The sequence below is a fragment of the Crateriforma conspicua genome (assembly GCF_007752935.1).
Taxonomy (GTDB): Bacteria; Planctomycetota; Planctomycetia; order Pirellulales; family Pirellulaceae; genus Crateriforma; species Crateriforma conspicua.
In genome coordinates this window covers 461,370-519,040 of sequence record NZ_CP036319.1, presented here as the reverse complement: position 1 = coordinate 519,040, position 57,671 = coordinate 461,370, and the positions used below count along the sequence as shown (strand labels likewise).

At 58.9% G+C, this 57,671-nt stretch carries 38 protein-coding genes (1 of these 38 only partly in view); 22 read left to right on the top strand and 16 right to left on the bottom strand.

Annotation, left to right across the window (positions count from 1 at the left end; translation table 11 throughout):
• Positions 1 to 2: 2 nt before the first annotated feature.
• Positions 3 to 1,592 (bottom strand): MBL fold metallo-hydrolase RNA specificity domain-containing protein, encoded by a 1,590-nt coding sequence (locus tag Mal65_RS02010; protein WP_145293183.1) that lies wholly within the window; start codon positions 1,590 to 1,592, stop codon positions 3 to 5.
• A 233-nt stretch (positions 1,593 to 1,825) separates the two neighbouring features.
• Between Mal65_RS02010 and Mal65_RS02005 the strand changes: the two genes are divergently transcribed.
• Positions 1,826 to 6,829: a WD40 repeat domain-containing serine/threonine protein kinase gene (locus Mal65_RS02005; RefSeq protein ID WP_145293181.1), complete on the top strand. Its 5,004-nt coding sequence runs from the start codon at positions 1,826 to 1,828 to the stop codon at positions 6,827 to 6,829.
• A gap of 71 nt (positions 6,830 to 6,900) precedes the next feature.
• Here Mal65_RS02005 and Mal65_RS02000 read toward each other — a convergent pair whose 3' ends face one another.
• On the bottom strand, positions 6,901 to 8,124 hold the full coding sequence (locus Mal65_RS02000; protein WP_145293179.1) for a hypothetical protein: 1,224 nt from the start codon (positions 8,122 to 8,124) through the stop codon (positions 6,901 to 6,903).
• Between the two features lie 501 nt (positions 8,125 to 8,625).
• On the opposite strand from Mal65_RS02000, the gene Mal65_RS01995 reads away from it, so the two are divergent.
• Positions 8,626 to 10,092, top strand: coding sequence for a nitronate monooxygenase (locus tag Mal65_RS01995; RefSeq protein WP_196784496.1), 1,467 nt, complete (start codon positions 8,626 to 8,628; stop codon positions 10,090 to 10,092).
• A gap of 46 nt (positions 10,093 to 10,138) precedes the next feature.
• Here the strand turns inward: Mal65_RS01995 and Mal65_RS01990 are convergent, their stop codons facing one another.
• Positions 10,139 to 10,348: a dodecin gene (locus Mal65_RS01990; protein ID WP_145293177.1), complete on the bottom strand. Its 210-nt coding sequence runs from the start codon at positions 10,346 to 10,348 to the stop codon at positions 10,139 to 10,141.
• Between the two features lie 313 nt (positions 10,349 to 10,661).
• Here Mal65_RS01990 and Mal65_RS01985 point away from each other — a divergent pair, with 313 nt between their 5' ends.
• Positions 10,662 to 11,444: a 3-keto-disaccharide hydrolase gene (locus tag Mal65_RS01985; protein ID WP_196784495.1), complete on the top strand. Its 783-nt coding sequence runs from the start codon at positions 10,662 to 10,664 to the stop codon at positions 11,442 to 11,444.
• A gap of 139 nt (positions 11,445 to 11,583) precedes the next feature.
• On the top strand, positions 11,584 to 12,582 hold the full coding sequence (locus tag Mal65_RS01980) for an aldo/keto reductase (RefSeq protein ID WP_145293173.1): 999 nt from the start codon (positions 11,584 to 11,586) through the stop codon (positions 12,580 to 12,582).
• Between the two features lie 63 nt (positions 12,583 to 12,645).
• Here the strand turns inward: Mal65_RS01980 and Mal65_RS01975 are convergent, their stop codons facing one another.
• From Mal65_RS01975 to Mal65_RS01960, 4 genes are all read right to left on the bottom strand, one after another.
• A complete protein-coding gene (locus Mal65_RS01975) occupies positions 12,646 to 15,342 on the bottom strand; it encodes a PVC-type heme-binding CxxCH protein (RefSeq protein WP_145293171.1) in 2,697 nt (898 codons plus the stop codon).
• Positions 15,343 to 15,415: 73 nt separating this feature from the next.
• Positions 15,416 to 16,261 carry a hypothetical protein gene (locus Mal65_RS01970; RefSeq protein WP_196784494.1) on the bottom strand — a complete coding sequence of 282 codons (846 nt, stop codon included), beginning with the start codon at positions 16,259 to 16,261 and terminating at the stop codon, positions 15,416 to 15,418.
• Positions 16,261 to 17,724 carry a GumC domain-containing protein gene (locus tag Mal65_RS01965; RefSeq protein WP_145293169.1) on the bottom strand — a complete coding sequence of 488 codons (1,464 nt, stop codon included), beginning with the start codon at positions 17,722 to 17,724 and terminating at the stop codon, positions 16,261 to 16,263. The genes Mal65_RS01970 and Mal65_RS01965 overlap by 1 nt, the downstream gene beginning before the upstream one ends.
• A 125-nt stretch (positions 17,725 to 17,849) precedes the next feature.
• Positions 17,850 to 19,286, bottom strand: a complete 1,437-nt coding sequence (locus Mal65_RS01960; protein ID WP_145293167.1) for an oxidoreductase — start codon at positions 19,284 to 19,286, stop codon at positions 17,850 to 17,852.
• A 261-nt stretch (positions 19,287 to 19,547) separates the two neighbouring features.
• Between Mal65_RS01960 and Mal65_RS01955 the strand changes: the two genes are divergently transcribed.
• The gene (locus Mal65_RS01955) at positions 19,548 to 20,402 is read left to right on the top strand and encodes a helix-turn-helix domain-containing protein (RefSeq protein WP_145293165.1); all 855 of its coding nucleotides are present in this window, start codon (positions 19,548 to 19,550) and stop codon (positions 20,400 to 20,402) included.
• 63 nt (positions 20,403 to 20,465) lie between these two features.
• Here the strand turns inward: Mal65_RS01955 and Mal65_RS01950 are convergent, their stop codons facing one another.
• Complete coding sequence (locus Mal65_RS01950) at positions 20,466 to 20,801, bottom strand: FliM/FliN family flagellar motor switch protein (protein WP_145293163.1); 336 nt, start codon at positions 20,799 to 20,801, stop codon at positions 20,466 to 20,468.
• Positions 20,802 to 21,067: 266 nt separating this feature from the next.
• Here Mal65_RS01950 and Mal65_RS01945 point away from each other — a divergent pair, with 266 nt between their 5' ends.
• Positions 21,068 to 21,841 carry an NRDE family protein gene (locus Mal65_RS01945; RefSeq protein ID WP_145293161.1) on the top strand — a complete coding sequence of 258 codons (774 nt, stop codon included), beginning with the start codon at positions 21,068 to 21,070 and terminating at the stop codon, positions 21,839 to 21,841.
• A 6-nt stretch (positions 21,842 to 21,847) separates the two neighbouring features.
• Complete coding sequence (locus Mal65_RS01940; RefSeq protein ID WP_145293159.1) at positions 21,848 to 22,699, top strand: alpha/beta hydrolase; 852 nt, start codon at positions 21,848 to 21,850, stop codon at positions 22,697 to 22,699.
• Positions 22,700 to 22,740: 41 nt separating this feature from the next.
• On the opposite strand, the gene trkA is transcribed toward Mal65_RS01940, so the two are convergent.
• The 4 genes from trkA to Mal65_RS01920 form a co-directional block, all read right to left on the bottom strand.
• Positions 22,741 to 24,087, bottom strand: coding sequence for a Trk system potassium transporter TrkA (gene trkA / locus Mal65_RS01935; RefSeq protein WP_145293157.1), 1,347 nt, complete (start codon positions 24,085 to 24,087; stop codon positions 22,741 to 22,743).
• 9 nt (positions 24,088 to 24,096) lie between these two features.
• Positions 24,097 to 24,288, bottom strand: a complete 192-nt coding sequence (locus Mal65_RS01930; RefSeq protein ID WP_145293155.1) for a hypothetical protein — start codon at positions 24,286 to 24,288, stop codon at positions 24,097 to 24,099.
• Between the two features lie 63 nt (positions 24,289 to 24,351).
• On the bottom strand, positions 24,352 to 24,993 hold the full coding sequence (locus Mal65_RS01925) for a DUF6677 family protein (protein WP_196784493.1): 642 nt from the start codon (positions 24,991 to 24,993) through the stop codon (positions 24,352 to 24,354).
• A 224-nt stretch (positions 24,994 to 25,217) separates the two neighbouring features.
• Positions 25,218 to 26,765 carry a HEAT repeat domain-containing protein gene (locus Mal65_RS01920; RefSeq protein ID WP_145293153.1) on the bottom strand — a complete coding sequence of 516 codons (1,548 nt, stop codon included), beginning with the start codon at positions 26,763 to 26,765 and terminating at the stop codon, positions 25,218 to 25,220.
• A gap of 358 nt (positions 26,766 to 27,123) precedes the next feature.
• On the opposite strand from Mal65_RS01920, the gene Mal65_RS01915 reads away from it, so the two are divergent.
• Positions 27,124 to 27,786: a lamin tail domain-containing protein gene (locus Mal65_RS01915; RefSeq protein ID WP_145304545.1), complete on the top strand. Its 663-nt coding sequence runs from the start codon at positions 27,124 to 27,126 to the stop codon at positions 27,784 to 27,786.
• Positions 27,787 to 28,065: 279 nt separating this feature from the next.
• Here Mal65_RS01915 and Mal65_RS01910 read toward each other — a convergent pair whose 3' ends face one another.
• Positions 28,066 to 31,695, bottom strand: coding sequence for a hypothetical protein (locus Mal65_RS01910; protein WP_145293151.1), 3,630 nt, complete (start codon positions 31,693 to 31,695; stop codon positions 28,066 to 28,068).
• 128 nt (positions 31,696 to 31,823) lie between these two features.
• The gene (locus Mal65_RS01905) at positions 31,824 to 33,884 is read right to left on the bottom strand and encodes an ATP-dependent DNA helicase (RefSeq protein WP_145304544.1); all 2,061 of its coding nucleotides are present in this window, start codon (positions 33,882 to 33,884) and stop codon (positions 31,824 to 31,826) included.
• 208 nt (positions 33,885 to 34,092) lie between these two features.
• Between Mal65_RS01905 and Mal65_RS01900 the strand changes: the two genes are divergently transcribed.
• From Mal65_RS01900 to Mal65_RS01875, 6 genes are all read left to right on the top strand, one after another.
• Positions 34,093 to 35,205, top strand: a complete 1,113-nt coding sequence (locus Mal65_RS01900; RefSeq protein WP_145293149.1) for a hypothetical protein — start codon at positions 34,093 to 34,095, stop codon at positions 35,203 to 35,205.
• Between the two features lie 190 nt (positions 35,206 to 35,395).
• Positions 35,396 to 37,825 carry a DUF1592 domain-containing protein gene (locus tag Mal65_RS01895; protein WP_196784492.1) on the top strand — a complete coding sequence of 810 codons (2,430 nt, stop codon included), beginning with the start codon at positions 35,396 to 35,398 and terminating at the stop codon, positions 37,823 to 37,825.
• A gap of 70 nt (positions 37,826 to 37,895) precedes the next feature.
• Positions 37,896 to 39,206: a DUF1552 domain-containing protein gene (locus tag Mal65_RS01890; RefSeq protein WP_145293144.1), complete on the top strand. Its 1,311-nt coding sequence runs from the start codon at positions 37,896 to 37,898 to the stop codon at positions 39,204 to 39,206.
• Between the two features lie 278 nt (positions 39,207 to 39,484).
• Positions 39,485 to 40,564, top strand: coding sequence for an ROK family protein (locus Mal65_RS01885; protein WP_145293142.1), 1,080 nt, complete (start codon positions 39,485 to 39,487; stop codon positions 40,562 to 40,564).
• 18 nt (positions 40,565 to 40,582) lie between these two features.
• Positions 40,583 to 40,846: a YidH family protein gene (locus Mal65_RS01880; RefSeq protein WP_145293140.1), complete on the top strand. Its 264-nt coding sequence runs from the start codon at positions 40,583 to 40,585 to the stop codon at positions 40,844 to 40,846.
• 432 nt (positions 40,847 to 41,278) lie between these two features.
• Positions 41,279 to 42,040, top strand: a complete 762-nt coding sequence (locus Mal65_RS01875; RefSeq protein WP_165701008.1) for a PEP-CTERM sorting domain-containing protein — start codon at positions 41,279 to 41,281, stop codon at positions 42,038 to 42,040.
• Positions 42,041 to 42,248: 208 nt separating this feature from the next.
• Here Mal65_RS01875 and Mal65_RS01870 read toward each other — a convergent pair whose 3' ends face one another.
• Positions 42,249 to 43,211: a DUF481 domain-containing protein gene (locus Mal65_RS01870; RefSeq protein ID WP_196784491.1), complete on the bottom strand. Its 963-nt coding sequence runs from the start codon at positions 43,209 to 43,211 to the stop codon at positions 42,249 to 42,251.
• A gap of 397 nt (positions 43,212 to 43,608) precedes the next feature.
• Between Mal65_RS01870 and Mal65_RS01865 the strand changes: the two genes are divergently transcribed.
• Both Mal65_RS01865 and Mal65_RS01860 read left to right on the top strand, forming a co-directional pair.
• A complete protein-coding gene (locus Mal65_RS01865; RefSeq protein ID WP_196784490.1) occupies positions 43,609 to 44,619 on the top strand; it encodes a M28 family peptidase in 1,011 nt (336 codons plus the stop codon).
• A gap of 6 nt (positions 44,620 to 44,625) precedes the next feature.
• Complete coding sequence (locus Mal65_RS01860) at positions 44,626 to 44,997, top strand: hypothetical protein (RefSeq protein ID WP_145293132.1); 372 nt, start codon at positions 44,626 to 44,628, stop codon at positions 44,995 to 44,997.
• A 42-nt stretch (positions 44,998 to 45,039) separates the two neighbouring features.
• Here the strand turns inward: Mal65_RS01860 and nifJ are convergent, their stop codons facing one another.
• A complete protein-coding gene (nifJ, locus tag Mal65_RS01855) occupies positions 45,040 to 48,600 on the bottom strand; it encodes a pyruvate:ferredoxin (flavodoxin) oxidoreductase (RefSeq protein WP_145293130.1) in 3,561 nt (1,186 codons plus the stop codon).
• 536 nt (positions 48,601 to 49,136) lie between these two features.
• Here nifJ and pepF point away from each other — a divergent pair.
• From pepF to Mal65_RS01825, 6 genes are all read left to right on the top strand, one after another.
• Positions 49,137 to 50,957 (top strand): oligoendopeptidase F, encoded by a 1,821-nt coding sequence (pepF, locus tag Mal65_RS01850; RefSeq protein WP_145293128.1) that lies wholly within the window; start codon positions 49,137 to 49,139, stop codon positions 50,955 to 50,957.
• 2 nt (positions 50,958 to 50,959) lie between these two features.
• Positions 50,960 to 51,631, top strand: coding sequence for a DNA-3-methyladenine glycosylase family protein (locus Mal65_RS01845; RefSeq protein WP_196784489.1), 672 nt, complete (start codon positions 50,960 to 50,962; stop codon positions 51,629 to 51,631).
• Positions 51,632 to 51,716: 85 nt separating this feature from the next.
• Positions 51,717 to 52,385, top strand: coding sequence for an RNA polymerase sigma factor (locus Mal65_RS01840; RefSeq protein WP_145293125.1), 669 nt, complete (start codon positions 51,717 to 51,719; stop codon positions 52,383 to 52,385).
• A 217-nt stretch (positions 52,386 to 52,602) separates the two neighbouring features.
• Complete coding sequence (locus Mal65_RS01835; protein WP_145293123.1) at positions 52,603 to 54,375, top strand: arylsulfatase; 1,773 nt, start codon at positions 52,603 to 52,605, stop codon at positions 54,373 to 54,375.
• 157 nt (positions 54,376 to 54,532) lie between these two features.
• Positions 54,533 to 55,096: a hypothetical protein gene (locus Mal65_RS01830; RefSeq protein ID WP_145293121.1), complete on the top strand. Its 564-nt coding sequence runs from the start codon at positions 54,533 to 54,535 to the stop codon at positions 55,094 to 55,096.
• 323 nt (positions 55,097 to 55,419) lie between these two features.
• A protein-coding gene (locus Mal65_RS01825) for a CHAT domain-containing protein (RefSeq protein ID WP_145293119.1) crosses the window boundary here: on the top strand, positions 55,420 to 57,671 show its 5' portion. The gene runs 712 nt beyond the window's last position; only the first 2,252 of its 2,964 coding nucleotides appear in the window; its start codon is at positions 55,420 to 55,422; the stop codon falls past the right edge of the window.

Below are 57,671 nucleotides of genomic sequence, written 5' to 3'. Positions count from 1 at the left end.
CCCTAATCCAGGGCACGACGCACACGATCGATCATCGCATGCCGCGTCGCCACGTCGTCGGTCGTTTCCAGCCGTCGCCCCAATTCCAAAATGAAGGCGGCATAGTCGTTGTACCAGTCACGCCGCAATTCCGCGGTATCAATTCGGTGCTCGGCTACGCCCTGCGATTTGACCTTTCCGGCGACCAGTTCGAACACTTCGTCGAAACCGGGGGCATACACGCTGTCGGCATCCCAGCCTTTTTCGATCAACAACTGACGAAGCGTTTCACGGGCGTCATCTTCGCCGTGATTCAAGAAGATTGCCTGGGACACATCGCCCCGCTGCAGAATCCAATCGATCAGTTCGCCTTGATCGGCATGTGCGCTGTAGTTGCCGATCCGCCGGATCGCAGCGGCGACGTGGTACTGTTTTCCGTGGATGCGAACATCCTTGGCACCGCTGGTGATGATGTGCCCCAGCGTGCCGGGTGACTGATATCCGACAAATAAAATCGTGGCTTCTTTGCGAAAAATATTGTTGGCCAAATGGTGCTTGATCCGTCCCGCGGTGCACATCCCACTGGCCGATATGATGATCGCGCCCTTGGTCACTTTGTTCAGTGACTTGCTTTCGTCCACGCTTTGGACCAGCCGAAAATTGGGGTGGCGGAACAGTTCCGCGGCGGGCAATTCGATGTCTTCTAAATCACCCGCATGTTTGATGAAGACCTCGGTCGCGCGGCGTGCCAGGGGCGAATCCAAATACACCTTGGCATCGGGAATCTGATTGGTTGCCAGCAAATAGCCGATGTCGTGCAGTAGTTCTTGGCTGCGTTCCACCGCAAACGACGGGATCACGACATTTCCGCCGCGGTTCAGCGCGGTGGTCAGTTCCTGTTTCATCGCTTCGCGGCGATTTTCCAGGGTGTAGTCTTCTCGATCGCGATTGCCATAGGTGCTTTCGCAGACGATGTAGTCAAAGCTTTGCGGGGCATCGGGTTCCGGGTGAAACGCCTTTTCCTCGGGCCCCAAATCGCCGGAAAACAGCATCCGCAACGGGCGGTCCGATTCTCCGGCTTCTTTCCCGTCGATGCGCACTTCGATCGACGCAGACCCCAACAGGTGGCCGGCGTTCCAGTACCGGGCCTCGATCCCCTCGGCCACGTTGATCCATTGTTCGTATTGGACCGTTCGGCATAACGCCAAGGCTTTGGACGCATCGTCTTTGGTGTAGATCGGTTCGAGCAAGTCCAGGCCCATGCGTCGACGTTTCCGGTTCAAACGTTCGACATTGGATTCTTGGATGTACGCCGAATCGGGCAACATGAATTGCAACAGGTCACAGGTTGGCTCGGTTGCAAAAATAGGACCGTCAAAGCCTGCTTTGACCAGCTTGGGAATCAAACCGCTGTGGTCGATATGGGCATGGGTCAGCAACAGGAACTTCACCGAATTCACGTCAAACGGAAACGGCTGATAATTCAGATCCTGGGTGGTCCGGTTTCCCTGGAATAAACCACAGTCGACCAAAAAGGCACTGCCGGCAGTCTGGATCAGTGAACAGGAACCGGTCACGGTCCCGGCTGCACCACAAAAACGGATGGTCGCCATGCAGCGAATTCCTTCGAGGGTCGTTGGAGAAGTCGCGATTCAGAAGAGTCGTCAAATGTATCGTGGAAATCTCTGGCCGGGGACCGTAGCGACGCACTACAATGACCTCCACAAGAGGGGGTTGCAAATCAGGATGGACCGCAAACGAAGCAGGACGATTCGGCGTCTATTGATTCAGGATTCATTCCACAGGTACGTCCAAATGCAGGGCACGCACACAGGATCGGGGCGAAATGTCTGATCTGTCCTTTGATTCCAAACCGGACATCGCGTCGGTCGTCCGCGAATTCGAAGACGCACTGCGGGCGGGTCGCCAGCCCCGGATCGAAGATTATCGACACTTCGTCATCGATTCGGCGCGGCCCGAACTGATCGCACAGTTGAAGGCGATACGCCAGAGAGTTGAAGCCGAAAAGCCCCATCGCATCGAACTGCCCGCCAACGGTGCCGCCGAACCAAATGCCAATCACATCCGCCCCAACCGTCACGGCGAAGACCTAACGACCATTCGCACCCAAGCGGGCTCCCTCGCGTCGTCCACCCCGGTCGTCGGCAATCGGACGGTCAAAGGCACCACCACCGCGGCCGATAGCGGTTTGGGACGCGTCGCGGTTCCCGAACAGGTCCTGGGCGGCTATCGACTGGTTCGTGAAGTCGGCCGTGGCGGGATGGGCGTCGTCTTTGAAGGACGCGATGTCAAACTGAACAAGCGGGTGGCCATCAAAGTGCTTCCCTATGCGTCGACCATGAGTGTGTCGACGCGAACGCGTTTCGAAAACGAAGCCCGCGCCGCGGCGCAGTTGGATCATCCCAACATCGTTCCGGTCTATGCGTTCGGCATTGACGAGGGCACGCATTATTATTCGATGAAGTTCATCGAAGGCCAGAACTTGTCCGAGTTGATCACGTTGATCACCCAAACGATTTCACAATCGTTACGCAAGAAGCAGCAAGACGGATCGACCCAGGCCGAACATCGCGAACACGTGCGTCCGGATTCGGACACTTATCGATCCGCAGGATCGACACGATTCACCAGTGCCATCACGTCCAAAGGCAGCACGGGTGACCACGCATACTTGGTCGCATTTGCCCGCGTCGGCCAGCAAGTGGCTGATGCACTTCACTATTCGCACAACCGCGGCATCGTTCACCGCGACGTCAAACCATCCAACCTGTTGATCGATGAGGAGGGAAAGGTTTGGGTTTCCGACTTTGGCCTTGCACAAGTTCAGGGCGAAGCCGGTGTGACCCGTCCGGGCGACATGGTCGGCACGCTGCGTTACATGAGTCCCGAACAAGCTTACGCACAGCGGGTCGTGGTCGATCATCGCGCCGATTTGTTTTCGTTGGGCGCGACGTTGTACGAATTGTTGACGCTGCGACACGCATTTGATGGTCGGACCCGCAGCGAGATCCTTCACCAGATCGCCTTCGAAGATCCTCCGTCGCCCCACAAGTTGAATCCAAAGATCCCTTTGGATCTGGACACGGTGGTGATGAAGCTGTTGTCCAAGAATCCGGATGACCGTTATCAAAGCGCAGGCGAATTGGCCGAAGACTTGGCGGCTTGGCAACGCAACGAGCCGATCAAGGCGCGACGCCCAAGTTTGATGAAGCGAACACGCAATTGGGCGCGGCGACACCGAACCATGGTGATCGCCACGTCGTCGGTCGCCGCCGCTTTCACACTGGCCGCCGTCGGGTCGATGGCTTTCGCGATTCAGGTCCAAAAGAAAGCGGTCATCGAAACGCAACAGCGAAACACGGCCCTGACGTCCGCGCTGCGAAGGTCGGAAGGCCGTCGCTTGACCGCCCAAGCGTCACTGGAATTGGACTCCGCACCACGTTTGGCCATCGAACTGGCGGCAATGGGGGCGAAACTGGCCCCCGGCCCGGAAGCCAACAACATCCTATTGTCTGCCATCGATCGCAATCACGAACGTCTGCTGATGCGTGGTTCCGATGCGCCGCTGGGCTGCATCACCTACAGCCCCGATGGCAAATGGCTGGTCACCACCGGTTGGGCCGGCGACATCACGCGGGCAAATGAACCCGCACGACTGTATGAATCGGATACCGGAAGCCCCGCCGGTGTTTTCGGTCAGGGGTCCCGCGTTACTTCGGCAACGTTTTCCCCCGACGGGACGCGACTGTTGTTGGTCCAGGACATTGACGACACGCCGACCGTTTCAGTTTGGGACGTGCGTCGCCAAGTCCAATTGGCCGAATTACCCGGCGCGATCGCCGACCGCGTGGATCGCACCGCTTTCAGTCCGGTCGACGGCCCAACCAGGATCGTCATGCCGGCACAGAACAATACTTTCCACGTGTACAACGCCGCCGGCGATTTGTTGCAAACGCTGACGGGACACGCGGGAGCAGCCCGGTACGCCACATTCAGCCCGGACGGTTCGCAAATCGCAACGATCGGGGGCGACGACACGGTGCGAATTTGGGACGCAAAGACTGGTGAACCGCTGCGTGTGCTGGACGAGTGGAAATCACGACTGCCGGGACTGGACTTTGATCTGGTCGACGGTGTGGAGTTTCATCCCGACGGAACATCGCTGTTGACCAGTTCGTCCGTTTTGGGATGCGACCTGTGGGATCTTTCCACCCTTGATCGCCGCCCGATTCATCACAAGGGCGTGGGCACGTTCAGTCCCGACGGGCAACAAATCGCGGTCGTCATCACCGACAACGTCACCGTCGTCAACGCACAAACACTGGATACCATGTGTGCATGGTCGACGCCCGGCAATGTTGCCGACATCGATTTCAGCCCCGATGGAAATTCGATCGCGACGTGTGGCGACGATGAACGAGTCCAGCTCCGTGACAGCCTTTCGGGTGACTTGATCGCCGAACTGAAGGGACACCAGAAGTACATTGATGATGTCGCTTTTCATCCAAACGGTCAGCAACTAGCCTCCGCGGCTCGCGACGCGACCGCGCGCTCGTGGTACTGTGACAGTGGATTGCACCGGAGCCGATTCGCCACAGGCGTCGAAAGGGCGAACACGGTGGTCCGATTCGCCCCCGACGGTGCAACGGTTACCGCGACCACGACCCCGCGCCGGGGTACGAGCGTTTTTGATGCCCAGACCGGACGCCATGTCACCACGGTCAGCGGCAATCCATTCTATGCGTATCCAGAATCCAACAGCGGATCGGCCGACGTTTTTGCCACCGGCAGTGCGCACCAGATCACCGTCTGGGACAAGTCATCGGGCGAAGCAATCGCTTCGTTGGACCGACGCCTGGAAGGCATCAAAGACCTGCGGCTTAGCCGTGACGGCAAAATCGTAGCGGTCAACGCCGGAGTTCAAAGCGGCTTGTGGCACTGGGAAACCGATCAATTCCATCGCTTTGAAGACGTGCGAATTGATAGCCTGGATTTTTCACCGGATGGGTCCTCCGTGATAACGTCGTGCGACGATAGCACCATCCAACGGTGGGACACATCCGACGCCACGCTTCAAGCGACCGATTCGATGGATTTCGTCATCGAACGTGTCCGCTACAGCCCCACCGGCGAACAGATTCTGGTTAGCGGCGAAGACTTTGAACTGCATTTGCTGGACGCAAAGGATTGGAATTCGGTCCGACGTATCGACCACAGTGACAAACGCTTTTATGAGTCCATCTTTACTTACGACGGACGCTATTTAGTCACCTACGAATCCATCCGCGGTTCGCTTTACGCGTGGAACTGTGAAACGGGTGAACTGGACGATGAAGTCGATCACCCTGGCGGTCTGATCTCCGTCGCCACTGATTCGTCGAAACCGAAACTGTGGGTCGGCAGCGATCAAAGCGGACTTTATCAATGGCAAATCGGGTCGGGCGAATTGCAACCAGTGCAGGTTTTGATCCCGACAGATCCGCAATCCGAAACCGCCACCAAGATTCAATCGGTCGGGTCGCTTTGCGTGGATTCGGACGGAAGCATCATCATCGCTTCCCACCCACAGCATCGCAGCACGGTGACACGTCGCCCACGTCCGGGCGAACCCGTTCGCATTTCGATGTTGGTCAAGATTCGCGAAGACGGAACCGTTGTTTGGCATCAAAAGCTTCACGACCACGCGTTACTGCGTATTCGAAACGGCCGCAACGATTCGATGATCGTCGCGGAAGACGTTCAGTTCGGTGCCGAACGATTGGACGTCGATACGGGTCAAGTCATCACGTCCTATCGTGGACACGCCGCACCGGTGTCGTCGATCCATCTGTCGGTGTCGGCCCGTCAGGTCGTCACCACCAGTTGGGATGGATCGGTCGCCGTATGGAATCTGGAGACGGGCGATCTGATTGACCGAATCGATCTGGGGGCGGACCCGATTCTGGTGTCGGCGATCAGCGATGACCAAAAACGATTGGCGTATGGAACCCGCGCGGGACAAGTCGGCGTGATCGATTTGGCGGAGCGGCGCATTCATCCCTTCGGCCAGTTGGAACAGCCCATTCGCCAGCTCAGTTTTGCAGCGTTTGCCGCACGTTTGGTCGCCCGCGACGACGGCGGTGATTGGCGAGTTTGGGATGTCGCGTTGGGACAACCGGTCACGATGCCTTTGGCCGAAAGTCGGCTATCAACCGCGATGTTCCAACCCAATGGCAGCCAGCTTCTGGTCAGCGGTTCACCGCTGGGCGGCCCACCTGTGGCGGCACCGCAGCAGATCATGCCCGACGGACAATCCCAATTGCTTCCGAACTATGATTCGCGTCCCAAGCAACTGTCCTACGGTCCCGACGGCCGTTCGATCTTGGGAGTTTATGGTCGCCGAATTCGAATTCTTGACACCCAGTCCAGTGACGATCGTTTTGCCAAGTCCATCGATTGGAAGACACCGATCGATGGATACCAGTTGCTTCCCAATTCGGGTCTGATCGCGATTCGTCATCGGGATTCGATCGGCGTCTATCAAACCGATGGGCGCGAAGTGATTTCGGCCCATGACGACTTCACATTCCAGTCGGCAACGGCGGTCGGCCAACTGGATTTGATCAGCCCCGACGCACGCTGGATCATCAGCATCGACCGCAGCGGACATTGGCGACGCATCCCGGTCGATCCCTCCACCCACGCGGTGCGATTGCCCGAGCGTCCGTTGAACGCAACGGAGCAAGCCCGTTACGGGTTGGACGATACCTGGCAATTGCTGTCACCGGTCGGAAAGACCGCACCTGACGGCGTCCCGCGTGACGATGCCGTGGATGAATCGGCACAATAACGCGGTCGACGACATCGGTTCTGATCGCACGGGCACGTTGCCAATGGGCCCGGCGATCGAACGACCGGTTTCTATTGGCAATCGGTGCAGGACTTTGCACCACCGACGGACGCTTTACCGGCACCGGGCATCGTGATCACGGTGCTTTCGCACTGATCGGGGTCGGTACCACCGTGTTGGTCGGCCAAAAGCCGTGCCGCTTCCATCGCCGTTGCGCATGCCAATTCATCCGTGCGGCCATAGCGTGAGGTCACGATTTCGGTGTCATCGGTGGCCGTACAAGTCGCCCGGCAAACGGACTGATCGCCACAACGAACGCGGTCGGAATTCTGTATCGCTTCGCATCGAACCGATGGGCGGATCGTTACGTTTTGTCGTCCCAGGTCCTCCAAGGTTGCTTTCAGGTCTTTCGCCGCGGCGATCGCCTTGATGAAAGCCAGTGCCGACAACCCGTGCTGTCCTTGGACCTCTTCGTCATACACCGTCGCCCCGTCGGCGGATTCCGACGCCACACGCAAATAGCATCGGTTGATCATTGAGAACTGAATATCACGCCGGAAGGTCCCCGCCGCGATACCACCGTGGGCTTGAGCAAGCGTTTTGAAACGCGTCAGTGCATCAGCGGCGTTTCGGCGTGTCACTTTGAAGGGAAGCTGCGTGTCGACACCAATCGCGGACAATGCGTAGTCCATCGACAGCACCGGATCGACCGCCACATGTTTGACCCCATCGACATCAAAGGACCAACGCAGCTGTAGCGGTTTCGGCTTGTCCTTGGATTCTTCGTCTTCGGTGCAGTCCACGTCGGTACATGGGGAAGTCCCATCGGTGCAACAGGTCAAGACTGCGGTGCCTTCGTAGCAATCACACTGGATGCTTTGGCAAGACGCCAACGCTGCTGCTTCGCAATCATCACAGTCATCGCCCGTCGCAACGGTGTAGTAATCTTCACAGACGTACCATTCACCTTCGATTTCAATTTGGCAAACGTAAGTCATCCAACAGGTGACCGAATCCGATTCGATCAATTCAATTTGCGGTGCATACGTTTCCAAGTCGGGCAGGGCGTCACGGAACTGCTGCAACAATGCATCGGCAAGCGAGGGGACAAGATCCTGCAGGATCTTCTGCAGGGACGTTTCCACTTTGGTCGCGGTGGGTTTCGATTCGGCGGTGTTCGCATCAGCCGATTCGTTCGCCTGGTCGGCGACGGCCGGATGCAAAACGATGCCGAGCCAAAGACCGGCAAACAAGATCGTGCGTGCCGCAAATGCGGTGAATTTCTTCGGGTTCATCAGGTGACTTCTACGACTCATTTCGTGGTGCACGGACAAGACAAGCCCCACGTCCGAGTGCGGGGGTGCGGCAAACCGCCGCTGCACGGAGTGTAAGCGGACCACCCAGCGGCGGTCAAAATTTACGGGCTGCTCAAAGTGTGCGGATGATTGCCCGGACGGCTCAGGTGCGGCGGCTTGTCGCTGGAATGGACGATGTCAAGTACCGTGACATCGTCTTGCGAACGAACGGCCGCGGAAAACACGTGATTTGTGAAGAAGTCGCCAAGCTAGCAAGGCGGGGAGACAAAACAATTGCAAAACCGTTGCGCGGCATCGGTCCTGTGAAGGGTCCCGCATTCATAGACTTGTGTTATCACCGTGATCGGGAACCGGCCTGGCGGACATCGGACGCTTGCCACCTGGAACCCCATCCGCGGCGGTCGGCCGGCGTTGCGTGTCATCCTGTAGCGACGCTCGAGGAAGCTGGCCCAGTTTTCACCACAGCTAGGAGCGCATGTCGTGTTTTCATCCGACGCCACTGCACAAGAACCCGTTCTGATCCAAGGTGGCATGGGTGCCGCCGTGTCCAATTGGCGGCTCGCCAAAGCGGTTGCCATGACCGGGCAATTGGGTGTCGTTTCGGGGACCGCGATGGACGTCGTTTTGTCGCGACGTTTGCAATTGGGCGACCCCGGCGGACACATGCGTCGGGCTCTTGCGGATTTCCCCTTTCCCGAGATGGCCCGACGAATTTTGGACAAGTTCTATGTGCCCGACGGCAAGGCGGCCGACCAGCCGTTTCGCGGCGCGATGGTGATCACCGACACGCCGACGACGTCACAGTTGGAATTGGTGGTGGTGGCAAACTTTGTCGAAGTCTGGCTGGCCAAAGAAGATCACGACGGCCCGATCGGCATCAACCTGTTGGAAAAGATTCAAACCCCAACATTGGCATCCCTGTACGGCGCCATGCTCGCCGGGGTCGATTACGTGCTGATGGGTGCAGGGATCCCGAAATTCATTCCCGGTGCACTGGATCGTTTGTCGCGTGGCGAAGCGGCCGAATTACCGCTGCACATTTTGGACGCCGACCAACCGGTTTATTCGCGTTTCGATCCCGTCGCTTTCGGTGCCGGTGAAATCACTTGGCTGAACCGTCCCAAATTCTTGGCCATCGTCGCATCGGCAACGTTGGCATCCATGCTGGCCAAAAAATCAACGGGCAAGGTCGATGGCTTCATCATCGAAGGCCCAACCGCCGGCGGTCACAACGCGCCGCCGCGTGGCCGTACGGAGTTGAACGATCGCGGCGAACCGGTTTATGGACGACGCGACGTGGTGAAGCTGGCGGAGATCGCAAAAATCGGACTGCCGTTCTGGTTGGCAGGATCTTACGGTTCGGCTGATGCGATCGAACAAGCCATCGCCGAAGGCGCGACCGGCGTCCAGGTGGGAACTCCATTCGCGTTCTGTCAAGAATCAGGACTGAGCGACGGAATCAAAACCGAAGTCATCCAGCGTGCTCGTGAAGGCAAGCTGGACGTTCACACCGACCCTCTTGCTTCGCCAACCGGGTTCCCGTTCAAAGTTTTGCAACTGAACGACACGATGTCCGAGTTGCCAATCTACCAAGAGCGTAAACGCATTTGCGACCTTGGATTTCTGCGACAAGGCTACGTGCGTGAAGACGGCAAAACCGGCTGGCGTTGTCCTGCCGAACCCGTCGATGACTACGTCCGCAAAGGCGGCAAGGTGGAAGACACCGTCGGCCGAAAGTGCGTCTGCAATGGCTTGCTGGCCGATATCGGATTGGCACAAACGCGCAAGTCGGGCGAAACCGAATTGCCGTTGGTGACAAGCGGCAACGACGTGGTGAACATCGGCCGTTTCCTGCCGAGCGACGACGCCACCGCTTACAGTGCTGCCGATGTCGTCGAGACGCTATTGACGAAAATGCCGGCAGCGGAAGTCGCCACGACGGTCTAGCCGTCGTGGTTTCGGTTCGTCCGTTCCGCCATGCAACAAAGGCAGGTTACTGATCCAGATTGAAACCAATCTTGATCGTCACTTGCCATTCGGACACTTTGCCTTCTTCGATCAACCCGCGGGTTTCGGTTAGTTCAAACCAACTGAGTCCGCGGACGGTGCGTGACGCGTGCGTGATGGCGGTTTCGACCGCTTCTTCGATCGAAACCGGAGATGTTCCGGTGACTTCAATCTTCTTGTAGGTGTGGTGTGACATAACACTCCCCTCAGGATGTTCAGGAAAAACGGCATGCGGAAACGCGCCGCGGCGTCCCCTCTTTGTACCCTCGACGCCGCTGGCCCGGGACGCCAGCCGGATCGCTGACCGACCAACGCGACGTTTCGTAGCAGGGGTTCGGGCATGACAACGGCGACATCAAGTATGATGGCGGTCCGGCGGTGTCGGCCCGTGCGTTTTTTCGCCGGCGGCAACCGCAAAAGCAATCTCTGTGTTCCGCCGTCCCTAGCCGCACCGGCTTCGTTCCGCGATACACCATGCCTTCGCTTTCCCTATGGGTACCCAGTTCACCATGTTTCGCTGCTTCGCTGTCCTGACATTCGTCCTCTGCGGCAACATCATCGTTTTTGCCGACAAGCCCGAACCTGGAAAATGGACCTCGCTGTTCAACGGCAAAGACCTGACCGGCTGGACCCCCAAGATTCGCTATCAAGAAACCGGCGTCGATCCCTACAACACCTTTCGCGTCGAAGACGGTTTGCTAAAGGTCCGCTACGACCAGTACGACAAGTTCAACGAAACCTTCGGGCACTTGTTTTACCAGGACGACTTTTCCAACTATCGATTCCGAGTCGAATACCGATTTGTCGGCGAACAATGCAAAGGCGGACCGGGATGGGCTCTCCGCAACAGCGGCGTGATGATCCACGGTGAACGCCCCGAACAGATGACCAAGGACCAAGATTTTCCAACATCGATCGAAGTCCAATTGTTGGGTGGTGATGGCACCAACGATCGAACAACCTCCAACTTGTGCACCCCGGGAACCAACGTGTTCTATCAAAACAAGTTGTTCTTGCCGCACTGCACCAAGTCGTCGTCAAAGACCTATCACGGTGAACAGTGGGTGACCGCGGAGATCGAAGTCCGCGGCAACAAAGTCGTCAAGCACATCTTGGACGGCGATGTCGTTCTGGAATACCAACAACCGCAATTGGATCCGCGCGACGCCCACGCCAAGGAACTGAGCGAGAAAGCCGGCGGGCTGATGCTGAGCGGTGGTTCGATTTCATTGCAATCCGAAAGCCATCCGATTGATTTCCGCCGTGTCGAAATCATGGTCTTGGAAGACTAAATTCTGCGGGTTCCCTGAACGATTCCGCCACGACCATCCGTGCCAACCGCATCCGACGCGACTCGTCGTCACGACCTTGGCGGGTTGAATCCGTCGGCCGATCTTTCCAATTAACGCATGACGCATCATTGCTTTGAACATGAATCATTCTGACGCTTCTTCAACGGACCTTGTCCTGGCCGATGGCAGCAAGTTGCCAAAGGTCGGTTTGGGATTTTGGAAGATCCCCGGCGACCAATGTGATCAAGTCGTCTCGACCGCAATCGATCTGGGTTATCGCCATTTCGATTGTGCTTGCGATTATGGAAACGAAGCGGAGATTGGTGCCGCGATGTCCAAACAGTTTTCCGGCGGATCGATCGGTCGCGACGAACTGTGGGTGACCAGCAAGCTGTGGAACACGTATCACCGCCGGGAACACGTTCGTTTGGCGGTGGAGAAAACGCTGCGGGATCTGCAGCTGGATTATTTAGACCTGTACCACATCCACTTTCCGATCTCGTTGGAATTTGTTCCCTTCGAAGACCGGTATCCGCCCGCTTGGTTCTTCGATCCTGATGCGGAATCACCGGCGATGAAACCGGTCCAAGTGCCGATCCGCGAAACATGGGCTGCGATGGAAGAACTGGTCGACGCAGGCTTGGTCCGACATATCGGGATTTGCAATTTCGGCGTCTCACTGATCCGCGATTTGATCAGCGATTGCCGCATTCGGCCTTCGGTTCTGCAGGTGGAACTTCACCCCTACCTGACGCAAAACCATCTGGTGCGATATGCGCAAAGCGAAAACATCGCCGTGACGGCGTTTTCACCGCTGGGTGCCAAGAGCTATCAGCCGCTGGGGATGGCCGAAGCATCCGATTCGGTCTTGGACAATCCGGTTGTGCAACGCATCGCGGAAGAAACCGGTCGATCCACCGCTCAAGTCGTCCTGCGGTGGGGCGTCCAACGAGGCACGGCGGTGATTCCCAAAAGCCAGCAGGCGGCGCACTTGGCGGACAATCTGAATCTGTTCGATTTTGAGTTGACCGAATCACAAATGGAATCGATCAGCGGCCTGGATCAACATCGCCGGTTCAACGACCCGGCCGTCTTTTGTGAAGCCGCGTTCAATACGTACTATCCGATATTCGATTGATCCCTTCCTATTCGATCGCAACGGACGAATGATTGCGGCACTGTCGGCGCCTCGCGTTGGTGCCTATTTGCGGGACGCTAAGAACGCGATCAAGTCACGAAACTCGGTGGCCGTCAGATTTTGTTCCAGTCCGGACGGCATGACCGATCGTCGTGACGCTTGGTAATCTTCGACGTCATCGCCCTCGATGCGTCGCATCACGCCGTCGGTCGACATGATCTCAATCGCGCCACCGGCTTTCTGGTCGATCTGCAACCCCGTCACCACCTGGCCGTCGGCGGTTAAGATCGTCCAGGCTTGATACTGCGGCGCAAAGTCCGCTGACGGATTCAGCACCGATCGGATCAATTGCGAACGATCGACCGACAACGCGATACGGCTAAGGTCGGGCCCCAAGGTGTCGTCGCGTCCGGAAAGCGAATGACATTTCGCGCACGTCGCATGGTTACTAAGAAACACTCGACGCCCCGCCGCCGGGTCGCCGCCAGATGACGCGTATCGCAGCCAGTCGTCATGCTTCTCCGGTCGGTCATCGGCGGGTCGCCCCAAAGCCATCGCGAAGTGACGCGTGACGGCATCGGGCGACGTCAATGATGTTTCCAATCGACGTTCCGCAGCGGCTCGCACGATCGGATCGGCAATGAAGGACCGCAGTGTTCGCGCCGCTTCTTCGGCAACACTGGGCTGTGCGTCATCAAGCAACGACAGCAACGGCTTGGGATCCAGTTCCGGGTCGCTTGCCAGCATCAACAGTGCCTCGCATCGCAGTTCGGACGACCGTGACGCATCCATCGCGACGGTCATCAGGCACTCGCGTGACCTTGGGTTGGTCAACTTGCCCAGAACACCGATGGCGGCCATGGCCGCGAGGTGATCGGTCGAATGAGCCGTCTGGATCAATCGATCGGCCGTCGAATCGGTCAACGGCGGCTGCAGCCGCCTGATCGCGATCGCGCGGACGGCGGGCTGAATGCTGGAATCCCAGGCGATTCGGCGGACCAAGGTTCCCACATCCTTTTTGGGCAGCTGTTTGGCTTTGACAACGCGATGCTCGAAGGCTTCGGAGAATTCAGACGTCAAGATTTCCGCTGTCGCCAGATACGTCTCCATCAGGACGGGTGTCGTGTTGGCGGGCCGGATGGAACCTTCGATTCGGTCTTGAAGTTCCACCAAACGATCTTCACCAGCCCAAATCAGCGCAGCACGACGGATGATCGGGCTGGTATCTGTAAGAAAACCATCGACGATCCGCATCGCTTGATCGGGTGAAAGCGTCGCTCGTCGTGATGCCAACAACGACGCCAAACGAAGCTTCGGGTCCGATGACGCGACCAGTTTTTGCCGCAACGCTGAATTCTCCGGTGAAGCAAGCTGCATCACACCAAGGTGATTCTGGAAGGGGTCTTCGGTCCCCAGTGCATCGATGATCCCTTGGTTCGATTCCGCAATCGATTCTGCTGCTTGGCGAAAACGATCGCCGGCATTGTCTGATGATCTCGAGTCCAACATCGGGCGTGGCGAAATCGCATCGGTTTCGGTCCGGGTCGATGACAGTCGCCAAATGCGGCCGCGTCCATGATTGGGATAATCCACCTGGACCCAATCCGTGAAAAAGACATCACCACCGGGCCCCACATCAAACGCCACCGGACGAAAATCGGTGTCGCCCTGAATCAATCGATCGACGTCAGCAGTGACGGAGATTCCCTTTGGCCGCATTTGATGCCATTCGATCGTGTTTTCTGTCCAGACGCTGACTAGCAAACTGTCGCGATACTTCGTCGGAAAATTCGTCCGTGACAGATCCAACAAATCACACGGTGCTTCGCCGGTGCCACTGATGTAGGGCAGGGTACCCGGCGGATCGCTCAGCGGATCGCCGTCCCAACCTTGATACGGATGGGTGCCGCTTCCTCCATGCAGCGAACGGTATCCGTAATCACCGCCCCGAACGACGTGAATCAGTCGATTCGGTCCACGAGCATCCGGATCATTGTCGACACACAGCAGACGCCCATTTCCGTCGAACTTGATTCCAAACGGATTCCAGAATCCGGTCGCGTATTCGATCAATCGCCCGCCATCGGCGTTGGAGCGCATGATGTTTCCGCCATCGCCGTAGCCCCGAACTTCCGTGCCGTCGGAACCCACCACACGGTACGCTTGGCCGCCCAGATTGCCTCGCGAAAGGAACAGGTTTCCGTCGGCATCGAACGTGATCCCCAGCAAAGCGTTGTGGGAATAGCGTCCTTTCGTTTTGACATCGATGATTCGCTGTAGCCCGTCACAGCGGCCATCCCCATCACGGTCGGGCAACCGATAGACCGACCTGGCACACACGGCATACAGATCTCCCGCCGGCGAAAACGCGATCGTCAATCCTTGCACCAAGCCATCGGCAAAGATGGTGACCGATTCGTAATCGCCGTCGCCGTCTTCGTCGGCGAAAACCTTGATGCGATCCGAATCGGGCCCCGGATAATCTGCCGCGGCTTCGTGGGTATGCGATTCCAAGACGAACAAGCGGCCCGAGGCATCAATCGCCAGACCGATCGGCGTCACGATGTCGGGGTCCGACGCGATCAACGTCAGCCGCAAATCGGGATCAGCCACCATGGGTAAGGTCGTGCTGTCGGCGGCGACCGAAACTCCAGCAAACCACCAAAGGAAGCAGCAAGCCCCAATTCCCAACCACCAACGCATCATCACACCCGCACCCACAAATCCCGCTCGCAACAAATCTCCGATACTCAGCGACACGTGTGGTCGCCCGGAGTGCCGACGATTTTATCGGATGCCACCGCACTGCATCTGATTGCGCCCGGGCCGCGGCTCAGGTGGAAAGTGGCGGGTCGGGAAGATTCAGCGATCCTTGCATACGACCGGCCAAGTTGGTCGTGATGATCTTTTGCCAGATCTTGCGTGACAGCCCCGTGGTCAACTGTTCGACCTCGCTGGCAGCGGCCACCGCAACGGGGTCGTCGAATCGCGTGATGTACAGCGCCGCGATCTTCCCGACCAACGACAGCATTTCGGTGCAGTAATCCAGGTAGCGTTTCAACTGCAGCGGGGTCATCGTCGTCCGTGGCGAATGATCCGTGGCCAACCAATTGGGCATGGCCCGTTCGGGATCCTTGGTCAATTGGTGCATGTCCACGACGTGCGCCAAAGATCGCAGTTCATGAATCGCCGTCAGAGCGCGCTGACGTTTGATGCGAGCTTCCAGGCTGATCAGAAAATAGATGGCGGCCGTGATGAAGATCATCGCACTGATACCGGCATCAAAGGTTTGGATGATGTCGGTCAACCGCAGTTCATCCGTATCGACCCCGAACAGCACGATACTTTCGACCACCGTGCCGATGATCAGCGTGAATAAGACAAAGGCCAACAAGTATCCAGACCAGCGGATCGACGGGATCGGCCGGCCGATAAAGTCCGACGTTTGCGACGCGGACTGGGCCACTTGCAGCAGTTCGCCACACAAATTGGCCAAACCGGAATCTGGAAAGCGATCCTGGATCCGCTTTTCCAGTTTGGCAACGGTATCAACGATGCGATCGTCGCGCAGAATTCGATAATTGCGTTGCAAAGAATCGCGATTCTTCGCCGGTGCGGGCGGCGGTGACTGCGGTTGTCCAACAGTCGTCACATCTTCGCTGGCGTCAGAATCGTTCATCAGGTCCGCGGCTTGGCGCGTCGATCATTGGGAAAACTTTGACCGCCGCCGGCTTCACTGCCGGACGAATGATCCGACGCACGGCGACCGCCCAGGTAATCGCTCCAGCGACGACCGTAGGTCTTACCCGATGGCCCCGGTGCGATCAAGAAAACGATGCCAAGACCGAACATCAGCCCCGCAGTCGTCGAGCCGGCGGTCAGCATGGTTCCCGACATACTGATGGGTGAATCGCCCACTTGGGGTGGCCCCAGTTCGGCGATCAAGTTCGTCGACAGCGCAGCCGATCGACTGGCACGTGCTTCGGCCAGGGCGGCTTCGGCCGCGGCAAATTGCTCGGTGCGGTTTTTCAGTTGTGCGTCCAGCTTTGCATAGGTCGCCCGGATTTCAGCCAGGTGAGCCAGCTTCTTGGTCAAATCGGCTTCTTGCTGACGCAAACGATTGACGCGGTCGCGTGCCAATTTCAGTTCCGGTTGCATCCCGCGAACCACCGCGGCCGCCTCCTGCTGCAGACGACGTTTGATCTCTTCTTCGACGGCCATGGCGACACGTCGTTTGGGGTTCAGCACGGTGTGGTTTCCGGCCAGCTTGCTGGTTTCCAACTGGGCATCGATCAAGCCTTCCTTCAATCGCTGCAGCGAAGGTTGGCTGGACATCAATTCGTCACCACTGATCAACAGCTTTTGCGGATCCGATGCCCCGTCGACCAACAGCTGATGAAAAGCTTCCAGCTTGGACAGCGCCAACTCGGCCGCTTGCCGATCGCTGGTCGTCGTTTCCAACGTTCGTCGGCTGGTTCCATCGCCGCTGATGGTGTCGTTCAGGTTTCGCAGTTCTCCCAAGTCGATCCCGGATTTGACTTCGATCTCTTGGATCATCGTCAATGCTTCGTCCAGGTTCTGTCGCGCCAGATCACGCGCGTGGGTCAGTTCGACAATGATGCTGTCGGCACGGACACGACGCACCTTTCGTAGTTGTTCGGTCAAGTTGTCGAACAGGGCGCCACAGAACGCGACCGCGCGGTCAGGCTTCTTGGCTTTGACCGACAGATAGATCACTTCGCTGCTGCCGAATTCGCTGCCCTGGGGTGCGACGAGATTCACGCATTGGTCGGCCACCGTTTCGATCGTCTTGACGCTGGGCCAATCGTCGGCGTGGGATCGTTTGTCGGGACCGATCTGGCGCAATGCCGCCGCAACCACTTCGGGATTCTTGGCCATTTCCAAGATGGTTTCTTGGGCGGCTTTCAATTCATTCTGGCTGGCAAATCGCCCCAGTCGGTCGACCGAACCGGTCGCCTCGTCGCGGATCACCAAGGGCTGTTTGGCCGACCAAACGTCGTTGCTGAACAGGGAATAACTGAGCCCGAACAGTCCGAACAACACCGCGGCCCCGCCCCACAAAGGCGAAAACAGGACCAAGACGTTGCGGATGTGCTTCCAAGGAATCGGTGCAGCTGACATGACCGTCGACAAACTAGCGGATGAAACAGAACCTCTTTCGAAACCTAGGTTGCAATCCGCGTCACGTCGGGGGGGAATCCACGAAGCCAGTGGATGTGAGCATCATCGACCGCTGATAACGATTGTCAGGATTCCGCGGACGCCTGTTTGATCTGTTTCAACTGATCCCGCTCGGGGCGGTCTTTGTAAAAGCGGTCCAGTGGATAACACCCGCTGACCATCCCGTTGCGTGGTGCGGTGGTACAGTCGCTGAACGTCCGACAAACCTTCTTACGCTGCCATGCTTGACCGGTCAGCACGTCGTCGGGAAGTTCGGGATACGACAGGACCATTCGTCCCAGACCGACACTGTCGACCATTCCCTGCCGAACGACCGCCTGGGCAACCCCGGGTAACCAGTCTTGAAGATACGTATAGCCCGATCCGACCAATGTCATGCTCGGGTGCATCCGCTTGAGCGCCGCGGTGGCTTGGATCTGACGCGTCACGCCGACCAGCGGGTCCTCGGGCGGTTGGTAACCGTCGCTGGGCGGAAAATAGGCTGGACGCTGGATATGCGGGTTGTAGTAAGGGCTGCCGCACGTCGTACAAACCATTTCAATGCCCAGTGATTGCAACAGTTCCATGAACTGGCCTGGCTGCGACAGATCGATTCCCAAGCCATTTTCGTCGCCGCCAAAAGCCAAGCGTGGATCCCCGTCGGCATCGGGAACGCCGATGCGGTCGTCACCGGGCACATAGGGCAGAAAATCAAACACGCTGACGCGGACACCGATCTTCATGTTCCGCGTCGCCGATCGAACGCCCTGGACAATGTCTCGCAAGAACCGCGTTCGATTTTCGAAGCTGCCGCCGTACTTGCCGGATCGGTCGACGCCGGACAGCAATTCATGCCCCAAATATCCGTGACAATGTTTGACGTCGACGAATTGAAATCCGATCTTTTCGGCCATCACGCTGGCTCGGATGAAGTCGTCGACCAAGGTCGCTAGCTCATCATCGGTGATCAGGCCGGAATCGTCCTTGATCCCCAGACGCCGGTCCAGCGCCGGGTTTCGCTGTGCCGCCCGTGGTTCGGGTTGATCCTTGCGATTGGGCCGCGCGAATCGTCCCGAATGAGTTAACTGCAAACCGACCAACAGGTCATCGGTGGTGTCAAAACGTTCGGCGTGGGCGTCCAACAGCGTTTGTCGCAGGTCGGCGATCGACGACAGATTGTCTTCGTTGATCAACAGTTGATTCGGGTTGGCTCGACCGTCGTGGCGGACCGCCACCGCTTCACCGCCCCACATCCACTTGGCACCACTGATCCCGAAATTCTTCCAGCGGCGATGCGTCAAATCGGTGGGCTTGCCGTCGGTCGTCCCGTCCCAGCCTTCCATCGGCAAAATGCAAAACCGGTTGCCCACCGTCAGCCCATCGACCTCAATCCCGTCCGCAAGTGGGCTGTCCGGTCCCGAGGCGACGTCGGCGTCACAGGGCAAATCCAGGCCCAATTGGAACAATCGGGCGGTGAAAGCGTCGTGGGTCTTCAGGGCGGCGATTCTTGGATAAGTCGACATCGGCGTGGGCATTGGGACAAGCGGCAAGCCGGATCGTGAACCGGCGGGGCGGACAGAGGCAGCGGCATGATCGTACTTGCCCCGGCCGGGCAGGTCTTGGATGATCAGGTGAGACCCGAAATTGGCAATTCGGGCAACCGGGCGATGCGACGCGGCCTGACCGTTTCGGTCATTCGATCGGTCGCTCGTTGGCCCGCCGTCGGCAACCGCTGACACCCGCCTTCCAACCTGCCGATTCTTGAATCCCGATAGGAAGCCTCGTTGTCGGATCGACGCACCAGCCGTCCAGTCGATGAAGTGTTGCCGGACTTCGGCGTCTTCGTTTTCGAAAGCCACCACACCGGTGACTTTTCGATGGACTTTCGGTCGCATCGTTTCGTTAAGCTGATTTACGTGCTCGAAGGCGCCGGCAAATTGGAAACCCAATCCATCACCAAGCCCTTTCAAAGTGGTGATGTGATCGTGGTGCCGCCGGAACTGCGTCACCGTGTCGTCGATGCACCGGAACAGCCCAGTCGTCTGTACGTGGCTTGCATCAGCTTGAATTTGTTGCGATTCGATTCGGCGATCGCCAAACGGTTCGCGTTCTTCGTGTTGGGCGATCCCCACCTGACCACCCGCGTCGCGGTCACCATGCGGCGGATGGTTTACCGCCAGCAGACCTTGGACGATTCGATCAGCCTGTCGATGGTCGCCGACGCCCTGCGGTTGCTGGAATCGGTTTTGGATCCGCGGACTCATGTTCGCAAACGCGTCGCGCGGGGCATGACGCGGGACCAAGAATCAATGCGCCGCTATGTCAGCTATTTGGAAGACTATTTCTTTGAAGCCACCACGATCGATGAGGCCGCGGCCAGTTTGGGGATGTCACGGCGGCACTTCACGAAATTGTTCAGCCAGCGAACCGGGACGACTTGGTTGAACTTCGTGCGGGGCAAGGCCGTTGACCATGCCAAGAAACGGTTGCAAGACACATCGATCCCGATCGCCTCAGTCGCCTTCGAATGCGGCTTCAATGATCTGACGACGTTCTATCGCCAATTCAAAAAGCACGCCGGAATGTCACCTGCCAAGTACCGCCAGCAGTCCGACCAGGCGGAAGATTCCGATCGCTGAATCCATGTCATGGGGCGGCAACCGACCGCGCGATGACGATCCATTCGTTTTTGACGGCGTTGATCAGTCTTCGACGACGGGGCGAATGATTTCGCGAATCCGCATCCCAAACTTGTCACCGATCTTGACGGTTTCACCGCGTGCGATCGGATGGTCACCGGCTTCCAAGGTCAGCGGTTCGTCACAGTGGGCGTCGAACGTCAGCATCGAACCGGGTACCAGAGAGATCACCCGGCTGAGCGGCACACGTGACCGAGCCAGTGTCACGGTCAGAGGCGTCTGAATCCGCAGCACGCGATCCTTGTATCGCGACACCTGCGAATCACCGCTGGGCGCCGCGTCAGGCTGCACAGCGGCGTCGATTGTGTCGGAGTCGATGGAATCAGACGTTTCGGACATCGTGGGGTCTTGCCAAACGGGCGTCGACGACAGTCAGCGTCAATGGTGTATCGGCCAAAAATGCGGTGTATCTTGCCCAGAATGCAGAAAACGGCCTCATTCGCCCCTAAAAACACGTCCATTTCCCAACAAAACCCCCTAACAGAGGGTGGGGTACGCCTCTTCGCGGAGATAACATTGGACCCGTCGAATCGAGCTCCGGGGCAACCCGGACCGTGCCGGCCGCGAAGATAACTTCACCGATCTTTGAAATTGAAAGCTGCGAGATGTGCTTACTGGCCGTTCAGTACCGTCTGGTCCCCGAAAGCCCCATTTTGGTTGCCGCTAACCGCGAGGAATACATCGATCGCCCCAGCCAATTACCTTCCATTCAATCTGGGAAACCTCGTGTCTTATGCGGCATCGACCAAAAAGCCGGCGGCACGTGGTTGGGCGTTAACCAGAATGGCTTGTTCGTCGGACTGACCAATCGCGCGACCGCATCGCCGTTGTTCGGTCAACGATCCCGCGGTTTGCTTGCATTGGATTTGCTGCGATGCACTTCGGCTAGCAAGGCCTTGGCCAAAGCGGAAATGGAACTGGACAAGACGCGGTACGAAGGCTGCAACATCATTGTGGCCGACGCCCAAGCGGGCTACGCGATCTATGCCGAAGAACAAGTTTCGGTCGCTCCCTTGCAGGAAGGCCTGAACATCATCGGCGCCCGCGACTTGAACGACCCGGAAGACCAACGGGTGCAAATGGCACGTCGACTGTTGACGCTTCAGACGCTGGATTCGCCGGTGAAGTTCCTGGCCGTTGCCAGCCGCGTGTTCGCTCGTGCCCCGGTCGGCCCGGGTCGCCCCAGCATGGTCGTCCGCAACGGCGATTACCAAACGGTCAGCAGTTCGCTGATCGCTTTGGGCGTCAAGCCTCGCGATGCGATCTATCAATTCAGCAGCGGTGCACCGGATCAGTCGAAGTACGAGGACTATTCACCGATGCTGCGTGATATCCTTAGCCGTGGTCTTCGTGAAGCACGCACCAAAGCAAGGGTTTAAATCGCCATGATCCGCACCATCGCCGTCGTTGTTTGCCTGTTCGGTTTCGCTTCCACACTGGTGGCCGACCAGGCACCGGGCGGCGACGGGTCGTCGGTGACCGAAGGATCGTTGATTTACAAGACGGTCGATGGACGCGATTTGCGGATCGACTTTACCCGACCGACCGATTGGACCGCCGAAGACCAGCGTTCGGCGGTCGTCTTCATTCACGGCGGCGGTTGGACCGGTGGCAAACCGGGTCAGTTCAGCCAACACAGCTTGGAACTGGCCGATCGAGGCGTGGTGTGCTTTCGCGTGGAATATCGGCTGTTGGATAAAAAGTCGAAGCTGCCACCGATCACGTGCACCGAAGACGTCTCCGATGCCTTTCGATACATCCGCAGTCATGCGTCGGAATTGGGCATCGATCCGAATCGTATCGCGGCCGGCGGTGGCAGTGCCGGTGGCCACTTGGCGTCTTTCCTGGGCATGATGGATGACGTCGCCGTTGACGGCGTGTCACGTAAGCCCAACGCATTGCTGTTGTTCAATCCGGTTTACGACAACCGTCCGGGTCAGTGGGGCGACGCCCGTGTCGGCGATCGAGTGAAGGAATTCTCGCCGTCGGAAAACATCACCAAGGACGACCCGCCAGCAATCGTGTTCTTGGGCACCGAGGACAAACTGATCCCCGTTGCCACCGCGAAACGCTTTCGCGACAAGATGACCGAAGCGGGTCTGCGCTCGGAACTGTACTTGTACGAAGGCGAAGGCCACGGATTCTTCAATGCCGGCAAAGGCGACAATTCGGCGTACCGTTCGACGACCGATCGCGCGATGAGCTTTCTGCAGTCGCTGGGTTGGTTTGACAACTGAGCCGTCTTGATGATCCGGCCCGTTTCAAAACCGGGCCGGCATTAGCCACGGTCGAACAGCGGCAAGCACTCGCCGGCGGCGTCCTGATCGACCAAGGCCACGACGATGTCGTCGGCCTGCAATGTGTCATCGGCACGAGGCACGCGGACGAAACCGTCCCGCTGGAATCCTGCGATCAAGCAACGTCCCGCCAATGGCAGATCGGCCAGCGGGGCTTGGGTCACACGACTGCCTTCCATCACTTCCAGTTCGCAGACCGCGATCGCACCGTTGGGCAACTTTCGCTGGCTGATGATGGCACCTTCGTTCAAGAAGCCCAAGATTTGTCGCGCGACGACGTCACGTTCACTGACCGCGCGATCGATCCCCAATTTTCCGACCACGTTTGCATAGTCGGGGCGCCCGACCAAACACAGCACACGGGATGCCCCCAGTTCGCGCGCTTCAACGCCCGCCATGATGTTGTTTTCATCGTTGCCGGTGCAGGCGACGAAGTAGTCGACCGTTCCGGCACCTTCGTCTTCCAAGATGCTGCGTCGGTTCGCATTGGCGTTGACCACGGTGACCTCGGGCAACAGCTTGGCCAGGATATCGCAGCGGTGCGCGGCCAATTCCAACAGGGTCACCCGATAACCGTGCGAACACAACGAAGCGGCAACGTGGTATCCCGTTTCGCCGCCACCAGCGACCATGACTTTGGACGCCCGTTTCTTGCCCGTCGATCCGCTGAACAAGTCGCGTGCTTTGGCAACGTCATCGGGCATCCCGACCAGCGACACACGGTCGCCGGGACGCGTTTCATCGGCACCGCTGGCGATCCACATGCGTCCGTCACGAGCGATCGATCCGACCCGCACGCCGCTGGGTAGCTTCAGATCGGTCAACCGCTGGCCGGCCGCATCGGCGCCGGTCGCCACGTCCAATTCATAGACTTCCAGTTGGCCTCGGGCAAAGTGCTCCAGCGGGATCGAATCGGGGTTGCGGATGGCACGCGCCAGTTCCAACGCGGACAGTTGTTCCAAACTCAGCAGGCTATCGATTCGGAAATGGCTTTGGTAATCGAACGTGCTCAAGTCACGAAGGGCTGGCGCATAGACCCGCGCGATGCTGCGGCGTGCTCCCAGCGCTTTGGCCATGCTGGCGCCCACGATGTTGACTTCGTCGTCGCCGGTCACGGCCAAGCACAGGTCGGCGCTCAGCACATCGGCCTGGAACAACAGGGTGGCCTGCGATGCGCTGCCTTCGATCGCCCGGACGTCCAGTTCACTGTTCAACCGACGAACGTTTTCCGGATCGTTGTCGATCACGGTCACGCTGTGCCGGCGTCGGCACAGCATGTCGGCCACCCACCGTCCGACGGTTCCGCCGCCCAGAGTTAAAACACGCATCGATCGTTCCTAGACGATGTATTCCAAAACGAGCAACACGACAAAGATCAGCCCCATGAATCCGCCGATCCAACGCGCCGTTCCGGCCGCGTGACGCAAAACCAGATTCATGTCTTCGTGGCGTGTCGCACCGAACACCAACGAGATCGCGATCAGCAACGGCACGAAGTACAGCAAGTAGGTCGGCGAGATCGAAAGCATGGATGCGTGCCTGAATGAAGGACGGCTTGTCGTCAGACTTGAGGGGCGGAGTGGGGAAAGCGGCTAAGCGGATGCCGTGGTCGCAGGCTGGTGCGATCCGTCGCCATCGGGTTCGACCGATTCATCCGCGTCCTCTTTGGCTCGCTCGCGTCCCTTGCGACCGCTGATCGGAATCGACAATGGTCCCGCGTAGGCGTCGTAAATCACCAGGATGTTCAACAACCCGGCGATCATCGTGTACCAGGTTCCCATTTCGTAACCGGCGCCTCGCCGGGCATACCATGCCGAAACCTCGTCGGCGTTCTTTTCAATCACCGGACGGTGCGGCGGGGCCATGAACCCGTTCCAAAGCGGCTGGTACCCGTCCAGCGTTCGTCCGGTCGTCGGATCGGTCATCCGCCGCATCCGGTCGCCCTGAATCAGGGCCGGCAAAGCGGCGGCACCGACACCGGCCTGCAAGAAATAATGCCAGCGTTTGTCGCCCGGTTGCCAAGACGCGTAGACGACATGATTGCCGCCCAGGGCGAAACCGAGAATCCAAATCATCAGAATGCTGATCACAAACAGCCCGCCCTTGGCGCGACGCCCCTGATAAAAATGCCCCGCACCGGGGATCAGCCAAGCCAGTAGTGCCGCGAGATGTCGGTTGCGAAGGTCGACCAATTGGCCGTCGACCTCAATCACGTTGGATTCTTCTTTGGTCATCGGATACAGAAACCGATTCGGTCATTCGTTCTGGTTTTGTCCGGGCTCCGATCACGCGTTCTGGCGTACCGGTCGGCTGGACGGAAAGACGCATTGTGGGTCAAACGCCGGCTGGGCGATAGACGAATGGGTTTCGCAGCATCGCGGCCGATCTTGGCAGATTGCCACTCGGGTCCCCGCCATTACCCATACGCGTTGGGGGTCGCTGAGGCGATGCAAGCGGCCTATGTGCCGGGATTGAACGTCCGCAACATTTTGCGGCCCTTGTACAGATTGAAGACGTCGCCGCCCTGAAGCGGTCGCTGACGCCCGGCGATCGGCTGGTCGATCGTTTCCAGACCATCGGTGACCACACGGCACTCCGTTTCATCCCGAACGGCGCGAAAGATCCCCGCGGTTTCGTCCAAGAACAGACCCAGCAATTCCGGCGTGGCGTCTTCGTAACCGGCCCGATCCAAGTGATCGCGATAGGCGGCCATCAGACGCTTTTGAGCCTCGTTCAGCTGGTCCGCCGCGACGGTGAAGATCTCGTTGTGTTCGGCGTGCCAGCCGGCGTAGATCGCAAAGATGTCGTCGACCGGCAGATCCGCGACGTCGGCGGCCAGGGCAAACGTCACCGGCCCCACGATTCCGATATTGCTGTATTGGCGATCGCCAAAGTTGTATTCGAACCGGACCAAATGGACGTCGATCGGATCGTCAAAGCTGGGCCACATCATCCGGCGACTCTCGATCACTTCGACCCCGGTCGGCGGCACGCCCATTTGTTGCGGCTGGGTCAGCCACAGCGCCATTTCGCTTTCGGCCGACGCGGTTTCGGTGCGTTGATCGGGATCCACGTCATCGCCAAATCCCAGTTCATCGGCGTACTGGATCGCCCGCAGCCGTGCGGCGGGTTCTTCGGTCAACTGCAGCAACCGCTTCTTGCCCAGATCGTCGTCCAAGCGTGCCAGCGCCCCGGCGGCCTCGCACTGCACCCGACGGTGCTTCAGCTCGATGGCTTGGTTCAGCTTGCCGATGGACGATTCGTCACCGATCAGCCCCACCGCGTCGCACAACGACACCGCCAGCGCCACGGATTCGGACAAGCGATTCTGGACCGTTTCGACGTCGTCGCCGAACGACCGCGGATCTTCTTCAAACCGCGACAATCGTCCGCTGACTTCGCCCAGCAAGTGATTCAACACCGTCAACTGATCGGCGGCCGGATGCCGGCCCACGCGACCTTTGCGGTACAGAAAGTTGGCCAAGTCCAACACCGGTGCGGCCATCGCCGGCGAACTCAGGCAGTCCAGCAGATCGGGGTAGACGGCGTCGACGTTCCAGCCGTCTCGCTGCATCAACGGCCCCAAGATCTGTCCGGCCTGCATCCAAGTCTGTGGAGGCCGCTGGCGGAGTTGGTTCACCAAAACGCCCAGCGACGCATCGCTGCCGCGGGTGGCCAGCAGTTGCAGCAACAGAAATTGGTTCGGCGTGACTTCGGGGACCGCGGACAGGATCGCACCGATCCAGCCATGGGCCAGCTTGGCGAACTCGGTGTCTTCGGGAATCGATTCGATGCCCGCACGGGCCAGCCGCAAATGGAACAGCCGAAACAGGCCGCCCAGGATCGCCGGATCGCTGTCGGCCAGCCGCTGTGGGTCGGCCGCCATGGACCGCAGAAGCGCCGCCACGTCCAATTCCAAATCGGCGGCCATTTGCCCCAGCCGCACCCCCGCCTCGGCGGGATCAACGTCGGAGCCAAGCAGCCCGGAAAGCAATTCAGTTGACAAACGATCAGATCTTTTTCGTGGAATACGCCGGCGGTGAATCTCCGGCTTCGCAATACATCGGCCACGCCAGACGTGACCCAGGAGTCGTCAGGCACAGCATGACGTAACGCTGGACAGGCTACGAGAGGCATGCCAGCGAAGAAAGGCCCTGCTCAACCACCAATTTGACGAAAAATGGACTTCAAGATTTCGAATCTGTCGCGATCGCGACGACACCGCGATTTGACGTTTGTAAGGATTACGTTAAGTTTACCAAGTCCCCGCATTTTTACATTGTTCAGAACAAGTGAGGGGCTACTATCGTGCCGACGAACACACTCGAATTCGCACTGATTCCAAAGCGCCTTGAGGTTAAACAATGAAGAAGGTTTTATTCGCGTTGGTGGCGGCTGCTTGCACTTGGATGGCTCCGGCGAACGCCGCGTTGGTCGTTACCGGTTTAGTTGATGGTCCACTTTCTGGAGGAACTCCGAAGGCAGTCGAACTGTACTCCACTACAGCCTCAGCTGACCTTGCCGGTTACACCCTTGAATACTATTTCAACGCAAATGCTACCCCGTCCGTGACCGTCGATTTCTCCGGCGTGAGCATCGGCGCTGGCGAATTCATTTACATCACGCCAAACGCAGCTGAATTCAACACGTTTTTCGGATTTGCTCCCACGATCACCGGTGGTGGATCTATCAACGGCGATGATTCAGTTGTATTGAACCTTAACGGTTCGATTGTCGACACGTTTGGGACTCCCGGAACCGACGGAACGGGAGAAGCTTGGGAGTATTTGGATGGATGGGCCTATCGGAATGATGACACAGGCCCAGGTGCTTTCAACATAGCGGAGTGGACCTTCTCTGGTCCCAATGCACTGGATGGTGAGGCCACAAATGCGGGGGCAACAACTCCGTTTCCGATTGGCACCTATCAGATCACTGCCGTTCCCGAACCCTCCAGCGTTGCTTGCTTGACTTTGCTGGGGTGCGGTGCGGTCTACCGCCGAGTGCGTCGCAAGAAGGTTGCCTGAGGCGGGCTCAACCGCGACTCTTGACGAGCTGGCTTGCTGAACTCGTGCAGTCGAACCGTTCATCCACGGCCGCGAAGCCATTTCGCGGCCGTTTTTTCGTGCGCCCAGCGATCCACCCTCCCCGCGTGAGTTCGCTGAAGCTCACTTCGCGACCCTCCCGGAGGGAGGGTAAATTCCGTAATCTTCACCCTCCCTCCGGGAGGGTCGAGCCAAAGCGAGGGGAGGGCTGACGCCACAAATCAACCACGCGCAAGCGGGAGGGTGAAAGACGCTGGCATCTCACCAGCCCAGGATCGGCCCAAGGTTCAGGGACTCGTTGAGCCGTTCGATGCCGCGGTTGATCTCGCTGTTGATCTTCTGGCGGCCACGGTCCAGGTAGTTTTCCGCCGCCGCGCTGGCCGCCTGCTGCCCCAGCCCGGTCAGTGCCCGAGCCATCTCGCGGTTGTCCAACTGAGGCTGCCAGATCGTACCGCTGATCGGGAACCGCAACGTCTGGCCGCTTAGCATGCGTAGGTCGCTGCCCAACCACCGCTCGTTCAGCGGCACCTGGGCCACCAAGTTCAATCGCCCGTCGGTGTGGACTCGGCCGCCGGTGAAGATCTGTGCCTGGTCGACCTGCATGACCAGTCGCCGGTGAGTCACCATACGATCGGCCAACTCGAAGTCGACCTGCTGGGCGGGCAACGACACCAGCTTTGTCTCGGTGCGATCCTTCGGCGCGCCGGTCAGCCCACGCAATTGATCCAACCCCGCGATGATCGGCGTCGTCATCGGTCCGGACAGCATCTGGACCTCCACAATGTCCAGCCGTCCGGCAACGTGGCTGTCGGCCGGTTGGTCCAGGTTCACGTCGCCGACATCGACATAGGCATCGAATGTGCCTTGGATCCGGGCCGCGTCGGCGACCACCGGGGCGACGTACTTCAACCATCGATCCGCCATCTCCGGCGTCACCCGGATCTGACGAGCGATCTGGCCGGGGGTCAGCCGCATCCGGATCGGCCCCGGACGATAGTCGACCGCTCCATCCAGAATCACGGCCCCATCGCCCACCGGCACCGACGACCGATCGATTGTGACCGTCGTCTCGGTCATGTGAAAGGGGATCTGGGCGGGACCGAGATCGATACCGCCGACCGCGGCACTTTCCCAGCCAAGGTCGCCGGAGATGTCAAACGCAACGTCGCCCGCTTTGGACATTCCCACGCGGATGGCGACCGGCGTTTGGTACTGACCGGCGGCCGCGATGGGCGTCCCGGTCAGCGTTGTCAGCAAACGTGCGACTTCGTCCATCTTCAGCGATGTCGGTCCCTTCAGACGCACGTCATAGTTCCCCGGTTGCCAGGACGCCGGGCCGGAAAGTTCCGTCGTGAACCAACCGCTGGTCAGCTTGGTGTGATCCGCCTGGACCACGCCGGTCGCTGAATCCAACATCAAGCGACCATCCAGTTTCAAATCGGGTTCGAACCAGACGGTCCGTGGCGTTTGGCCGGCCGATTGCGGCGGCTGGATCACGGCGATGTTCGATCCCGTGGCGGTGGTATCGATGCGGTATCGGCCATCGGCAAGGCCCGCCAGTTTGACCCGGCCTTCGCAATACCCGTCGACCAACCAGCCGTCGGTATCGGCCGACGCGGCGGGTGCGTTGCCTTGGAAACTGGCTTGGCGGATCTCGGCCGACGCGGCGATGCGTGGGCGAACGCTGCCCTGCAGCTGACGCAAATCGGCCCGCCAGTGCATTTCCATTTGTTTGGCTTGTTCGGACCAGCGACCGGCCAGGGCGGCCGAGACGGTGTCGCCTTTGAGGGTCAGTTCGTCGACCCGCAAGTCATCGGCCGACGATGACACGTCCCCGGCAAAGTGAATGTCCAAATGGTTCTGTTGGTATTCGCGCTGGGGCGTGACCACGCGGACCGCTCGCAAGTCACCCGAAAGTGTTCGCAGCGTCGCGCCGCCGGCGGACGCCTGCAATTCGGCGGCGATTTGGAACGAACCGTCGACGCTGGCAATGGTCGACGGCGTCCAATTGGCGATCATCGAATGCAACGTGCCCAGCGGTCCGTTGCCCGTCAGCCGCAACGGTAGTTTGGTTGCCGCCCCGCCGTCGATCCGCGTCGGTTGTTGCAATTCGGCCGACAGGTGAACGCCGTCGCTGCGCAATTGGACGATCGCGGTATCCAATTCGCTAAGCGTTTGGCCGTCCCACACCCCGGTCGCTTCGACCGATGCGTCGACCGCATCGCGTCGCAGACGTCCGCCGTCGGGCAGCGTCAGCGCCAACTGGCTTCCCCGCCCGTTGCCTCGCAGTCGCCAGCGGTCTTGTCGATCCACGTTCCAATCGATTTGGCCTTCGATCGTGCCACGCAGCGGTGATTCGGACAGATCAAACAGCGGCTGCAGAGTCTCCGCCAGCTTGCCGAAATCGACCTGCACGTCGGCTTGCCCGCGACGCAGGTCGCCCCCACCGGTGGCCCGGGCAAAGGTACTTTGCAATCGAAATTCGTCGGCACGAAGCGTTCCGCGATCTTCGGCGACCGTTGCAACCATTTGCACCGGAGCGACATCGACGTTGCCGCCGTTGGTGCGGGCGCGGATGGCTTCGCTGCGAAGTGTGACGCGACTGCGTGAACCACCGGAGGCATCGTTGACCAATGATTCCGCGGTCGCCACGATCCGCCCATCAACGATCGATACGCCATCCCGCATTGGCAAGACGCCGGGCATCGCCGCATCCAAGCGTGCTAGATCGATTTCGGCCGACGCGCGACCGGCGATGCTGCGGAACCAAGCCAACAAGTGATCATTGGGATCCACGAAAGATGTTGAATTGGAAATCGCACCGTCAAAATCAACGCGTGCAAAGTCGGTGACCACGGTCAAATCGCGGCCGACCACGGAATCCGTCAAACAAACCAGATCACCCGACAGTGTTGCCAATTCGTTGCCCCAGCGCCGGGTTGTCGGCCGGCCATCGGGTGATGGGCTTGCCATCGCCGCGACGAAATTCCGAACCTTGACGCCGCGCAGTGAAACGTCCATCACGCCATCGTCAAAACCGGTCGATGTGATTTGGCCCGTCAATTCGCCGCCGATTTCTTCCGGTAACAACGACGGGTCATCGATCAAACGGGGTCCGATCAACGCCATGATCGACAGCGGCAGCGATTCCAGATCGACGGCGGCTTTCCATGTCTCACGTCCATCGGCCTGGGCGACGGTTTCGGAATTCGGCGTCCACTGGACATCGGCTTGAACCGATCCTTCGCTGCCACCGGGCTCTCGCAGGACTCCCGATGCATTGGCTTGGATTGCATCCGGTTGGATGGTGATTTCCGCATTGGACTGATTCAACGACCACGTCTGATCCGTGCGGACGTCATGCACATTCACGCCGACTTCTTGCAACCGGACCACCGCCGATACCGTGGCTGATGACTCTGAATCGGATTGCATCAAGGCATGCAGATCGTCTTCCAACCCGCAACGCCCGCCGTTCCACAGACAATCCACACGCAGCCCGCGGACATCGATCGCGCCCAGTTGGTCCATCGACGACGACACCAGATCCCAAGCCGTCAACGATGTGTCCACACGGTCGACGCGGATCCGGCTTTCGGCGTTTCGTCCATCGATGGTGACCCGTGTCAACTGCAGCGGTGTCAGCCAGCCGACACGGACGCCTTCGGCATCCAGGTCCAGGTCATAGTCGTCACCGATTTCTTGCAAGAACGATCGCGCAAAACCGGTGTGGCTGACCAGACTGGGCAGCGACAAAACGACCAGCACCAAAAAAGCGGCCGTGACCAGCAGAATCAGGTTACGCCGTCGCATCCGGTCTTCGCGACGACGATTCGTCTTCTGACGCTGGGACCGGTCCAGCTGATCCAACAATCGGTGGGATTTCAGCACAACACGCATCCTTGCGACAAGCTTCTTCGACGGACGACAACGACAGAATCAGCGCCAACCTTACCGATTGTCGGCCGATCGACCCAAGATGTCTTTTTGCGTTGATCTGGCCGGCTCTGGCCGGCGGCTCAGGCGGTTCCCTTGCTGCGTCGTCGACGCACGCGCTGGACCGGCAAATCGGGCAGCGACTGGATGAACGTCCGTCCGTACGGCTTGCTCAAGATTCGCGGATCCAGCATCACGACCATCCCCGTGTCCTGCTTGGACCGGATCAGACGGCCGAACCCCTGACGGAACTTCAGCACCGCGGCGGGCACCTGATAATCGACAAACGGATTGCCACCGCCGGCGCGGATCGCGTCCAAACGGGCTTCCAGCAACGGGTGATCGGGCACGGCGAACGGCAGTTTGGTGATGATCACGTTTTGCAGGGCGTCGCCGGGCACATCGACACCCTGCCAAAAGCTGTCGGTGCCAAACAACACGCCGCGAGGATTGGCCCGAAAGGCGTCCAATATCTGGGACCGCGTTTGGGTGCCGGCTTGGCTGTACAGCTGCAAATCACGCTGCACCAACCACGACCGAATCGCATCGGCACAGCGCCGCAGCAGGTCGTAACTGGTGAACAGCACGAACGCATGTCCATCGGTGTGCCCGATGAACCGTTTCAGCTGTTCGGGCAACGCTTTTTCAAACGCTTGGCGATCGGCGGACGGATCGGGCATGTCATCGACGATCACCAACTTCGCCTGCCGGCGATAATCGAACGGGCTGCCGACGCGCACCGACGCGCCGCCGGTCAAGCCGATGCGTGAACGAAAGAAGGCGAACTTGTCATCGTCACCGCTGGCGATCGTGGCGCTGGTCATCACCACGCTGTCGATCATTTCGTTTTGAAACAGCTCCGTCCGCAACACTTCGCCCACGTTCACCGGCGAAGCCGCCAAGGTCACGCGGTCCAGCCCACGCCGGCTGCCCGATCGTTCGACCCAGTACACCGAATCGTCCAGATCTTGGTTGATCCATTGCCGTAAACCTCCCGCCAATGCGATCGTGCGTTGGAACGCGGATTCCAGATCCTGTCGCTCCGATGCATTGTCTTGTCCGTCGGCTTGCTGACGCAATCCTTTGGCCAGCCGTTCCATGACCTCGCTCAATTCATTGGCAACGATCCCCGGACGGGTGACGCGTCCATTTTTGGGTCCATCCCTTTCCCACCAATCCAACACGTCGGCGAACAAATTGCTGGACGCAAAACGACACTGATTAACGACTTGTTGCAGGCCGCGCAAGCCCTTTTCGACCAGCAAGCCTTTGTTCGTTTGGTCGTTGTACAGGCGGTTGAACAGATAATCGAACTGTCCGCTGGTCAGACGCAGCCCCAAGTGATCGCCGGCCACCGACTCGATCGTGTGACATTCGTCCAAGATCAGCGCGTCGTAATCGGGCAAGATCGCCACGCCTTGTTGGCGCAGTGCCAGATCGCTGAACAGCATCGCGTGATTGACGATCAACAGTTGAGCGTTCTCCGCACGTCGACGAGCGCGGAAGTAGAAACAGTCGGCAAAGTGCGGACAGGATCGCCGCAAACAGTTGCCCGTGTCGCTGGCGACTTCGTCCCAGACCACCGCATCGGGTTTCTGTGGCAACGACGAAAGCGAACCGTCGCCGGTTTCTTTGGACCAGGCTTTGATCCGGCGAAGCTGGTCGTATTGCCGATCGGTTTCAAACAGGGACACCGATTTGGCGATCGCGCGTTCCATCCGTCGCATCGACAGATAATTGCGACGCCCCTTGACCAAAACGGCGCTGAACTCGCGAGGGATGACACTGTTCAGCAGCGGCACGTCCTTGGCGATCAGCTGTTCTTGCAAGCTGATCGTGTCGGTGGAAATCACGACCCGGCGTTTGCGTGGCGGATCATCCTCCGCGTCCGACGTGTCAGCCCCGGTTGGTTTCTTGACGACTTGTTGGTCGGACGTTGCGTGCAGAATCGCGGGCACCAGGTAAGCGAAACTCTTGCCCGTGCCCGTTCCGGCTTCGGCGATCAAATGCTGCTGGCTTTCCAACGCGTCGGCGACCGCGGCGGCCATCGTCAATTGGGGCTGTCGCGGCTCGTATTGCTTCAAGCGACGGCTGATGCTGCCGCCCTTGCCCAAAACAGATTCGACGGTCAATTCATCCGACAACGAACAAAACCCGACAAAGAAGAACAAGATACGAGTCGCCGGCCCGAATCCCTAAACAGCCTGCTTACCCAGACAGCCACATTCCCAACCCGAACACCGCACGAAACGGCCGACGGCGCCGCGAAACACAGCGCCGCGGTGGCCATCGGTTCGGGCAGGGGAGTATAAATTGCCCGCCGGATCAAGACCTTTCCACGACGGATAAACCATGACCACGATCCAACAGTTGTGCCCGGGATGCGGCCGTCAGCTGCAATTGCCCGCCGAAGCGGTGGGAAAAACCGCTCGCTGTCCGGCGTGCGAGGCCACGTTCCAGGTGACCGGGAACGCGGCGGACGTCCAGCCCGATCCGTGGGCAGCCGGGACCGCGCCGGTTTCCCCTGGATCCGCCCCCAGCGGCAGCTTCGGTTCGAGCCCCGGTGCCGGACCATCGCCGGTCAATCCCTATCAACCGTCGGCATCGACCAGTCCCGCGGTGACGATCGGCCCCTACCAAGTCGTGGACGTCTCTTTCGAGCAGATTTTTCAAACCAGCTGGGCCATTTTCCAACAGCGATGGGTCAATCTGTTGTTGACGACATTGGTGGTGATGGGCGTCGGGATCGCGATGGTCGCGTTGTTCTTTCTGTTGTTCGGCGGCGTGGGGATGTTCTTCGGTGCGGCCGGAGCGGACGGGATGAGCGTTTTGGCGATCGTGCTGGGCGCTTTGATCTTCATTCCCGCGATGATGCTGTTGTCCGGATACATCTGGACCGGCTGGGGCCGCGCGATCATAGCGATCGCCCAAGACCACCCGAACCCGCTGTCGGAGATGATGCCCCCGATGTCGTTGGTCATGCGGGTGATCCTTAGCTCGTTGCTGATCGGTGCGATCGTGTTGGGCACGGTCATGTTCTTCGGGATTTTCGTCGGTCTTTTGGGGGCCGCCGCGGGACCGGATGCCGCTGCGACGCTGGGCGGAATCGTCGGCGTCGTCTTTCAATTGGTGGCCCAATTCGTCTTTCAGTTCTTCATGTGGCCGTGGCTGTATTCGATCTGCTGTGGCAAATCGACGGCGATGGGCGCAATTGGTGATTCGTTCCGCATCGCCATGCACAACAAGTTGACGTCGCTGTTGATCGTCGTGGTTTCGATCGGGCTTTCCCTGGTCGGAACACTGATGTGCTACGTGGGTCTGCTTGTCACCACTCCTGCATCGATGCTGCTGACCGCGGTCGCGTTTTTGATGATGAGCAGTCAATACGTCGCCGATCCTCGGTTCGTGTCCGATCCAGGCTTCCCGCGACAGCAACCGCCGCCACAGCAGCCGGCCGGCTATTGATGCGTCGACCACCGATGCGCTTGGTGGACGAACGCGGCAGTGGTGAACAGACCACCACGCAACGAAACTTGTGTCGGGATTGATCTTTGGACACAATGGAGCACACGGGCCCGCGGATGACGCGGCCCGCCCCGCCTTTGCAAAGATTCCCGCCTTGCGATCCTTCCCACCCTCTGCATCGGGTCCTCCCATGCGCCAACCCTTCGTCCGCGTCACGCGCCGACGCGTTTCACGCTTGTGCGGATGGTTGATGGTTCCCGTCACCTTCCTGACGTTGACACTCGTTTCCGATCGGGCGATCGGCGTGGAGCCGCCGGATTCGATCTCGGTATTTCAGCAAGACTACTGCCTGGATTGCCACCAGGGGCCAGACGCCGAAGCCGGCCTGGACCTGGAAACCTTATCGGCCGACTTGGACGACCAGGAAGCGTTCGCACGTTGGGTGCGCGTCGTCGACCGAGTCCGCGACGGCGAGATGCCACCGGAAGATTATGGTGCCGCGGATCCCGATGACGCAAAACGATTCTTAAAGCAGGCGTCGCGCTGGTTGGCGGACCATCAAACTCGGCAAGATGATTCGCTCGGTCGTGTGCGAGGCCGGCGTCTGACCAACCGCCAGCTGGAAAAAACGCTGCAGGATCTGCTGGTGATCCGCACCCCGTTGGCTCCGCTGATGTCGGGCGAACCTCGGCTTCACGGTTACGTGGGCATCGCCGACGCCCAGCCGATGTCACCGTATCAATTGCAGACTCATTTGGATGTTGTCGACGTCGCGTTGGATGCGGCGTTTCAAAAGGTCTCGCGAACCGAACCGCTGCTGGAACGACAATGGGACGCGGCGGGCATCGCCCGGAAAAACCCGCGTCGGCGATGTCGCGAACCTGAAATGCGCCAAGGCCGGGCCGTGGTCTGGTCCTGCAACATGCCGTTTTACGGTCGTATGGAAGCCACCCGCGTCCCACGCAGCGGTTGGTACGACATCCGATTCACCGCATCGGCGGTCAAACCGCCCAGCGAAGGCGGCGTTTGGTGCACCGTTCGCCGTGGCGAGTGCGTTTCCAATTCACCCTTGATGACGTGGATCGGATCGTTCGAAGCGGAAAGCGAACCACGCACGCTGGAATACCGGGCCTGGATCCCCAAGGGGGAAAAGCTGGAGATCCGGCCCAACGATTCGACCTTGAAAAGGGCTCGGTTCGCCGGTGGCCAAGTCGGCACCGGGGAAGGGGAACCACAGAACGTTCCCGGTTTGGCTCTCAGCGAACTTTCGATGCGTGAAGTCCAACCCGCAGGATCGGCCGCGGATACCGCCGCCGTTTTGTTCGGAGACCTCGCAATCGCAAAGCATGGACGTGACGGCGTCGTTTCGTTCCAAGTCGATCCATCGGCCACCCGACAACAACTTTCCGATCAACTGGTCCGGTTCGCACAACTGGCTTTCCGTCGCGACATCGAACCGGATCGGCTGGTCGGTTTCCAGCAAATGCTGTCCCAACAATTGGACGAAGGCGTACCGGCGGTCGATGCGTTGCGTGCGACGTATCGGGCCGTCCTTTGTTCGCCACGATTCTTGTACTTCAGCGAACCGGTCGGCCGTTTGGACGATTTCGCGATCGCATCGCGTCTGAGCTATTTCCTGTGTCAAAGCATGCCCGATCAGGAATTGCTGGAAGCAGCGCGACGCGGCCAGCTGCACAATCCCCAGACATTGATACGACAAGCCCACCGATTACTTGATACACCCCGCGGCAGGTCGTTCATGTCGGACTTCGCCGATCAGTGGCTGGAACTGGACCAGATCACCGACACCGAACCGGACCGACGTCGTTTCAGCGAATTCGATCCGATCGTGCAAGACGCGATGCTTGCCGAAACGCGAGCGTTTCTGAATCAGCTTTTGAAAGACAACGCTCCGGTGCAACAGATTGTCGCCGCTGACTTCACGTTTTTGAACAGCCGTTTGGCACGGTATTACGGGATCGACGACGTCGCAGGAGACCAGTTGCGATTGGTCCACCTTCCCGACGACTCGGTTCGTGGCGGACTGATGGCCCACGGCAGCGTCTTGAAGGTCACGGCCAACGGCACCGATACGTCGCCCGTGCTTCGCGGCGTCTGGCTGTGCGATCGCATCTTGGGAACCCCAATTCCACCGCCACCGTCGAACGTCCCGGCGATCGAACCGGACACGCGAGGTTCCACATCAATCCGGGAAATGTTGATCCGTCACGAAGAAGACCCGAACTGTGCCGGATGCCACCGCAAGATTGACGCGGCCGGTTTCGCGCTGGAATCCTTCGACGCATCGGGCCAATTCCGGACCCGTTATGAACGCGGCAACAGCCGCAACAAAGGCCCGGCGGTGGACCCCAGCGGGACGCTGCCCGGCGGAGACGAGTTCGATGACTTCACCGAATTCCGTCATCTGGTCAGCCACGAAGATCATCGACTGGCCGAAAACTTGGCGGATCACTGGATCACCTATGGCACCGGCCAGCGAGTCCGATTCGCCGATCGCGCCAGGGTCGAATCCATCGTCCAACGGACCGCGGACTCGCAATACGCGATCAATGATCTGCTGATGGCTGTCATCACCAGCCCGTTGTTCCTGGAAAAGTAGACCGAACGCACATCGCCCGCTGAAAACTGTTCGCCCGCCGAAAACAGACCGCCCGACAGGCACCACCGCCATGAATTTGAACCCTGCAAAAATCGTTTCGTCGCGAATCCGTTCGCTGCTACATCGCCGTACGGTGTTGCGTGGAAGCGGCGTGGCGATGAGTCTGCCGTGGCTGTCGGCCATGGCGGGATCCTTCGCTGATGATCTGGAAAGCGGGGCCCCACGCCGGATGGTCACCACAACGCTTGGCTTGGGTTTGGTCGACGGCAATTTGAATCCGACGCAAACCGGTCGCGACTACGCGGCATCGCCGTACTTGAAATCGCTGGACGACTTGCGTGATCGATTCACGATCATCTCGGGGACATCGCACCCGGGTGTCAGCGGAGGCCACCGCGCCGAAGCCAGCATCTTGACGGCGAGGCCGATGGGGACGACCGGCCAAGTCCGCAACACGATCTCCCTGGACCAACACGTTGCCCAACAGTTCAGCGGACGAACCCGATACGAAAGTCTGGTTCTGGCGACGTCCGGGACGGGCAGCCCCTGTTACACCCGTCACGGTGCGATGATCCCGCCGGAAACGTCGCCGTCGCGTTTGTATGAGAAACTGTTTGTCGATGAATCCGATGCTCAGCGAAAACGCCAAGCCCAAAAGGTGCTGCAAAGCCGCAGCATCATGGACTTGGTCGGCGATGACGCCAAATCGTTGCAACGTGAATTGGGTGTCGCCGACCGCGACCGCTTGGACGCCTATTTCACCAGCGTCCGTGAACTCGAAAAACAGATGCAGACCAACCAACAATGGGCGCTGCAACCCAAACCGTCGGTGGACGTGCCGCGACCAGTGGACGTGGCCGACCCGAACGATTTGATCCAGCGTTTTGATGTCATGTGCGGCATGATCAAACTGGCATTGGAAACCGATTCCACGCGGGTCATTTCACTTCACTTGCCGGCCGGTGGCGGCGTGGTGCCGATCGACGGCGTTGACCAGGGTTATCACAGCCTGTCGCACCACGGCCGAGATGAAGAAAAACTGGCTCAGCTGCAACGAGTGGAAACAGCCATCGTCCGGCACTGGGGTCAGTTCATGCGTGACTTGGCGGCCAGCGAAGATTCCGGGACCAGCCTGCTGGATCAAACCACGTTGCTGATGACCAGCAATCTGGGCAACGCGTCGAATCACGACAACCGCAACATGCCCGTGCTGTTGGGCGGCGGCAAATTCCGACACGGCGCCCATCTGGGCTTTGACCGCAAGAATAACTATCCGCTACCGAATCTGTTTGTGTCCATTTTGCAGCAGATGGGTGTTCCGGCGGATCAATTTGCCACCAGCACGGGAACCATGGCGGGGTTGGATTTCAACGTCGGGTGAACGCGTCCGTGCTGCCGACGAACTGGCTACCAATCGCCGTGAAATTCGGTCGACCGGCGTGGGGAAAGACCGCCGTCATCTTGTCCGGCAGTGGGATGTGCGATATCAAATCCGCTCCTCTGACGACTGGCGAATTGACAATCACCGTCGCCGACTTGGTCAGAACCAGCCTCGCAATCGCCTGACGCACCCTCGCGACAGGCCGGGATGATCGCTCAGGTCCGCCGTCGGCGGGCTTTGATGGCGGATCTCCCGACCGGCCTTCAAGGAAACTTCACGTGTCATATTTCATCGGCGTCGATGTGGGCGGAACAACGTCCACGATTTGCATGGGTGACCATCAGGGTCAACTGATCGAACTGTCGGATCAATTTCGCACCCGTTCCAACGATGGCCCCGGTGCGACCGTGGACGACATCGTTGCCGAAATCCTGCGTTCGGCGGATCGTCTGCATCTGTCCTTGGATGACTTTCCGGTCGTGACCTTGGCAACGCCCGGGCCGGCCACCATCGATGGTGTGCTTCACGGGTCACCCAACCTGAATCATCCGGATTGGAACCATTGTCCGATCCGCGAAATGTTGCAGGAGAAGTTGCGTGAAACCGCGCCGGCGATCGAGGTCCGCTATCTGGGCGACGGCCAGGCCGCGGCATTGGGCGAATTTGCCGTGCGGCGAGGCGATTTGAAGATCGATGCAAAATTGGCCCAGCACACCGGGCTGAATTTGGATCGTCCCAACAAACAACTCGATTCGCTGTTCATGATTGCCGTGGGCACCGGCTTTGGTGGTGGCGAAGTTCGTGAAGGCAAAGTCGTCCGCGGTCGCAAGGGTCGTGCCGGACACGCCGGACACATTCTGTTGCCGGTCGACGCCTTTCGTTATCCCCAAGATCGCGAATTGAAAGTCGGCAACACCTTCAACGCGGTCGAATCCGCCGTGTCATTGACCGCGCTGACACACCAACTGGCGTATCGCTTGAAGCTGGACGATTGGAAGGATCATCCGCTGAACAGTGTCGAAGGCACCGACAAGGACCGTGCCAAACAGCTTCGTGAATTGGCGGCCGACGGCGACGCACTGGCCATCGAACTTTTCGACGACCAAGCCAAAGCGCTGGGCATGGCATTGTTGATGCTGCAGTACATCGGTGATTACGACCTGTTGGTCGTCGGCGGTGGCGTCTGTGACCTGGCACCCGATGTGCGTCAGCGTTACCTGCGGATCGCCCAAGAATCGTTCTACGATCACGCGTTGGACGGATTCCGGGATTTTACCGACATCGAGTTTTCCGACTGTGGCGACAGCGCCGCGGTCATCGGGGCCTATGTCGACGCCTTGTCGGCAAACGAAGCCTAATCAGCAGGTCGCGAACCAATGGTCGCACCGGAGCCCGAAAAAGATAAAGCTGATCGCCGAAATGATCTGGCGTTGATCCGCACCGACCTGGCCAACGAACGCACCTTGTTGGCTTATGTGCGGACCGCTTTGATGTTCGCCGGAAGCGGAATCACGCTGATTAAATTTTTCGCGGACCTGTCGTGGACACGAAGCGTCGCCTGGGTGCTGATCACCGCCGGCGCACTGATGCTGTTGGTCGGCATCGTGCGTTTCATCCGACTCGGCCGACGAATGCACTGACATCGCCAATGCTGCTGAGACTCAAGGCTTCCCACCACCATACTGGCGTCTTTGTACTTACACGGGTACTGCTGCCCAATTCCAGCCTCCGCCTCCCCCCGACAGAGCATTTTCCGATCGGGTAGCGTTTGAGCCAATTGGCTGCTCCCCCCATCATTCGATCGACTAACACGCTTCCCAATAGAGTTATGGAATTCAAGGAATTCCGCGTCTAGGCAACCTGGACTCACAGGACGCAAAAAAAAATCAAATTCACCACACCCAGAAAGCCAAGGGAGCCCCCGCTTGTGAGCCAAGACGCCTTAAAATGTATCGCCGCTGGTGAAACTCGAGCATTGATTTTTAAGGCTTTAAGAAGAATCGTGGTTGATGCACTGGGTCCACAACGAGCTTCGTGCGTTTCCCCAAGACTCTTCGAGGAGAATGACGTCAATGAAACACTTCATTATTTTAATTGCCGGGGGTGTTGCTGCGATGCTGTCAAGTCCGGCATCCGCTGCGATCTCGGCCTTTTCAGACGACTTTCAATCCACGGGCGCCACCTTCTCGCCTTGGGTTGTTTTTTCTGACAACGGCGGATTCCCCGGAGGCTATTTCATTTCCGAGCCGGCGACGAATAACGCTCAAATTTTTCAACTTGCCGACGATGGGGCTGGCAATCAGTACTTGAATTTCTTCGCCAATTACGACAATGCGGCTGTTCATAACCGTAGCAATCCTGGCCAAGATCCGATGTCACCAAACGCGCAAGAAGCAATCAGCTTTTTCGTTGAATATCAATTCACCGCAGCTGACACGTCATCAGGAGATACTTGGACGTTTGACTTTGACTACGCATTTAATCCAGCCGCGCCGCCAGCAGGCGACACCGAGGTCGGTGCATTTATTCGTGTCTTTGATCCGGCGTTCAACCTGTTGGGCGGAGACACCCTAGACACAGGCGACGCGACTGGAGCCTTTCTGTCAGCTTCAACGCTGTCGGTGACTCTGGATCCCACTTGGACCGAAGGTCGCATTCAATTCGGCTTTAATAACCTCGTGGGCAACTATGACAGTTCGGGGATGTTCTACGACAATGTTGAGTTCAGGAATGCTAGCGCTGTTCCCGAACCCAGTACGGTAGCTTTCTTCTCGATTGGTATGATCAGCATTGGGGCTCGCCGACGATTCCGTCAGCGACGAAAGGAATCATAAACCTTTCATTGCCACCATCAGTATTTTGACAGACGTAGATGCGTTGATTTCAAAGCATCTACGTCTCGTCTTGTTCAGGATGCGTTTGCCTTACCAATCGCCCGCTTCTATTGCATCGCTGGATTGCGTTGACGCCAGTCATAAGAATCGATCCAGAACGAATAGCTGCCGCCAACGATGAGCTTTCACCGCACCATTCCAGCGTCAACTAAAATTTGTACAGCAACAGCATCGAATAATAGACGTCGTTGGCCAAAGCGCCTTGCGGTGTGCTGTCATAGCGGTCGGTCACGGCCAGCTTCAGGCTGAAGTTTTCGGCCTCGTTCAGCAAGATCTCCCACGCCAAGTCGGTGACCAGGCGATAGTCGGAGAAATCTTCCCAACTGGGGAAGTAATCGACCTTGCCTTTCAGTTTGTTGCGTGAATTCAACTGATGCTCCGCATCCAAGCCGAACACCGCCTCCGGAGTCCAGTCGTCAATCGGAGCCCCGAATTCACGCGACGCACCGGCACCGAAACGAGTCACAAACGAAGTTCGATCGTTTCGAATCCAGTAATACCCGAGACCACCGTTCAGGTTCAGACGCAAATCGAAGGCTTTGAAATCGTCATACTCAAAGCCTAACTTGCCGAATGCCGACCAATTGCTGTCACCCAACAATCGGTCATAGTCGATATTCAGTCGCGCGTTGTCTTCGGTCAGAACGCTGCGGCTGCTGGCTTGGCGGTAATCAAAGTCGATCGCCAGGGTGTACGCGTCGGTGGAACGCTTCATTTCCAGACCGGTTTGGATGGCCAGTGTGTCGGCGTTGCCTTCGCTGCCGTCCAAACCGAACTCCGCATGGTTTTCCCAACCCTGCGTCATCCACCGCCACGGGTATTGGTACCAACGAATGACCTCTTGCTGCAGCGGCGGCGATTCGGCCACCGCTTGCGATCCAATGACGGCATCAAAGTCCACCGTTTGCCCATGGATCACGGGTTCCTCCGGCATCGGCACCGGGGTCGGGATCGGTTCGGAAATGATCGGCGCCTGTAGCCAAGGCTCGGTCGGCACCGACGACTGACCGAAGGCCGATGTCGTGCTGGTCAGATTGCCTGAAACCATGAGAAGCGTGACGAATAGCAGAAACGGCAACGAAACCGCTCTGTGATCGATTGGTCGGTCCATGACGACACCGGCGTGCTGAATGTGAAACTGTGCGAAGCATTCCCCAGCCTTTGCGCACCGGCCGGGCAGGCCCCCGGTTACCAAATCCATGGTCACCACGCCAACGCGAATCAGGGCACATTTGAACAGTTTTCCGGACACACCCGTTCGGCTGGTAAACCTGGACTTGGAACCGCCAAACGCCTACGTTTGGCATCGACGAGGCTTCGTGGCGGCCTCCGGAGTCCCCCCAAACGAACCTCCCTTGGCAACCTTAACGCCGGCGGCCGACGTGGCATCGACAAAGACAGCTGGAAAGTCAGAACATTCGCGCGCGGCGGCCGGTCATCGGGCATCCCATCGTTCCGCCGTTCATGACGCTGGCCCCCACCGCCCCGATGATGCAGACGCCTCGGCCGTGCCGTCCAACACGCGACGGGCGACACCGCTGTTGGCCGTCGCCGCAACCTTGGTGGTGGCGGGCATCGCACTGGTCGCGATTGGAATTCAGTCCGGCGGCGGTTTGGACAACGACATCGCCGCCGCGCCGGCGCGCACCGCGATCCCGGCACCCTACGATGCGGATCGCGCGATGGGATACTTGCGCCAGATCTGTGACATCGGGCCCAGGCCCACGGCCAGTGCCGGCATGGAAACCCAGCAAGCGTTTCTGAAGCGTCACTTCGAATCGCTGGGAGGAACGGTTCGCTTGCAATCGACGCGTATCCGGCATCCGGAAACGGGCGATGTCATCCCGATGGCCAACCTGATCGCATCATGGCACTTGGATCGTCCGAAACGATTCCTGTTGTGTGCCCACTACGACACACGTCCGTTCCCCGATCGAGACCGCCGCAATCCCAAAGGTCGCTTTGTCGGGGCCAATGACGGTGGCAGCGGAGTCGCGGGTCTGATGGAAATGGCTCATCACTTGGACCAGTTGCCGCCGGATGTCGGCGTGGACTTGGTCATGTTTGACGCCGAAGAATTCGTCTTTGACGAGCGGCGTGACAAGTACTTTCTGGGTTCCACCTATTTCGCCCAACAGTACCGAATGCAGCCGCCCCAATCGCCGTACACCGCCGGCGTGCTGTTGGACATGGTCGGCGACAAAGAACTAAAGATCTATTACGAACGCAACAGTTTGAAGTACGCCCGCCAAGTGGCGCATCAAATTTGGGACGTGGCGGACGATTTGGGGGTCACCGCATTTGTCCCGCGCAGTCGCCATGAAATTCGTGACGACCATCTGCCATTGAATCAGATTGCGGGCATTCCGACGGTGGACTTGATCGATTTCGATTATCCCAGGCCTGGACTGGGTGCCCCGCAATACTGGCACACCGAACAAGACATCCCCGAAAACTGCAGCGGCGAAAGTCTGGCCGCGGTGGTTTGGGTCGTGCATCAATGGCTACAACGGCAATAACGCATCATGTTTAGCGGCGGAATCATCCTTTCGGTCACGCTGATCTTGTTTGCCGTGTGGCTGCAGTGGAACGAGCGACAGGGATGGCCGGGGGAAGAATCCGAGTACGATGACAAGACGGATGCGGATTATCTGCGTTCGCGTTTTCGTAGCCGGCGGCGGATCCACGGGATCATTGGCATCTGCGGGCTGTTGATCTTGATCGCCACGGTGAAGGGGCCGGAAAGCCGCGCCGTGTGGCTCGGTTGCTGGAGCATTGTGATGCTGTGCCTGATCACGGTCGTCGGACTGGCGTTGCTGGACGCCGTCCGCACGCACCGGTATCACCGCCGACGTCTGCCCGAATTGCGACGCAGAATGCTGGGCGACGACGATTGATCATCGCCGTTGGCAACGTGTCGATCGAGCGTGGATGAATGGCTACTCCGTTTCGGCGGCCAGCGATTCGTATCGTCGCCACTGTTGATCAATGTCATCTTGTGCCAGTTGGTACAACTGTTCGGCACGCTGGGGATCGGTTCGCGACACGGCGGCGAAGCGGCCCTCCTGCTTGGCCAGTTCAGCAAACGTGATCTTCGGTTTGCGACTGTCCAGACGAAATGCGTTTTTGCCTTCGTCCTTCAAACGCGGATCGTGACGGTACAGCGGCCACAACCCCGATGCGATGACATCTTTTTGGTGGGTCATCCCGGTTCCCATCGCGATGCCGTGAGCGATGCATGGGCTGTATGCAAGGATCAACGACGGGCCGACGAATGATTCCGCTTCGTGGAAGACCTTCATCGTCTGGTTCGGATTGGCCCCCATCGCGATCTGGGCCACGTAAGCGTTGCCATAGGACATCGCAATCATGCCCAGGTCTTTCTTGCGCCCGGCCTTGCCACCGGCGGCGAACTTCGCGGTGGCCGCACGCGGCGTGGCTTTGGAGTTTTGGCCGCCGGTGTTGGAATACACGCCGGTATCCAGCACCAGGATGTTGACGTTGGCACCAGTTGAAATCACATGATCCAGACCGCCAAAACCAATGTCATACGCCCAACCGTCACCGCCCACGATCCAAACACTCTTGGGCACCAATGCGTCGGCGCGTTCCAACAGATCTGCGGCCATGGGATCGTCGCCCAAGCCCGACAACGCCTGCTTCAACTGCGCGACTCGCTGACGTTGCTGTTCGACTTGTGCCTCCGGTCCACCATGAAAGGCGACGATCGCGTCGACCAGCTCGTCACCCACCTTGGGTTGCATGCACCGCAACAGGTGTTCGGCTTGTTGCCGTTGGTGATCGATTGACAAGCGTATGCCCAACCCGAATTCGCTGTTGTCTTCGAACAACGAATTGGCCCACGCCGGACCGCGACCTTCATCGTCGGTGGTCCACGGTGCGGTCGGCAGATTGCCGCCGAAGATCGATGAACAACCGGTCGCGTTGGCGATCACGGCACGATCCCCGAACAACTGCGTCATCAGCTTGATGTACGGCGTTTCACCGCAACCACTGCATGCACCGGAGAATTCGAACAACGGCTTCAGAAGCTGAGCTCCCTTGACCGTCGTTTGCTTGACGGAGGATCGTTCGAACTCCGGAATCGATTCGAAGAATCCATAATTCTTTCGTTCCACCTCGGCATGATCCTGCATCGGCATCATGTCGATGGCCTTGTGGTTTTCGACGGTCTTGCTTTTCGCCGGACACACGTCCACACACACACGGCATCCCGTGCAGTCGTCGGGAGACACCTGAATCGTCATCGCTTGGCCGGGCGATGCCTTGTCTTTCCAGGCGGCCGACGCAAAGGACTCCGGTGCATCCACCAGTAGTTCAACGGGATAGACCTTGGCACGAATCGCCGCGTGGGGACAAACCAGAGAACACAGCCCACACGCGGTGCACAGATCGGCATCCCAAATCGGGATTTCTTGGGCGATGCTGCGTTTTTCAAACTTGGACGTCCCCACCGGGAATGTACCGTCGACGGGCAGGGCACTGACGGGTAACAAGTCACCGGCCCCGGCAATCAACTGGGCCGTGACCAGATCAACAAACTCCGTGGTGTCGCCCGAAACCGCGGGCATGGGCTGCAGGGTCGTGGTGACTTCGCCGGGCACGTCGACCTTCTCCAGACCTTCGATGGCGGCGTCGACCGCACCAAAGTTTTTCTGGACGACTTCGTCACCGCGTTTGCCGTACGTCTTGCGGATGGATTCTTTGATCAGGTCGACGGCTTGTTCGGTGGGCAAGATATCCGACAAGGCGAAGAAGCATGTCTGCATGATCGTGTTGATCCGATTGCCCATGCCCGCTTTCTTCGCGACGCTGTAGGCATCCACCACGTATAGGCTCAGGTCTTTATCCAGAATCTGTTGCTGGGCGGTGGCCGGCAGTTGGTCCCAAACGTGATCGGCGTCGTAGGGACTGTTCAGCAACACCGTGGCGCCGCGCGAAGCGGATTTCAGCACGTCCAAGCGTTTCATGAACGGAAACTGGTTACAGCCGACAAACGTAGCTTCATCGATCAGATAGGTGGAATCGATCGGTTGGGGGCCGAACCGCAAATGTGAAACGGTGGTGGATCCCGACTTTTTGCTGTCGTAGACGAAATAACCTTGGGCATACAACGGTGTGTTTTCACCGATGATTTTGACGGTGTTCTTGCTGGCACCAACGGTTCCGTCGCTGCCCAATCCGTAGAAGACGGCTCGCGTAACGGCGTCGGACTCGGTGCAAAAATCGACGTCCCAATCTAGGCTCAATCGGGTCACGTCGTCGTAGATTCCGATCGTGAAATGTTTCTTGGCACCGGACTGGGTCAATTCGTCAAAGACTCGCGCGGCCATGGCGGGCGTGAATTCCTTGGACGAAAGCCCGTAGCGACCGCCGATCACCCGCGGCGGATTTTCGGCGCGGTGCCGGTGCGTTTCGGCCCACTGTTCGTCCAAGGCGACAACAAAGTCTTGATACAGCGGTTCGCCGATCGCCCCCGGTTCTTTGGTGCGGTCCAACACGGCGACGCTGTTCACCGTATCGGGCAACGCTTCGATCAAACGCTGGGCGTCCAGTGGGCGGTAAAGCTTGACCGACAAGACGCCGACCTTTTGCCCCTGTTCATTCAGACGTTGGACGGCTTCGCGAACGGCGCCGGTGCCGCTGCCCATGATCACGATCACGCGATCGGCATCCGGGGCACCCTCGTATTGGTAAAGGTGATACTGGCGACCGGTCAGTTTGGCGAACCGGTCCATCGTCGCCTGTAACATGTGGCCGAGACCGCAGTAGTACAGATTGGCAGCTTCGCGAGACTGGAAAAACACATCTGGATTTTGTGACGTGCCACGGACGACCGGGTGATCCGGCGTCAATGCGCGATCGCGACACGCCACGACGGCGTCTTCATCGATCATCGCGCGAACGTCGTCTTCACTGACTTGGACAATTTTGGACACTTCATGGGACGTTCGAAATCCGTCAAAGAAGTGCAAGAAGGGCACGCGTACCTGCAGCGTTGCGGCGTGCGAAATCAACGCAAAGTCCTGTGCCTCTTGTACGCCAGCAGAACACAACATGGCCCAGCCCGTCGCGCGAGCCGCCATCACGTCGCTGTGGTCGCCAAAGATGGACAGCGCATGAGTCGCCAAGGACCGCGCGGCAACGTGGAAAACGGTGGGCAACAACTGTCCGGCGATCTTGTACATCTCCGGAATCATCAGCAGCAAACCCTGCGACGCGGTGAACGTCGTCGACAATGCTCCGGCCTGCAGCGCGCCGTGAACCGTGCCGGCGGCACCGGCTTCGCTTTGCATTTCGATCACGGTAGGCGAAACGCCGAACACGTTCCGTTTGCCCTGGCTGGTCCATTGATCCGCCAATTCCCCCATCGACGACGCGGGGGTGATGGGATAAATCGCGATCACTTCGCTGGCCAAGTGAGCGATTCTGGCAACCGCTTCATTGCCATCAACGGTTACATACTGTGGTTCGGACATCGTTTGATCTGACCTTTCATCCGACGGCTTCGGGGCACCTGCGAAATCGGAAGGGATACTTCCGAGATCAACACGAATCACATGAGACGTACTGGCGGTGTGGGGAATGCCGAGACACGACGCACCATAGGAAATGCCCGCAACCGATCCAATCGTGCAAAACGTCACACCCCCGAGACGAGACGCGTGCGATGCCGACCAATCCAGTGATGCCGGTGGTTCCTATGACAGTGTTCACATTAGCGAACCGTGCCATCGTACGTGTTCGGTTTCCATGCGACGGATTATCAAACAGATCCCAGTGCGACAAAACGCATCAGGAAATTCCGTTCGCGGGCCGACGGATTCCGGTGGACATCGCACAACGGCACGGGGACGTTCGCCGCCACCGGCAAATCGTCCACCGCAGACGCACGGCTGTGGGGCATCAACGATTGATCACCGCTTCAGAGGGTGCGACAGCCTGACACAGATGTTGTAAAACCAGCCGCCTGAATCGAATCCCACAAAAGTGAACCCTTCCGAATCCGATTGCCATGTCCTCATCATCTTCGACCATGCCGACCGAATCGCTGCCACAACGTCAAGACGTCCCGGCCGAACACTGTTGGGACTTGAGCAGCCTGTACGCCGATGCCCCGACGTGGGAAGCGGACTTTGCCAAGCTGGACGGGATGATCGAAACATTCGCGACCTTTCAGGGACGCTTGGGGGAATCCACCGAAACCTTGATCGCGGCTTTGGATTTCGATCGCGACTTCGATCAGATCGCCGAACGTCTGGGGACGTACGCGTTTTTGAAAACGACCGAAGACCAGACCGACAGCGATGCGCAGGCAATGAAGTCGCGTTTCCAAAACCTGGCCGTCCGTGCGGGCCAAGCGGCCAGCTTCATGCGACCCGAATTGCTGGCAATTGATCCGCAACGCATGGACGAATTGATGGACGATCCGGCGGTGCAGCCGTACCGATTGCAGCTGGAACGAGTGCTGCGATTTCGTCCGCACACCTTGAGCGATCGTGAAGAACGTTTGTTAGCGATGCAGGGTGAAATGGCCTCGGCCGCCGGCAATGCATTCCGTCAACTGAATGATGCCGATTTGAAATTCGGGCACATCACCGATCACAAGGGCCGCCGGCAAGAGCTATCGCATGCCAGTTTCGCACAATTCTTGCAAAGCCCGGATCGTGGCGTGCGAAAGGCCGCGTTCAATCAGTATTACGAACAATTCCAAGCACACGAAAACACGTTGGCCGCAACCCTGGCCGGCAGCGTCCAGCGGGACGTGTATTACGCTCGTGCACGCAATCACGAAAGCAGTTTGGAATCCGCGTTGTTCCCCGACAATGTGCCGACCGACGTCTATGACAATTTGATCACCGCAGTTCGCGGCGCCTTACCGGCCGTGCACCATTACTTTGATGTCCGGCGCCGCAAAATGGGGCTGGACGATCTGCATCACTATGACACCTACGTGCCGATTCTTAGTGATGTGGAAAAGCACCACACCTGGGACCAAGCGGTCGATGTCGTTTTGAAATCGCTTGCACCCTTGGGCCAAGCCTATGTCGACACGTTGGCCGAAGGCTTGCGTGGCCGATGGGCCGACCGGTTCCCCAATCGCGGAAAACAAAGCGGCGCGTTCAGCTGCGGCAGCTTCGACGGTGACCCGTACATTCTGATGAACTTCAAAGAAGAAGTCCTGAATGATGTGTTTACGTTGACACACGAAGCCGGACACTCCATGCACAGTTGGTACTCGGCATCGGAACAGCCGTTTCAGTATTACAACTACACGATCTTTGTGGCCGAAGTCGCCAGCACGTTCAACGAACAATTGTTGACTCGATACATGCTGGACCATGCGGCCGACGACAACGAGCGTGCGTACTTGATCAACAACGAACTGGACAGCATCCGTGCGACAGTGGTGCGCCAAACCATGTTCGCGGAATTTGAAAAGAAGACGCATGAGATGTGCGAAGCCGGCGAACCGTTAACGGTCAAATCGCTTCGTGCCGCCTATCGTGAATTGTTGGACGCTTACTTTGGCCCTGATTTCGTCATCGACGAATCCTTGGAACTGGAATGCTTCCGCATCCCACACTTCTATCGTGCGTTCTATGTGTACAAATACGCCACGGGTTTGAGTGCCGCCGTTGCACTGTCCACTCGCGTGTTGGAAGGCGGCGAGCAAGAACTGGATGACTACCTTTCGTTCCTTAAGGGCGGATGCAGCAAAGACCCGCTGGACCTTTTGCGTGATGCCGGCGTCGACATGACGCATCCGCAACCGGTGCAGACCACGCTGGATCGCTTCGCGACATTGACCGCCGAATTGGACCAGTTGGTGTAGGCGTGTCGGACGATTCCGAATCGGGCGATCGGCCGCCGGGTCGCCTGTACACCACGACGATGCGGGTTGCGGCCGAAACGATTGCCGATGGCGATCCGGTGATGGCCGCAGTCCTGCAAACGCACGGCCCGCCACCGCTGTGGAAACGCCCGCAAACATTCGCGACGTTCGTCCGCATCATCTTGGAACAACAGGTGTCGCTGTCTTCGGCGCGGTCGACATTCCTGCGTTTGTCGCAGTCGATGCCCGAGGGCGTCACGGCGACGCGGGTCGCGGCGGCCGGCCAACCGGGTTTGCAAGCGGTCGGATTCAGTCGCCAAAAGGCCCGCTATGCCGTTGCGCTTGCCGACGACGTGATCGCCGGTCGCTTTCGTATTCCGGCTTTGCGGGCGATGCCGGACGATCATGTGCGACGCCAAATCACCGACCGTCTGGGGTTGGGCGATTGGTCGGCGGGGGTCTATCTGATGATGGCGATGCTGCGTCCGGACGTGCTGCCCCACGGCGATTTGGCCTTGGTAAAGGGGCTGGCCGAATTGGACGATGCCGTCTACGGCGATCCGGATGAATTGGAACGACGCACCGAATCTTGGCGCCCGTTCCGCAGCGTCGGCGTGCGGATGGTCTGGCAAGCCTATTTGGCCCGCCGCAATCAACGGTTCCAACCCACGTAAATTCGTCCAATTTGGGCGGGAATTTCCAGCGTCACCTCAACCACCCGCAGTGGCAAAAACACCGCACACCGGTTAGCGTGTGGGCATGAACGACACCAGTGGCCATGACGTCGATCGCTTTCTGATCCAGCAAATCCGCCAAGGCGATTCGGACGCCTGGGCCAAGCTGATCGAACGCTACGAGGGTCGGCTGTTGGCCTACACCGACAGCCGCATTCGAAACCGGGCGACCAGCGAAGACATCGTCCAGGAGGCCTTTGTCGGCTTTCTGGTCAGCCTGCCGAATTATGACGGTGCGCGGCCGCTGGAAAGCTATTTGTTTTCCATTTGCGCCTACAAGCTGACCGACCACTTGCGCCGCGAAGGCCGCCGCCCGGCATTGCAACTGCATGCCCGCGGCAGTGACGACGCCAGCCGCGCGATCGAACCGGTCGGTTCGGCACGCGTGGCCAGTTCGATTGTCCGCAGCGTCGAACGCAAACGAATCGAGGAACAGGCCGTCCGGCAAGCGATCGAAGAACAGATCGCTCGTTGGAAGGAATCGGGAAATTTCGTCAAGCTGAAGGTGCTGGAGCTGCTGTTCGTCATCGGCATGCCCAACAAGCAGGTTGCCGAGACGACGGGCACGACCGAACAGCAGGTCGCCAATTACAAGAGCGATTTCTTGCTGCGGATCAAATCGATCGTCAAACGCCAAGACTTGGACGATTCGGTGTTTCCCGAATTGACCGGCGATGAATCGGGATCGGTTTAGGATCGGTCTCTGCGCAAAACCTGCACAGAATCAAGAATCGGCGTGGCAGCGGCCATGGACTGGTGGCGGTTATCGACCGGTGGCATGCGACCGACGTGGCCAGGGATTAGAATTGCGGCTTTCCCACCTCCAATCGATCGCCTACCTGGTGGTCGTCGGCGTTCCTGCCCCTCGGAAACGCCCACGGAATTGCCCCTTTCTTCTGTCTTAAATTCCCATGCGATCTCTGTTTTTAGCCTTGGCGATGGCCGCGAGCACGCTGGCGTGCCAGGCCGCGGACCGTCCCAACGTCGTCCTGATCATCACCGATGACCAGGGTTACGGTGACCTGTCATGCCACGGCAATCCGGTGCTGAAGACGCCGGAGCTGGATCGCCTGTATTCCGAATCGATTCGCTTGGCGGATTACCACGTTTCGCCGACATGTTCGCCGACGCGGTCCGCTTTCTTGACTGGACACTGGACCAATCGCACGGGTGTTTGGCACACGATCATGGGGCGGTCGATGCTGCGTGACAATGAAGTCACGATGGCCGACGTCTTTTCCGATTCCGGATACAAGACCGGAATGTTTGGCAAGTGGCACCTGGGCGACAACTATCCCTATCGACCTCAAGATCGCGGTTTTGACGAAGTTCTGTGTCACGGCGGTGGCGGCGTCGGCCAGACCCCTGATTACTGGGACAACGCTTACTTTGACGGCAGCTATTTTCACAACGGTGCCCCCAAACCGGTGGATGGTTTTTGCACCGATGTTTTCTTCGGCCATGCCAAGCAATTCATCAAACAGTGTCACGATGACGGCCAGCCGTTCTTTGCCTACATCGCACCGAACGCCCCCCACGGACCAATGCATGCACCGGAGGATTTCAGTGCTCCGTATGCGGATCAAAGCGTATCGCTGGCGAACTTCTTTGGGATGATCGCCAACATCGACCACAACGTTGGTCAGCTGCGGGATTACTTGGATGACCTGGGGCTGACCGAAAACACGATTTTCATTTTCACGACCGACAACGGATCATCATCGGGATGGAAATTGTTCAACGCCGGGATGAAAGCGGGCAAAGGCAGCGAGTATGACGGCGGCCACCGTGTTCCATTTTTCATTCGCTGGCCTGGTGGTGGTTTGACCGGTGGAAAAGATGTCCAGCCGATCACGGCCCATGTCGACGTATTGCCCACGCTGATCGATCTGTGTGATTTGACGTCACCCTCGGGTGTGAAATTCGACGGAACCAGTTTGACGGGTCTGTTGAGCGATCCGAGTTCGGTAAAAGACTGGCCGGACCGAATCTTGGTCACCGATTCGCAGCGGGTCAAAGACCCGATCAAGTGGCGCAAATCCAGTGTCATGACCACACAGTGGCGGCTGATCAATGGCAAAGAACTGTATGACATCTCGTCTGATCCAGGACAGACCACCGATGTCGCGACGCGGTATCCCGATGTCGTTTCGCGCCTGACCGATTTCTATGAACGTTGGTGGGCCGAACTGGAACCGACGTTTGCGCAATCGACCTACATCGCGTTGGGTGCCGAACAGGCCCCGGTCGTTCGATTGACCTGTCACGACTGGATCACGACCGGCAGCACGCCGTGGAACCAAGCTCACGTGCGATCGGCCGTCAACGGCGACGCCAATACCGGGTTCTGGAACGTCGACGTGGCGAGCGCGGGCGAGTACACGATTCGGCTGCGGCGTTGGCCCGAGGAAGCGGATCGGGCGATCGATTCATCACTGCCGCCCGGAGCCGACGTGCCCGGTGTGGCCGCGTACCGTACCCGGCCCGGCAAGGCGATTTCACCGGTGAATGCTAGCGTAAAAATTGGCGAATCGACGGCGGAAACCTCGGTGAAGCCGGGCGACAAAGAAGTCGTTTTGACGATGCAATTACCGGCCGGCCAAACCCAAATGTCGGCTCTGTTTGAAACCGCCGATGGTGAAGTTTTCGGTGCGTACTATGCGTACGTTTCGCGAAATCCCTAGACTTTCCCCTAATGTGCCCTTAGCGTGGCGGGTTGACGCACTGCGTGGACATTGAAAGCGTCAGGCCGCTGGGAACGGCACAGTCCCGATCGTCGGGTCACCGTCGATCCCAAATCCCCCGTTATAGTCCTTTCCAAAGAATTTGGAGAATCTGAGCATGACCAAGTTGTTTCTGGGTGCCGCGTTGAGCGTTGCGATGTTGGGCACGACCGCTTTTGCAGAGGATTGCCAGTCAGGCCAATGCCTGGAAGAAGGTTCGCAAATCGGCGCCTTTCACGTGACCAAAGTTGCCGGTGCCGAGGAAGACGGCGTCGAAGTCGGCGAAAAGCTTTGCTATCGCTGCCGCTATGGATCGCGACCGATGGTGATGGTTTTCACCCGCACCACCGAAGGCAAATTGCCCGAGTTTGTTCAGAAGTTGGACAAGGCCGTGGAATCACACCAAGACGCGCAACTGAAGGGTCTGGTGACCCTGATTGGTGGCGAGTCCGAGCAGATGAAGAAGAGCGGTGAGAAGTTCGCCAGCGCCGCGAAGGCGAAGAACATCCCCGTCGTGGTTTCGGATGACGCCAACGGTCCGTCCAGCTACAAGATCCCCGAGGACGCGGAAGTTGCGATCGTGGTCGCCAACGAAAGCCAAGTGGTGGCATCGCACACCTACAAGGCCGACGCGATCGACATCGCCGATGTCATGAAGCACGTCCAAGAAATGCTGAACTGATGTTCGCATAGCCTTCGCCCCGCCGTGACCACCGCGTCGCATGCGGACGGGGGCCGAAAGCATCGCTGTAACAGCCACAATCGATAAGCTCGGTCGCGTTAGCGGCCGAGCTTTTTTCGTGCGTGGCGAAACATTTCGACCGCGCCGCCGGACCGGTTAGACTGAATGGTTCTTTTCCAAATTGCTTCACTGGTCCGGTCCGCTCCGTCCGTTGCCTCCGCCACCGCCGGTGTGGATCACACCCGGGGCCTGCGGAAAGCATCGTGACGCGTCCAACGGCGGAACGTCCTCTCTGTCACTCTTGCCACCCGCGGAAACTGTCCATGGTTCGCCACTCCGCCACCCCAGCCCTGCTTGCTCTGGTCGTCGTTGCGGTGTCGTTGGTTGATGTCCACGCCCAACCGGTCGTCGGCTTTCCCGGCAGCGAACCGAGCGGAACCTACCCAAACGAATTCTATTACGTCGCGTTGCAGGACTATCGCAACGGTGACCTGGAACTGGCGATGGACAGGTTCGACGTCGCCTTGGGACGTTGCCGACGAGACATCAACGGTCGCTGGATTGATTCGATACCCGTCTTGGCGATGACCGCCGAGTGCCATTGGCATGCCGGTAATCTTCCCGCCTGCCGGGCCGCACTGGATCAGGTGTTCCAGTTGGTGGCGCGTCACCGTGGATGGTTGGCCCGTGTCGACTGGGACCAACTGGTCCAGCCCGGTGCGGTGCGATCCCCGACGCGTGGACTTTGGCCCGAAGCGGCGGCGGTGCGGGTGCTGACGTTGTCCCGCAAGACTTCGTTCTTGTCGGGCGAACAGGCCACCGAACAGCGAATCGCTCAGGGCGGGTCTTTTCAACAATTGAATATCAAATCGATCGATGCCGTCGAAGTCATGCGTGGCATCGCTCTGGCATCCTTTCGACGTCGTGTCTTGATGGGCCCCCTCAGCAATCAAGATCCGCTGGGCACTGATGCGTTGGAATCGACCAAGTATCCGTCGGAACTTAGTTCGGTTCTGGGCAAGACCTTGATCGGTTCGATGCGTGCCTGCGAACGCTTGGGCGTCATGGACGATGGTCGTGTCATGTCGGACGTTTCCAAATACTCGGCGGTACAGGGCGGTGTGCATCCGCTGGCCGGCGCGCTGATGCTGTGTGACACCTATGCGGTGGCGGGAACGGAAAACTGGTCCGCGACGCCCGCCAAGGCTCGAATGACCGCCAATGCCGCCGCGGCCCTGGAGCAACCGGAGTTGGTCGGCGAAGCCGCACAGTTGGCCGCGGGATGCGCGACGGGCGCCAATGCCGTTGCCGTCGCCACGTTTTGCAAAACCGCGGCGTTAGCGATCGGTCGCGAATCACGACTGGCGGCGCTGCACTGTTTGGTGGCTGCGGCGGACGCGGCGGTCACCGCGGGCGACGCGGCGTCGGCTTTGGAATTGATCCGCCAAGCACAGACATTGTCGTCGCGTCGCGATGTGGTCCAGCCGCGTATCGATGCTTATGGTGCCTACGTGGCATCCAGGTTGGCAGCCTTGCAGGGGACAACGCTACAGGGCACAGGTTCCGGTGCCAGCAAGCTGGACCAATCGCTGGCCAGCCTTTCCAAGTTCGCGCTGAACCATTCGTTCGGTCGTCGCAGCGTGACGTCGATGCCCCGCGTGTCGCAACTGTCGTTGATTGTCCAAGCCACCACGGCGACTCGCGGGGCCACCGCTGGCGATGAAGCGTTGCAACGTTACTGTTCCGCTGCTCCAGCGGAGGTCTGGCGACGTGACCCGGTCGACGCGATGGCGATCACGATGCTGGACAAATCAACGGCGCTTGATCTGTGGCTACGGCTGGCCGCCAACGATACCGACGGTCGTGAGTTTCTGCGGCGTCTGGACGTCGTCCTGGCCGATCGCTTCCTGCGTCAATTACCACTGGGCGGCCGCATCGCTCAGGTGCGTCAACTTGTAACGGCTCCCGAAACCATCCTGCCGACCGATGCGGTGAATTTCTTGGCCGATGCGGGCCCCGTGTTTGAGCCTTTGCGAAACGCGGCCGGACAGGCCGTGCCTCTGGATGCCGATGCGGCGACAGTGAAGGGCAACCAGCAAGAGGTCTTGGCGACTCAGATCGCCCTGAACCGTGGAACGTTGCCACGGGTCATTCCGGCGCCCGCCGATCCCACGCCACTGGCCGACCAAATCCCGGCAGGCCGCGCGTTGGTCACTTTCACCCGCGTGGGAACCGGCGTCATCGCCACCATGACGTTCCAAGGCGAAACCGACATCTGGGCGGTTGCCGGAGCGAACCGATTGGGCAACGAAGTCGCCATGGTGCTGCGTGAAATCGGGGCGATGAAAAGCCGCGGGAAACGGCTGCCCGAAAACGACAACTGGAAATCAACGGCCGGCAAGTTGGCGAAACGTCTGTTTCCCGATTCACGCATTGAAGACCTGCAAGGCTTGCAAGAAGTGGTCATCGTTCCGGACGGTCTGTTGTGGTACCTGCCGTTCGAATTGTTGCCCGTCAATGAAGCCGACGACGTCATGTTGGGAGACGCCCTTTCGGTGCGCTACGCCACCACGCC

What these genes read in the sequence shown, in the direction of transcription:
- Mal65_RS01830 (WP_145293121.1), top strand. Translation starts at nt 54,533, where the DNA reads ATGACCAAGTTGTTTCTGGGTGCCGCGTTGAGCGTTGCGATGTTGGGC.
- pepF (WP_145293128.1), top strand. Translation starts at nt 49,137, where the DNA reads ATGTCCTCATCATCTTCGACCATGCCGACCGAATCGCTGCCACAACGT.
- Mal65_RS01960 (WP_145293167.1), bottom strand. Translation starts at nt 19,286, where the DNA reads ATGTCGACTTATCCAAGAATCGCCGCCCTGAAGACCCACGACGCTTTC.
- trkA (WP_145293157.1), bottom strand. Translation starts at nt 24,087, where the DNA reads ATGCGTGTTTTAACTCTGGGCGGCGGAACCGTCGGACGGTGGGTGGCC.
- Mal65_RS01945 (WP_145293161.1), top strand. Translation starts at nt 21,068, where the DNA reads ATGTGCTTACTGGCCGTTCAGTACCGTCTGGTCCCCGAAAGCCCCATT.
- Mal65_RS01900 (WP_145293149.1), top strand. Translation starts at nt 34,093, where the DNA reads ATGACCACGATCCAACAGTTGTGCCCGGGATGCGGCCGTCAGCTGCAA.
- Mal65_RS01895 (WP_196784492.1), top strand. Translation starts at nt 35,396, where the DNA reads ATGCGCCAACCCTTCGTCCGCGTCACGCGCCGACGCGTTTCACGCTTG.
- Mal65_RS01875 (WP_165701008.1), top strand. Translation starts at nt 41,279, where the DNA reads ATGAAACACTTCATTATTTTAATTGCCGGGGGTGTTGCTGCGATGCTG.
- Mal65_RS01925 (WP_196784493.1), bottom strand. Translation starts at nt 24,993, where the DNA reads ATGACCAAAGAAGAATCCAACGTGATTGAGGTCGACGGCCAATTGGTC.
- Mal65_RS01840 (WP_145293125.1), top strand. Translation starts at nt 51,717, where the DNA reads ATGAACGACACCAGTGGCCATGACGTCGATCGCTTTCTGATCCAGCAA.
- Mal65_RS01835 (WP_145293123.1), top strand. Translation starts at nt 52,603, where the DNA reads ATGCGATCTCTGTTTTTAGCCTTGGCGATGGCCGCGAGCACGCTGGCG.
- Mal65_RS01990 (WP_145293177.1), bottom strand. Translation starts at nt 10,348, where the DNA reads ATGTCACACCACACCTACAAGAAGATTGAAGTCACCGGAACATCTCCG.
- Mal65_RS01870 (WP_196784491.1), bottom strand. Translation starts at nt 43,211, where the DNA reads ATGGACCGACCAATCGATCACAGAGCGGTTTCGTTGCCGTTTCTGCTA.
- nifJ (WP_145293130.1), bottom strand. Translation starts at nt 48,600, where the DNA reads ATGTCCGAACCACAGTATGTAACCGTTGATGGCAATGAAGCGGTTGCC.
- Mal65_RS01980 (WP_145293173.1), top strand. Translation starts at nt 11,584, where the DNA reads ATGAATCATTCTGACGCTTCTTCAACGGACCTTGTCCTGGCCGATGGC.
- Mal65_RS01950 (WP_145293163.1), bottom strand. Translation starts at nt 20,801, where the DNA reads ATGTCCGAAACGTCTGATTCCATCGACTCCGACACAATCGACGCCGCT.
- Mal65_RS02010 (WP_145293183.1), bottom strand. Translation starts at nt 1,592, where the DNA reads ATGGCGACCATCCGTTTTTGTGGTGCAGCCGGGACCGTGACCGGTTCC.
- Mal65_RS02000 (WP_145293179.1), bottom strand. Translation starts at nt 8,124, where the DNA reads ATGAACCCGAAGAAATTCACCGCATTTGCGGCACGCACGATCTTGTTT.
- Mal65_RS02005 (WP_145293181.1), top strand. Translation starts at nt 1,826, where the DNA reads ATGTCTGATCTGTCCTTTGATTCCAAACCGGACATCGCGTCGGTCGTC.
- Mal65_RS01915 (WP_145304545.1), top strand. Translation starts at nt 27,124, where the DNA reads ATGAAGAAGGTTTTATTCGCGTTGGTGGCGGCTGCTTGCACTTGGATG.
- Mal65_RS01985 (WP_196784495.1), top strand. Translation starts at nt 10,662, where the DNA reads ATGTTTCGCTGCTTCGCTGTCCTGACATTCGTCCTCTGCGGCAACATC.
- Mal65_RS01965 (WP_145293169.1), bottom strand. Translation starts at nt 17,724, where the DNA reads ATGTCAGCTGCACCGATTCCTTGGAAGCACATCCGCAACGTCTTGGTC.
- Mal65_RS01970 (WP_196784494.1), bottom strand. Translation starts at nt 16,261, where the DNA reads ATGAACGATTCTGACGCCAGCGAAGATGTGACGACTGTTGGACAACCG.
- Mal65_RS01880 (WP_145293140.1), top strand. Translation starts at nt 40,583, where the DNA reads ATGGTCGCACCGGAGCCCGAAAAAGATAAAGCTGATCGCCGAAATGAT.
- Mal65_RS01940 (WP_145293159.1), top strand. Translation starts at nt 21,848, where the DNA reads ATGATCCGCACCATCGCCGTCGTTGTTTGCCTGTTCGGTTTCGCTTCC.
- Mal65_RS01860 (WP_145293132.1), top strand. Translation starts at nt 44,626, where the DNA reads ATGTTTAGCGGCGGAATCATCCTTTCGGTCACGCTGATCTTGTTTGCC.
- Mal65_RS01930 (WP_145293155.1), bottom strand. Translation starts at nt 24,288, where the DNA reads ATGCTTTCGATCTCGCCGACCTACTTGCTGTACTTCGTGCCGTTGCTG.
- Mal65_RS01890 (WP_145293144.1), top strand. Translation starts at nt 37,896, where the DNA reads ATGAATTTGAACCCTGCAAAAATCGTTTCGTCGCGAATCCGTTCGCTG.